Genomic DNA, 55,851 nt, shown 5'->3' with positions numbered 1-55,851 from the left:
GACATGCCGAAGGCCTACAATCGCGCGGCGTGCTTGGACTGGAAGGGATCGAAGACATTACCGGAGCATTGCGGCGGGTAGAACGGTATTGGACGGATCAGATCCGCTATATCTACTGATGCTTGGTCGGCCTCTGTCCCGCATCCGATAGGATCAGGCCTTCAAGTTCGCGGATCAGTTTACGGGTCATTGCTTCTTCGTAATCGTCAAAGCCCAGGGCAACCTCAACAAAGGCGCCGGGGCCAAGGATGACCCATGCTTTGAAATAGGCCAGCAGCTCTCCGACCTGAACATAGCGGGTGCTACCGATGTCAGGGTCGTCGGCACCGATGACCAGTCCATTGATCGTGATACCGTCGTCAGAGAGCGTCTGTTTCGCATTTCTTGGATGCAGGCCGATATTGTGCTTTCCGTCCCCCGACAGATCCAATGTCCGCTTCCAGCAATCGGGTTTCTGGCCCAAAAGTTCGGCACCGAACAGCATGGCGGACCCGACGGCGGTTCCTTGCGGAGCGCCGCTGCGTTTCACATGGTCGAGCAGGGTGGCTATGCGCTCCAGATCGAGGTCCGATTGTACTGCGGTCCAGCCCAATAACAGGCGTTGGTGGCCGGGTTCGCTCCACTCATAAATCGCGATGTGTACCGGGTTTGCTGTGTTTGAAAGAAAGAGTTGCTTAATCTCGGGCCTGCGCAAAGCACCTGCCAAGCCGCCAAGCTGTAACCGGTATTCCGAGCTGTCGACCGATCCCGACACATCCAGGCCCAAAGCCAAAGCATGGCGGCATTCTGATGCCGCAGAGGTGGCCAATATGCTGACTATCGTTGCAAGCGCACGTATCATCGCTGGCCGGGGCCCGACAATGCGCCGATCTGCATACCTTTTAGTTCGCGTTCAAGTTTGCGCCGCATGGCGCGTTCGAAATCCTGGAACCCGTCGGCGATTTCCAGGAACGCGCCGGGGCCGTACAGGACATTGTTTTCAAAAAAGGGAATCAGATACAGCTCGCCTTCGAAGTCGGCGGCATTAATGACCAGGCCATTCACAATCGTATTCTCAAAGGGAAAATGCCGATAGGCGGAATCCGGGCCATATCCATCGTTGTTCGAACCGTCACCTGACAGATCAATGGTTTGAAAAAGACATGTCGGGGCCTGCTGCATCAGCGTCGCCCCAAAGGCCAGCGCATACCCCATCGCCGTGGCCGAGTCGCTGTCTGATCGGACCGATTGCTGTATCGTGGTCGCTGCCACCAGCAAATCGGTCTGCGTGTTGATCATCGTCCAGCCCAGTATGATATGCTGAACGTCCCGGCCGCTCCATTCATAAACAGCCAGCGCGACCGGCATCGGCGAGGAAAAGAAGGCCTCGGTCACCTCGGGGGCAACCAACGCTGCGGCAAGGCCCTGCCTTTGCAGCGCGTCCTCTTCTGCGCTTACCGATGTTGAAATGTCCATTGCCAGCGCAAGCGCAAGGCGACAGGGCTCGGCCCGCAGAGGGCTGGCTAAAAAGGCTAGGCCCAGTGTGATCAACCAGCGGATCACCAGTGCCCGGTGCTTTCCATGCTGGCCCAGGGTTCGGCCGGTTCCAGCGCATCACCGTTTTGTAGCAACTCTACCGAGATATTGTCGGGTGACCTGACAAACGCCATTCGGCCGTCGCGCGGTGGCCGGTTGATCACGACTCCATTGTCCTGCAGGTGCTGGCAGGTTTCATAAATATTGTCGACTCCATAGGCGAGATGGCCGAAATGGCGGCTGTCGTTGGGCAGATCGTCATCCCCATCCCAGTTATAGGTCAACTCGATTGGTCGATCCTCTTGCCCAGCAGGAGCCATGAAGATCAGGGAAAACCGCCCCTGTTCGCTGTCATAGCGGCGCGTTTCCTTAAGGCCCAGCAACTTGTAAAACGCCATGGATTTGTCCAGGTCCTTCACGCGAACCATGGTGTGGAGGTAAGTGAGCCCCATTGCGGGTTCCTTTCTGTTCCGGTGATGCCCTGCACCTTAGCGCGCGTACATCACGTGTCGAGAGGCCGCACGGACACAATTCTGAAAATGCAAATGTGGGCGCACATATCGCGGTTCCTGTCTTTTGATTGGCGATATATAGTGGCAGGCGACTCATTGCTGGAAAGGAAATTTCATGCCGCTGTCCTCTGACCAACTGGCCGAGATCGAAGCGCAACGGGCGCAATCGCATCCAACACGCCGTGTTGTAGCTGCGGGGATGGAGGAACACCTGTACACGGCGCATCAGGTTCTGGACCACGGTTTTGTGCGCGTGATCGACTATATGGGTGATGACGCTGCGATTTGTCAGGCCGCACGCGTGTCCTATGGCAAGGGCACCAAATCAGTGCAAAATGACGAAGGGTTGATCCGCTATCTGATGCGGCACTGGCACTCGACCCCGTTTGAGATGTGCGAGATAAAGTTGCACGTCAAGTTACCGGTTTTTGTCGCGCGACAGTGGATTCGGCACCGGACAGCGAATGTGAATGAATATTCGGCGCGCTATTCGATTTTGGACCGTGAATTCTATATCCCGGCACCCGAGCACGTGTCCGCGCAGTCCGAGATCAACAATCAGGGTCGCGGCGATACGTTGCAGGGCGAAGAAGCCGCGCGCGTCCTTGAGATTTTGAAAGCTGACAGCGCGCGTTGTTATGACAATTACGAGGCGATGATGGGTCAGGACGGGCAGCAAGGGCTTGCGCGTGAACTGGCGCGGATGAACCTTCCGGCGAATATCTACACGCAATGGTACTGGAAGGTTGACCTGCACAACCTGTTCCACTTCCTGCGTCTGCGCGCGGATCCTCATGCCCAATACGAAATTCGTGTTTACGCCGATGCCATGTGCAAGATCGTCGCTGATTGGGTGCCGGCCGCCTATAAGGCGTTTGAAGATTACCGCCTGGGTGCGGTCAATCTTTCCGCGCAGATGGTCGACAGCCTGCGTCGGATGTTGGCCGGAGAGACGGTCACGCAGGAAAACTCGGGCATGACCGGGCGGGAATGGCGTGAGTTCGAGGCGATCATCAAGGAAAGTTGAGTGCGCTTGCGGTCTGTCTATACGGGGCGTCATGAAATGGTTGCGATCGTTTCATGACACTTTCAGTTTTGATCAAAACCGGTTGTCTGACCCTGTTCCTGCCTCGCGTGGCACAGGCCGAGTCCCCCCATCGTCGATGGTGATTTGCGAACCCACGGCTACATGCACCAAAAACTTGCGCTCCAGTTCACCTCTGACCGGGCAAGAGCCGGGATGTGCGATCCTGAACAACTGATGGAAGTGTGGACTAGATAATCCGGCAACTGGACGATAGTGGTCACCTGTGCGACCAGTACGTCCTGAATCGTGCCATGTGGAAAAATTGAACCACGCGCCCCGAAAGCAGCAGGGCGCGAGAATAGGCACATCACTTTCGATGGCCAACGGCCTGAAATTGGCCGTTGTCCTGATTTTCGTACCCGCAGTAACGGGATTTTACAGTGGCTTCAAATCTGAAGCCATTTGTCGGCCGTCACGTCCGTCTTCCAGTTCGTAAGCGACCTTCTGATTGTCAGCGAGTCCGGTAAGACCAGATCTTTCAACGGCCGAGATGTGAACAAATACGTCCTTGCCGCCTTCATCAGGGGCAATAAACCCATAGCCTTTGGTGGTATTGAACCATTTCACGGTGCCAGTTGGCATTTCCCGTGTCTCCTTCTACTTGCACGTTGTCCCACAAAATTGGTGGGGGTAGCGATTGACGTAACCGCAACACATCACCGTCTCGTCCACACGACACGGCCCGAATTACGTGTTTCGTCTTTTTCAACATTGCACGGTGAAGTAAAAAATCAAGAAATACCGGAATACACTGGCGAATTTGCCCATTATCAAGATCGAAACAGGAGCAGCCTGAAAATGCGCGTATATGGATTGAAGACTTGCGATACTTGCCGTAAGGCTTTGAAATTGCTTGAGGGTTCGGATTTTATCGATGTTCGCGCGCAAGGTGTGCCGGATGCGGTACTGGCGCAGGCCCTAAAACGTTTCGGCGAGGCTTTGCTCAATACCAGGTCGACAACGTGGCGCGGGTTGGATGCAGAGCAGCGCAAAAAAGAGCCGCTGGAACTCTTGCAGGAACACCCAACCTTAATGAAGCGACCGCTTGTTGAGAAAGACGGTGCACTTTATCTGGGCTGGACGGCTGAAACGCAGGCAGCCCTTGGCGTTGGCTGAGTGGGTACTTATGTGGTTGGTCGCAAGCTAGAGGGTTCTAAATGCGTAACGCAGCGATGATTTTAGGGGTAGTTGCCGGTCTGATCGGCATGTTGGTCGGGTTTGTTGGCTATGGATATGTCGAGTTGATCGACAGGTTTGGCGAAATCGACGGGATTGCCGAGCAGGTGGACAATGCGCAGTTGATCCGAACCGCGGCGATCCTTGCGCCTTTATTGGCTATTGCGGGCGGGGCGATGGCACATGCCCGCGCTCTGATTGGTGGCGTGTTGCTGCTGATTTCTGCGGCTGGGATGTATTATGCGTTCGGGTTCAATGTGTTCACCATGTTCCCGGTCGCCTTTGCCGCCGTGGCGGGTCTCCTTGGGCTGGCCGCGGGTAAACCGGACGAGCCCAAGGCACATTTCTGAGTTACTTCAGGCGCAGGATGCGATCGATCGAGATCGGGCCTGCGCCGTTTATCGCGATGACCAGAAACAGGAAAGTCCACATCACGCGCTGATCCATCAAAGTAAGTGCGTTGTCGAACAGGCCTCCCAGTTTGACGCCATGACCGGTCACGTCGACAATGGTCTGGACCCAAACAAACCCAATCATCCCAAGGGCTGCCACCCGGGTCAGCAGGCCGATCAGCAACAAGGCTGGCAGGACAAATTCGGCGGCTGTTCCCAGAAAGATTACGACGCGTTGGAAAAAAGTCATCTGGGTTACGTCATAAAGTACGGCCTCTGCCGCTTTGGGGAAAATCTGCCCAAACGCCCCCGCTGACGGAGAGAAAATCGATCCGTCGATTTTCAGGGTGGCTGAGTTCCAGTAGTAGACAAGCAACACGGCAACAAAGACAAGACGCGCCAGGGTTGGTGTCAGCCAGTTGGCCGAGCTGTCGATCCGTCCCAGGACGTTGTTATGAAGAGAGATCAGGGCAGTCATGTTGCCAGCCTTTCAATAGTCACAGAAGTGATAGCGCCGCCCTGTAACAGCAGCGCCAGAGTGGCCCCAAGATCAAAATCCGGGGTGGTTTCGGTAGTGTTTTCAAATGCCTGTCCGATTGTGTTTCCGGCCTGCATAGCGGCGATCCAACCCGCCCCGCCTTGCGGCAGGGCCTGAGGAACAGGATCATATTCGCGGCGCGTGATCAGGGTATCTTCAGCACCAGCTTGGGGTTTCGGTGCGCCGTCTTCGGTATTGAACCGCCATATCGAAAAGATGGGCCAGTCCGAGCGCAAGATCTGCATCGAAGGTGCGAATTCCAATCGGGCCCGGAAAAGATCTTCGGGTGGCACGGCTAATGCGTCGTCCGGCGCTGGCACGCTGTCCTCCGCGTGGTAAGATCGGCGAAGGGCCAGTTCCAGTCGCGCCACATCGGGCAGGTACCCGATATGCGACAGCTGATCCATCCCGGCCAGGAAATCCGGAAACGCTTCGCCATAGAACATCATCAACGGCGAGGTTGGTGGGTGGCTGCGCAGAAAAAGCCCGGCCAACCCGTCCATGTTTTGCGAACCCAGCAACTTGGCGATAACCGGGAAGGCCTGATGCATGGCTTCGGTCAGCGAAACGGCAACATTGTTGCGATAAACACTGAAACGCCGTCCCGCCGGCTGATCCGACGCGTCTACAAGGCCCTCAGGCACCGACATGGCTGGACCCAGCAAAGCCAGATGAAACTCTTCTTGCGACACGCTCATGCTGGAATGCGGTCCAGTGCCGCTTGGGCGCGATCGGCTTCGGCACGCAAGACAGGCCAATCAGGGACGTCGGTATCCCATTCCACCAGAACAGGTTTTGGTCCCGATTGTTCAAGCACATAATTCAGAAGAGCCCAAACCGGATCAACCACTTCTCGCCCGTGGCTATCGATCAACAAGGGAAGCCCGTGGTCGTCTTCATCCTCATCATGCCCGCCAAGGTGGATCTCACCAACCTTGTCCAGCGGATAGGCGTCGATATAGCTCTGCGGTGAGAAGTCGAGATTTGTCGCCGATACGAAAACGTTATTCACATCCAGCAAGAGCCCGCATCCGGTGCGGCCCGAAATTTCGCGCAGGAAGTCGGGTTCGGACCACCTGCTTTCATCAAATGCTAGATAGCTTGACGGGTTTTCAAGTAGCATCTGTCGCCCAACGACATTCTGAACTTGGTCGATATGATCGCAAATCCGTGCAAGGGTTGCGTCGGTATAGGGCAGGGGCAACAGATCATTCAGGAAGTGACTGTCATGTGTCGACCAGGCCAGATGTTCGGAAAAGCTGGCGGGGTTGAGCCAGCCGACGAGGTGTTTCAAACGGGCCAGGTGGTCGGTATCCAGCGGGCCTTCACTGCCGATGGACAGGCCAACGCCGTGGACGGAAATCGGGAAGTGTTCCGACAAGTGCCGCAGCTGTGCCAGCGGGCGGCCACCATCGCCCATGTAATTCTCGGCGTGGATTTCCAGCCATGCGACCGGTTGCGGGTGATCCAGAATCTGCTGGAAATGCTGAGGCTTATAGCCGACGCCTGGTGCCGCAGGCAGCCTGTTCGATCGGATTGTGCTGTCCAGCATCTGGTAACCTCGCGGTCTTGAAAAAAGAGGCGGGCGATACTTGCCCGCCCCTCAGATTTGGCAAAAACTCAGGCTTATGCCGGCAGGTCGCGCTCCAGCGGCTCGAGCGATCCCTTGCGGGCAGCGCCGTCAGCTGACTGAGGCAGGTCGATATCGGCGCAGGTGCCGGCATCTACCAGCGTCCAGGCATTGCCCTGATAATCAACAGTCGAGGTGCCCGCGCACGTGGTGCCAGGACCGGCGGCACAATCGTTCTGACCGGCCAGAGAAACGCCATAGCACTTTTCTTTGGCTTGTGCGGATGCAGTTGTGGCCATGCCTGAAACGGCTGCGGCTACGGCGCTAGCGATGACAAGGGATTTAGCGGTGTTCGACATCTCGGTTATCCTTTTGATGACTGCGTATGTCTGTGTTCGACAATGACAAAGGTAATGGGTTGCAGGTCACAGTTGAATTCACGAGCCTGTGTCTCACGAGCCCGTCAATGACTGTCATGACATCTTGCAAACTAATAGTTTGTTTTAGAAGAGATAAAACGCAAATGTTTCAATCCGGCCCCTCAGAGAGGGCCGGATTTTGTGCAATTTGCCGCTGATTGTTACAGCAGGTCGGGCGGCGTAGCGGCCCGCGACAGTTCAATTGTTACAGCTTCAAGCGGCTGCACTTGTGTCTGTTTCTCACCAAGACGACGGACACTGACTGTGCGGTCCTCAACTTCACGGTGACCGACGGCCAGAATGACCGGAACTTTGCCGACCGAGTGTTCACGAACCTTATAGTTGATCTTTTCGTTGCGGATATCCGCCTCGGCTCGGACACCTGCGGCCTTGAGTGTCTCAACCACTTCCTGCACGTAACCGTCAGCCTCGGAGGTGATCGAAGCGACCACGACCTGACGCGGGGCCAGCCAGAAGGGCAATTTGCCCGCGTGTTCTTCGATCAGGATGCCGATGAACCGTTCGAACGAACCCAGCGTTGCACGATGCAGCATGAAGGGGCGGTGCTTCGATCCGTCCGCGCCAATGAAATTGGCGTCCAGCCGCTCGGGCAGGTTGGGGTCCACCTGAAGGGTGCCGCATTGCCAAGTACGGCCGATCGCGTCGGTCAGGGTGAATTCAAGCTTGGGTCCGTAGAAGGCGCCTTCGCCTTCGAGAAGCTCATAGTCGTATCCTGCGGCCTTGCAGGCGTCACCCAGGGCTTTTTCGACCAGATCCCAGCTTTCATCCGACCCGATGCGTTTTTCCGGGCGCGTCGAGAGCTTGATGGTCCAATCATGGAAACCGAGATCGGCATAGACCTTCGACAGAAACGCGATGAATTTTGCGGTTTCAGATTCGATCTGATCTTCGGCGCAGAAAATATGCCCATCGTCCTGGGTAAAGCCGCGCACCCGCATGATACCATGCAGCGCGCCAGAGGGTTCGTACCGCGCGCAAGACCCGAACTCGGCCATGCGCAGAGGCAGATCGCGATAGGATTTCAGACCCTGATTGAACACCTGCACGTGGCAGGGACAATTCATCGGCTTCAGGGCGTTCACGGCCTTTTCACGGGCATGTTCCTCGTCGACTTCGACGATGAACATGTTTTCCTGATACTTGTCCCAGTGGCCCGAGGCTTCCCACAATTTGCGGTCAACAACCTGCGGTGTGTTGACTTCGACATAGCCGTCACGTTCCTGCATGCGGCGCATATAGTCCTGCAGGGTGGTATAGATCTTCCAGCCATTCGGATGCCAGAAGATCTGGCCCGGAGCCTCTTCCTGCATGTGGAACAGGTTCATTTCGCGGCCCAGCTTGCGGTGGTCACGCTTGGCAGCCTCTTCCAGCATGTGCAGGTGCGCTTTCAGCTTTTCCTTGCCGGTAAAAGCCACGCCATAGATGCGTTGCAGCATCGCACGGTCGCTGTCACCGCGCCAATAGGCGCCGGCGATGGACATCAGCTTGAACGCATCGCCCGGAACCTGGCCGGTATGCTGAAGATGCGGGCCACGGCACAGGTCCTGCCAGTCGCCATGCCAGTACATGCGCAATGGCTCGTCGCCCGGTATGGCGTCGATCAGTTCGACCTTATAGGGCTCGTTGTTTTCGGTGTAGAAATCAATCGCGCGCTGACGGTCCCAGACCTCGGTGGTCACGGTGTCGCGTTTGTTGATGATTTCCTTCATCTTTTTCTCAATCGCGCCGAGGTCTTCGGGCGTAAATGGCTCGGCCCGGTCGAAATCGTAGTACCAGCCGTTTTCGATGACGGGGCCGATGGTGACTTTGGTATCGGGCCAGATCTCCTGCACGGCGCGGGCCATGATATGAGCCAGGTCGTGGCGGATCAGTTCGTTTGCCTGATCTTCATCTTTCATGGTGTGCAGGGCGATTTCGGCATCAGATTCAATGGGCCATTGCAGATCCCAATGCTGGCCATTCACCGTGGCTGAGATGGCCTTTTTGGCCAGTGAGGTCGAGATGTCGGCGGCCACCTGCGCAGGGGTTACACCCACGTCATAGGATCGTGCATTGCCGTCAGGAAAAGTGAGAGAGATTGACTGTGCGTCCAAGGCCATGGCTGGCTCTCCTCGTCGGTTTGGCGCCCACTGAACGCCCGGTTGCGGGTTATGTTGTGTTCGCTTCATTTGTCAGGTGGGGGTGAACCTGTCAAGGGCCGGCGCGAGGGGCCGGCCCCTCGCGCTCCCAGAGGTATTTTTGGCCAGATGAAGGGGGATCTGGGAATTGCACTTGGGGGTGGGGCGTGCATGATATCGGAAAAAGAAAAGAGGGTGTCATGGCAGCGACGAATTTTCTGGAAACGGCGCAGGGACGGCGGCTGGCCTATCACAAAAGCGAGGGCACCGGGCCGACCATCGTGTTTCTGGGCGGGCTCAAATCCGATATGGAAGGCACCAAGGCGGTGCATTTGGAGGCCTGGGCGAAGGGGCGTGGCCATTCATTTCTGCGGTTCGACTATTCAGGTCACGGTGAAAGCGGGGGCAAGTTCGAAGAAGGATGCATTGGTGACTGGCATGAGGATACGCTGGCCGCGATCACGGAATTGACGGATGGGCCGCTGATTGTTGTCGGCTCGTCCATGGGGGGGTGGCAGGCGCTGCTGTTGGCCAAAGCGCTGCCAGATCGGATTCAGGGAATGGTGACCATCGCTGCTGCGCCGGATTTTACCGAGGACGGGTATTGGGCTTCATTCTCGAAAAACCAGAAACAGGCACTGGAAACTGTTGGCCATGTCGAGCTGCCTTCGGACTATATGGAGCCTTACATCGTGACCAAACGGATGATCGAAGATGGTCGCCAACATTTGGTCCTGCGCAAGCCTCTGCATATGCCTTTTCCCGTGCGGTTTTTGCAAGGTACCGAAGACACAGCGGTTTCAATCGGAACAGCAGTGCGCCTGATTGAACATGCGTTCGGGCCCGATATGCGCCTGTCATTGATCAAGCACGCCGATCATCGCTTTTCGGATGGCCCATGCCTTGGGTTGATCGAACAAGCCGTTCTCGATGTGATGGCAGCCCAATAATGCGGATATTGGGTCGCGTTTTTCTGACATTGATCGTTGCGTTTGGCCTGATCTATTGGTTTGGCCCGCGTGAGAAGGTTGATCTGGCCCCAACATTTGACGCGCGCAAATTCGGTGAAGGGGTGCAGGTCTATTTCGAAAGTGTGGAATCTGCATTCGCCGACATCATTCCGGGGGTCGAAAAGCGAGTTATTTGGCAAGAGGGCTATAAAGAGCAGCGAACACCTGTTTCGATTCTATATCTGCACGGGTTTTCTGCATCATCCGAAGAGATCCGACCGGTTCCCGATCTGCTCGCCGAAACGTTGGGCGCCAATCTGGTCTACACGCGGCTGCAGGGTCATGGTCGCGGGGTGGATGCAATGGGTGAGGCGACGGCCTCGGGTTGGATGCAGGATCTTGCCGAAGGGCTGGCTGCTGCACGGGCGGTTGGGGAAAAGGTCGTGGTGATTTCGACATCAACCGGCGGCACGTTGGCAGCTGCGGCCGCACTGAATGAAGAGCTGAGCCAAAACGTTGCGGGGATCGTATTTGTTTCTCCGAATTTCGGCGTTAAAGCGGCCGGCGCATGGATACCCGGATTGCCTTGGGCGCGCATCTGGTTGCCCCTGATTATGGGTGAAACCCGGGGCGTCGCAGGGGTGAACCCGGAAATGAACAAATTCTGGTCGGCGGTCTACCCTTGGCAGGCCGTGGTGCCGATGACAGTGCTGGTGGATGTGGTCTATGCGCTGGATTTTTCAGACGCAAGGGTTCCCGCGTTGTTCTGGTTCTCGAATGAAGATCAGGTCGTGCGTGCCGACCTGACCCACGAGATTGCCAAAGCATGGGGCGCCCCTGCGTCGGTTGTGCTGGTAACAATGGGGCCCGGGGACGATCCTAATTCCCATGTGATCGCCGGGCGGTTGATGTCTCCGGGGCAGACCGACGATGTGGTGGCTGGTATTCTGAGATGGCTGAATACCTTGGGGATCGAGTGAGGAAGAAACAATGCGTAGACCAGGCAGTATGTGGAGCCTTGAAACCCTCGGTCGTGTGCGTCTGTCCCGTCATTTTTTCATGCGCGATTTTCTGTATTCGGAAATAGGCAATTTTCACGAAAAGCAGAATTTTCCTGACGATCCCGACCTTGCCATCGAAACCGGAAAGGCGCTTTGCGAAACCCTGCTGGACCCGCTTGAGGAGACCTTTGGCCGGATTGCCGTACGATCCGGCTATCGCTCGGCATCATTGAACCGTTTCGGTAATGAAAACCGGCTGAATTGCGCGCGAAATGATAACCCGCTGGAATGTCACATCTGGGATCGCGCGGTGGGTGATGATCGGATTGCCGGTGCATCGATCGTGATCCCATGGTTTGCGGATCAATATGAGGCGGGGCGGGATTGGCGGGATTTGGCGTGGTGGATGCACGACCATCTGGAATATTCCGAAATCTGGTTCTTTCCAAAACTCTGTGCTTTCAATCTGGTCTGGAGGCCTGTGCCTCATAAGCGCATCGACAGCTATATCGCGCCGCGGGGCTGCCTTCTGCGCCCAGGAGGCACGCCTGGCGAGGGTGAACTTGAGCGGCAAAGACGATATGCGGACTTCCCCGCTTTTCGCGGTATCCGCTACCCCTGAACTTTAACTTGCCGAACCATACAAAACCTCTCATCCTGAAACTAATGACGACGATTTGAGTGACTTTTCCAAAGGAGGCGTTGTTTGATCGAGCCGTTGGTTCTTTTGCCCGGTTTGATGTGTGATGCGCGGGTATTTGAGCATCAGATGCGCGCCCTGTCACGTGATCGCGCCGTGACGGTCGCTTCGGTTTCGACTGCTGAACGGATTGAAGAGATCGCGCGGGGCCTATTGGTTCAGTTGCCACAACGCTTTGCATTGGCGGGCCTAAGCCTGGGCGCCGTAGTCGCTTTGGAAATTGTCCGATATGCACCCGAGAGGGTGTCGCGCTTGTGTCTGATGGCTTCGGATGCGCATTCGGAATCGCCCCAGACCGCAGCCGCGCGGGAGGAACTGTTGGTCGCCGCCAAGATGGGTCGGTTAGAGGAAGTGATGCGTCGGCTGATTGGATCGGATTCGCTGGCCCCGGGGCCTCGACGTATTCCCATTCTTGCTGATGTCATCTCGATGGCGTTGGATTTGGGCCCGCAGGTGTTCGAGCGTCAGATTCGTGCGCTGCAGCGTCGCCCGGATCAGCAGGGCAACCTGCACCGGATCACGGCCCCGACTTTGGTGCTATGTGGGGCGCATGACACGGTTGTTCCGGTGCGAAGGCATGCGTTCATGGCGGACCTGATCCCAAATGCAGAACTGCACGTCATCAAGGATGCAGGACATTTGCCTACGTTGGAATCGCCTGAAAATGTCACCGAGGCGCTGAAGACCTGGCTCAGCGTGAAGCCTGCGCTGGATTACGCGTAGAGCGCTTTACGCTGTTCTTTGCTGAGAATGACCGGGGTTGAGATCGTCTGGCCCGTATTCTGATCAAAGAACGGGGTGTCCCTCCAGCTGCCAGAAAGCCGGGATTTTAGTACCCGCGTAACAATCCCGGCGACAGCGTAACCCAGTCGCTTGTGTTTGTGTTTTCCATCGGCCTGGGGAATGAACCCTTGGGTCGTAACCGGCCCTAAACAGTCCGGGTCGGAAACTCGTTTCACATCAAAGCCCGCAAACGGAAATTTTGGAGTATTTGATGTCGTCGCCAGCGGCGCATTGCAGCAGCTGGCATACCAGCGCAGCATCCCCTTGGGGCCAAGGCGCATCGCGGCCAGGTGTTCGATGCCGCCGTCGATCCTTATTTCTTCAGGGGCCATTTGGAAAATCTCCACCGGTTCCGGCGCAGGGTCCGGTTGCCCGAAATATATCTGCGCGGCCCGGCAATCACGGCAAAAGCAGACTACATGCGTTCCGTACTGAACGCCTCTGGCTGTAATGCTGCCAAAGAGTTTTCCACAGTTGCAGGCGAAAGCCGTCTGTTTGGCGACTTTCTTTCCCATCGGCGTTAGGCCACTTTGTTGCGGTTGGCCGCTTTGCGCGAGGGTTTGCGGGCGTTGGCGTTCATAAATTCGATCACCAATGGGCGGATATTGTCGCGCCAGCTACGGCCGGCGAAGATGCCATAGTGACCTGCGCCAGGTTCGACATGGCTGGCTTTTTTCGAGTCCGGCAGCCCTGTACACAGCTCGAGCGCAGCAATGCACTGGCCAGGGGCCGAGATGTCGTCATTCGCACCTTCGACTGTTTTGACTGCAACGTTTGTAATTTTGCCGATATCCACCTTGTGCCCCGCAACAACAAACTCGTTGCGCGCGATTTCGCGGTTTTTGAAGACGCGTTCGACGGTCGAAAGGTAGAACTCGGCGGTCATGTCCATGACGGCGAGATATTCATCATAGAATCTGTTATGGGCATCGTGATCCGAAGCCTCGTCCCGCATAACCCTCTGGATCTGCTCGGAAAACGCCTGAGAATGCCGGTCCGAATTCATCGACATGAACGAGGCCAACTGCAGCAGGCCGGGATACACCATGCGCCCGACGCCCTTATACTTGAAGCCGACGCGCTGAATCATGGTTTCTTCCAGCTGCCCCATTGTCACGCGACGGCCAAAATCGGTCACGTCGGTTGGTGTGGCATCCGGGTCAACAGGTCCGCCGATCAATGTCAGCGTACTGGGTTGGGCTTTGGGTTCGACCTCGGCCAGATAGGCTGTGGCGGCCAGAGTCAGCGGCGCCGGTTGGCAGACGGCTACAACGTGGGTGTCCGGTCCCAATTCTTTCATGAAATCGACAAGGTAAAGTGTATAATCCTCTACATCAAACTTACCTTCGGACACGGGGATATCGCGCGCATTATGCCAGTCAGTGATATAAACTTCGCAATTCACCAAGAGGCTTTTTACGGTGGACCGAAGCAAAGTGGCGTAATGTCCAGACATCGGGGCGACCAACAGCACCTTGCGGGGCTGTTCGGCGCGGCCATTGACACGTATATGTATCAAATCACCAAAAGGGCGTTCGATCACCGGGACAATATCGACCAGATGATCCTTGCCGTCTTCGCAAGTGAATGTACGGATTCCCCAGTCGGGTTTTACAACCATGCGCTGGAACGTCCGCTCAGTCACCTCACCCCAGGCGGCCATCATGCTGAACGCAGGGTTGGGCACCATCGAAAACAGCGGATAAGAAGCTATGGCACTTGCCGTAGCACCCATCCACTGATTGGTGTTGCGCATCGTTTCCATCAGATCGTAGGTCATCATGTAGCGCATGAAATGGGCCTCCTGAGTGTCAGCCTGATAATTCGGACCATTCGTCGCTTTGCCCCCCGACGCCCACGACGTTATTCTGCATAGCAGCGAGGTTAGGGTGGAATTGTTAAAATGACAACAAGTGAAGATAACGCGCCAGAGCTGTCCGAGGAACACCTTGAACGGATTAGAGAAAATATGACGAAAGTCGAAGAATTGTCGAAAAGGCTGATCGATGTGATGGCTGGCAAAGAGGCACACACTCCCGCGTTGGACGGTCCGAATCAAGATCTTTTCGCAAGAGCAGCAACTTCGTATTTCGCCGAAGCGTGGCAGAATCCCGCCAAGCTTCTGGAACATCAGGTCGCCTTCTGGGGACAATCCGTTATGAACTTTGCTGAGGCTCAGCAGGCGCTGGCCGCCGGCGGGGTCGAGGACAGCGAACCCGGACCCAAGGATAAACGGTTCTCAAACCCTCTTTGGGACACCAACCCCTATTTCCGGTTTATTCGCCAGCAGTATCAGACAAATGCCGATGCAATCGCGCAGGCGGTTGCTTCGGTCGACGATCTGGACGGCAAGGACAAGCAGAGGCTGCATTTCTTTTCGCAACAGATCATTGACTTGATGTCTCCGACGAATTTCCTGGCCTCCAATCCCGACGCGCTGGAAAAGGCGGTCGAGACGGAAGGGCAATCGCTGATCAAAGGGCTAGAGAATCTAGTTGCGGACCTAGAAGCCAATAATGGTGAAATGGTTGTCAGACTGGCGGATGAATCCGCGTTCAAGCTTGGCGAGAATATCGCGACAACTCCGGGCGACGTGGTCTATCGCAACAGGCTTATGGAGTTGATCCAGTACAAACCCACGACCGAGACCGTACACGAGACCCCGATCGTTCTGTTTCCGCCCTGGATCAACAAATACTATATTCTGGACCTTAAGGCGCAGAACAGCCTCATCAAATGGGTGACCGAGCAAGGCTATACCCTGTTTGTTGTAAGTTGGGTTAATGCGGATGCTTCTCATGCCGAGGTCGGTATGGGCGACTATGTCGAAGAGGGATTTCTGACCGCCATCGAGACCGTCAAGTCGATCTGTAAGGTCAAGCAGGTCAATGCGGTGGGATATTGCATTGCCGGCACCACGTTGAGCTTGACGCTGTCCCTGATGAAGCAGCGTGGCGACAAATCCATCAAATCGGCGACCTTCTTCACAACCTTGACCGATTTCGGTGAACAGGGGGAATTCACGCCGTTCCTACAGAATGACTTTGTCGATGGCATTCAAGAACAAGTGACAAAAGACGGTATCCTAAAAGCATGGGTCATAGGTCGTACCATGTCGTTCCTGCGATCGAATGACCTGATCTACGGCCCTGCCATTCGAAGCTATATGATGGGCGAGACCCCTCCGGCGTTTGATTTGCTCTACTGGAACGGGGATGGCGCAAATCTTCCGGGCAAAATGGCAATCGAGTATTTGCGGGGGCTTTGCCAGAAAAATCAATTTGTGACCGACGGTTTCGATTTGCTTGGGCACAAACTGCATATCCGCGACGTTGATGTTCCTTTGATGGCCATCAGCTGTGAAACCGACCATATCGCCGCCTGGAAAGATTGTTATCGGGGTGTGCAGCAGATGGGGTCACGTTCGAAGACGTTTGTCGTTTCGGAATCCGGTCACATAGCAGGCATCGTGAACCCGCCGAGCAAGAAGAAATACGGCCACTACACCAACCCTGATCTGAATGCGGATGCCGATGCATGGATGAAAGAGTCCGATTTTCATAAAGGGTCCTGGTGGCCGCAGTGGGAAGCTTGGCTGAAGAAGAGATCCGGCAAGCAGATCCCCGCGCGCCAAGTGGGCGATTCGGGATACGCTTCCCTGGCCGAAGCACCAGGAACCTATGTTTTGGTGAAGGCAACAGATTGATTTTTAACAGTTTAGAAAAATATTGCTGCAGCGCAGCAAGAAAAAACTTGCAATGCTGCGATGCAGCAACGATATTGTCCTCAAGCTGATGAAGCCCGGGGTTGGCCCGGATCGGCAAGCAAAGGATTTGGACAATGGCAAAGACTCAAGACTTTACCGCGACCCTGAAAGACATGATGGGTGCATTCCCTGTTGACACCACCGCTCTGGAAGGTGCGTTCAACACCACCGCGACCCTGAACGAAAAGCTGTCGGGCGTTGCTCTGGAAGCGGCTGAGAAATCGGCTGAGATTTCGAACAAATGGACCAAGGAAACCCTGGCCAAACTGTCCGATATGTCGAAAGCGAAATCTGACCCTGCAGATTACGCAAAAGCTGCAACCGACTACGCAAGCGCGTCGGCTGAAGTTGCTGCTGAAAACCTGGCTGCTTTCGCTGAAATCGCGAAAAAAGTTCAGTCGGAAACCGTTGAGCTGCTGATGGCTGCTGGCAAAAACGCTGCAGAAGATGCAACTGCCGTTGTCAAAAAAGCAACCAACGACGTGTCCACTGCTGCGAAAAAAGCAGCTGGCGCCAAGTAAGGTAAGATAGCGAGGCGCACCCACTCCTCCCATTTGGTGCAATCGCGTTGGGCAGGTCGAAAGACCTGCCCTTTCTTTTTGTTCTGCACTCGCATAATCTCTGCTGCAATGCATCATTCCTTGGGGAGGGTAGACGGTGTCAGAAAAAGAAAAACCGTTGCTAATCAAACGATATGCCAGCCGTCGGCTGTATAACACTGAAACCAGTGACTATGTCACGCTCGAAGATATTGCGGCATTCATACGTGACGGTCGCGAAGTTCAGATCATAGACCTGAAGACTGGGGATGATCTGACACGGCAATATCTGCTGCAAATCATTGCCGAGCATGAAAGCCGCGGTGAGAATGTCCTGCCGGTGAACGTGCTGAACGATCTTGTGCGCAGCTATATGTTGCCGGGCGGAGGAGTGATGCCGCAATTCCTGCAAAGCTCGTTCGAAATGCTGCGCGAAAGCCAAAGCAAAATGATGGAAAACATGTCTGCGATGAATCCGATGACCCAGATTCCGGGTTTCGAAGCGCTGCAAGCGCAGCAAAAGGCATTTCTGAAGGCGATGACCAGCGGCATTTCCGGCAGTTGGTCCGGTCCGGAAACGGATAGCGAGGCCAAACCCCAGTCGAGTGAGGATCTGGACGACATCAAGAAGCAGTTGGCGGAGTTGCAGCAAAAGCTGTCTAAACTGAACTGAATTTGTCCACACAATGAAATAGGCCCGCCGCTGGCGGGCCTTTTCGTTTGAATTCAGCTTGTTCAGGTTCCAAATGCGATTTTCGGGGCGGTAATTTCCCCTACTGAAGCCAACAGAATATCAGCGATCACATCCAGTTCCGCGCCTGTCAGGCGTACAGGCAGGCGCACGTCGCAAGCTTTCATCAGCATGTTTCGCGTTTGTGGCAGCTCGGTCTGTTCCGGCAGGAATTGCCAGTTCCAAAAGGCACGGGCGTTGTCTTCACTCAGGCCGAATACCTGAACTTTCACCCCGCGTGCCTCGGATGCTGCGGCAAAGGCGCGGATATCATCATCGCTTAGGTCAACCAGATTGAATTGGATCGAGTCCGGCGCCCGGCGTTCTGGCATCAGCGGGGCAGGCACGTTGATATAGGGTGATGAGTTCAGGCGCTCCGCCACATAGTCGTGGTTTTGCAACCCATCGCTGACACGACGTGCCAATTCAGGCATCTGGGGACGGATTACTGCAGCGCTCAGGTTGCTCATCCGCAGGTTATACAGCGGCAACTGGTTCTGCCAGCGGCCAAAGGCCTCTTCGAGTTCCGATGAGTTGTCGCCACGCGGACCTTTGTGTTTCTTCCAATTATGTTCGTAGGCGCCGGACATGATCACGGCACGCGCCACTAGATCAGCGTCGTCGGTTATCAGAATGCCACCTTCGCCCGCATTGATCATCTTGTAGGACTGAAACGAGAAACAGCCGATCTTGCCAATCGTCCCAATATTGCGGCCATGCCAAGTTGTCCCCAGCGAATGGGCTGCGTCCTCGATCACCGGAATGTCGCGCGCGCTGCACAGGGTCATGATCGCGTCCATATCCGAAGTATGTCCGCGCATATGGCTAATGATCACGGCCTGCACGTTATCCAGTTTGGCGGCAAAGTCATCCATGTCGATGCGATAATTGTCACCCACCTCACACAGTACGGGGATGCAATCCGCATGTATGACCGATGAGGGCACCGCCGCAAAGGTAAAGCCCGGTATCAGCACCCGCGCGTCCCGCGGCAAACCCAGCGCCTTGAGCGATAGGAACAGTGCCGCCGAGCAGGACGATACAGCCAGCGCGTATTTCGTGCCCAGCAGTTCCGCGAATTCCGACTCGAGCAGCGCAACCGGAGCGTCCTGCGGCGCAGTGTAGCGGAACAGGTCGCCTGACTGCATCAGGGCATCAATGGCGTCGCGGGCGGCCGCGGGGATGGGTTCGGCGTCATGGACGTTCGGAGGCAGCGTCATATTTGGCATTCCTGAATTCTATCTTTGGGAAAGATAAAGCTAATGAAGTGTCAATCCAAGCCCTTAATCTTCAGGGTGGCGAAATTTCACTATTCTGTCGTAGTCAGAGAGACACAGGTTGGCTTACCCCGCGTAGCGGGAAATTCTTTTGAACTTGCAACTTTGGGGGAAGTAAGGTGGCAATGGATCTTCTTTGACGTTGTTCTCGTATGATGGGTTGGATCACTGCATTGACTATCATTCGTTTGGCCCTCTGGGGCGCGCTTTCAACTTTCGCTTCAGCGGTTCACGCAGATTATCTTCTGTCGGATGGCACTGAAGTTGCGCCGCTTGAGATGTTTCAGGAATGCGATGTTTGCCCTGAGATGATTGCCTTGCCTATGGGTGAGTTCATGATGGGTGGACCACCGGGAGAATCGAAACGAAACTTTCATTGGGATGAAAAAGGGCTTCGCCCCGCGACAGCGGAAGAGCCGTATATCGCACATCATGAAGGTCCGGTTCACAAGGTCACGATAGATATGCCCGTCGCCATGGGGCGGAATGAAGTCACTCATGACCAGTGGATGGCTTGTGTGATTGATGGCGGTTGTGGTGGGTATACCCCGCGAGACTGCATTTTGCAGCGTGACGGTCCCTGCGTTGAAATCAAGGGAAATCATCCGGTTGTAGACGTATCCTATCAGGATGCCGTGTCCTACACTGGGTGGCTAAACAACAAAATAGGGGCGGATGTTTATCGTCTGCCTACGGAAGCTGAGTGGGAATATGCCGCTCGTGCTGGGACACAAACACCTTTTGCGCAAGGAGAAGAGGTCTCGACGGATCAGGTTAACTTCCACGGCAAACCAACGGAAGAAATGTTGGGAGTGAAGCGACCTGATCTGGCCCGTCGCGGCTATCCTGTGCCCGTTGATGCGTTGGATGCAGCCAATGATTGGGGGCTGCGGCATATGTCGGGGAATGTTGCGGAAATTACGATGTCCTGCTGGACGGAAACGCACAAAGAGTGGAGTAGATCCAGCGTTTACCTGAAAATGGCACTTGCGCCGGGCTGTGAGCGTCGTGTTTCGCGTGGTGGCACATATTGGATCGCGATGGATTTCTCTCGCGTTGCGACCCGAGGCGGTGGCTCAGATGACGTCGGTTCTACGTCTAAGGGGTTCCGCGTTTTGAGGGAGTTGAAATAAACCCTCTGAGTGCCTTGCAATCACAGGCCAAGCCGGTCCCGTAGGGAAAACCATGTCATCGCCAGCACCAGCAACGGGCTGCGCAGGGCGGGGCCTCCGGGGAAGGGCATGGCGGGTACGCGGGACATGGTGTCGAACCCTTCGGCCTGGCCCTGAATGGCCATCGCCATCAGTTGCCCGGCATGTGTAGCTGTGCCAACACCGTGACCCGAATAGCCAGAGGCTGACAGAATATTCGGGGCAACCCGTGTCAGGTAGGGCATTCGCCGCATGGTGATGCCCAGAGTACCGCCCCACGCATAGTCGATCTTCACATCGCGCAGATGCGGGAAAATCTCGGTCATCGGTTTGCGCACCTTGGAGGCGATATCTGTCGGGAAACGGTAGCCATAGCTTTCCCCGCCGCCGAATAGCAGGCGGTTGTCGGCGCTGAGGCGAAAATAGTTCACCACAAACTTGGTGTCGGCGACGGCGACATCCCGGGTCAGGACGCGGGCGGCATCGGTGCCCAAAGGCTCGGTCGCGGCGATGAAATTGTTGATCGGCATGACGCGCGACGCCACTTTGCCGTTCAGGTCACCAAGATATCCGTTGCAGGCCAATATGACGTGGTTGGCCGTCACCTTTCCCTGCGGGGTTTGCACGATGGCCGGATCGACTTCGTCGATCCCGGTGACCTCGGTACCCTCAAAGATGCGCACGCCGGCCTTGGCTGCGGCTTCGGCCAACCCCAGGGCAAAGTTCAGCGGGTGCAGATGCGCCGCCCCCATGTCCAGATAACCACCGCGATAGGTGGGCGACGGGCAGAGACCATGCGCGGCGCCTTCGTCCAGCAGCTCCATATGGTCATACCCATATCGCGCCGACAGATGCGCGGCGTGATCGTGGAGGTCTTGCTGATCCCCGGTGCTGAGGCCCAGAACCGCCACGCCCGGTTTCAGATCACAGTCGATTTTGTGCTTTTCGATCAGCGATTTGACCAGATCCTTGGCATCTTCAGCCAGATCCCACAGCTTGGCGGCATCGTCATCTCCGACCAGGCGTTCAAGGTCTTCCTGATCCATCCGCTGGGCGCTGCCCAGCTGCCCGCCATTGCGGCCTGACGCTCCGAAACCAACGCGATGCGCCTCAAGCAGCACGACGTCGAACCCGGCCTCGGCCAGATGCAGCGCGGCGGACAGTCCGGTATAGCCGCCACCGACCACACAGACATCCGCTTTGGTATCCCCAGCAAGCGCGGGAAAACGGTCGAGCGTGTTGGCCGTCGCGGCATACCAGCTGGCCGGATACTCGGCCTTGCGGTCGTTGGAATAGAGGAGATTCATCGCGGCTTAAACGTTCATGAGCAGGTGCTCACGCTCCCACGGAGAGATGACCTGTAGAAATTCTTCATACTCGGCACGTTTGACAATGCCATAAACGCGGGCAAATTCCGGACCCAGCACCTCGTGCAGGGCGGTGGCCTCGTCGAACAGGTCCAGCGCATTGCCCATGACCTGCGGGATATCACCGTCACCTTCGTAGGCGTCGCCATAAAACTGACGGCGCGGACGTTCCTGCTGTGTCAGGCCGAGATAGCCGCAGGCAAGCGACAAGGCGATGCCCAGATAGGGGTTGCAGTCCATGCCTGCGATACGATTTTCAACGCGCCGCGCCTCGGGGCCGGACAGGGGAACACGGATGCCGGTCGTGCGGTTGTCACGAGCCCATTCCAGATTGATCGGCGCGGCATGGTCTTTCACATAGCGGCGGTACGAGTTCACATAAGGTGCCATGACTGCCAGGCCTGCAGGCAAGTGGTTTTGCAGCCCTGCAATGAAGTTATAGAATGCATCCGTTTCGCCGCCCTGAGGTCCGGAAAAGATATTCTGTCCGGTTTCGATCTCGGTGATCGAGTGGTGGATGTGCATGGCCGATCCAGGCTCATCCGCAATCGGTTTCGCCATGAAGGTCGCAAAGCAGTTGTGTCGCAACGCGGCTTCGCGGATCAGGCGTTTGAAATAGAACACTTCATCTGCCAACTTGACCGGATCACCATGGCGCAGGTTGATTTCAAGCTGTCCGGCGCCGCCTTCCTGGGTGATGCCGTCAATCTCGAATCCCTGATGTTCGGCAAAGTCATAGATGTCGTCGATCACCGGGCCGAATTCATCCACCGCTGTCATCGAATAGGCCTGCCGCGCGGCCGCCGGACGACCCGAACGGCCCATCATCGGTTTGATCCCCTGCGCGGGGTCGACATTGGGGGCGACCAGAAAGAACTCCATCTCTGGCGCGACAATCGGTTTCCAGCCTTTGTCGTGATACATTTTTACGACGCGCTTCAACACGTTGCGTGGGCTGAACGGGATCGGCTCTCCGTCCCGGTCATAGGCGTCGTGGATCACCTGCAGTGTCCAGTCACCCGTCCAAGGAGCAGCGGAAGCAGTCGAAAAGTCAGGCTTAAGGATCATGTCCCGTTCAATGAAGCCGTCCTCTCCGGCGGCTTCGCCCCAGTCCCCGGTGATAGTCTGGTAAAAGATACTATCGGGTAGATGGAAGTAGGACTGGCGTGCAAATTTGGTGGCCGGAACCGCTTTCCCGCGCGCGATGCCGGGCAGGTCAGAGATGATGCACTCGACCTCATCCAATCGGTGACCTTCAAAATAGGTACGGGCTGCCTGTGGCAGTTGTTCTGTCCAATCGGCCATCAGGCCCTCTCTTTCTTCAAAAACTCTGCCATGAACTGTCCGATCTTCGGACTGTCGTCGCGGGTGGGCAGGCGGTCGGCGGCGGCCTGCATCAGATTGTCTGGAACGACACCTTTGCCGCGTGTGTCCATCAGCCCTTCGATGAAGCTGTCGCCATACTCCGGGTGGGCCTGAACGGTCCAGATCGTGTCGCCATAGGCCAGCATGGCATTCTGGCAAAAGGCGTTCGAACCAGTTACTTGTGCACCGGCGGGCAGCTCTACCACCTGGTCCTGATGCCAGGCATTCAAAGTGACGGTCTGTCCGTCCAAATCGTAGTCCGTCCGCCCCACGGCCCAGCCCTGTTTGAACTTTTCAACTTTCCCGCCAAGGGCTTGCGCAATGACTTGATGACCAAAGCATATGCCGATCAGGGGTTTGCCGCTTTGATGGATGTCGCGGATCAGCGCTTCGAGCTTGCGAATCCAGACATGGTCCTCATAGGCGCCATAGCGCGAGCCGGTGATGATCCATCCATCAGCATCGTCAAAACTTTGCGGAAAGTGATCGTCGACAACAGCATAGGTCACAAACTCAAAGCCGTTGCCATCCAGCAGCGCGCGAAACATGCCGTCATATTCACCGAACTGATCGTGCAATTCGTCAGGGGGGTGGCCGGTTACAAGGATACCGATTTTCATGGGTCACCAAATTTGATCAAATTTATTCTAGCTGAGCAGAACGAAGCGGGCAAGGGGGCTCAAACCGCCTCGAGATAACTTAGCCAATGCTCCTCGGGTGGGCGTTCGTCAAAGCGCAGGATCTCTTGTCGCTTTGTCATGGCAAGATTGCTGATCAGCGGGGCGGGAAAGATGCGCGCAACTTGCGGATCGGTTTCAAGGGCGGTGATGGCTGAAGCCCAGTCGCCAGCGAGTTGCGGCAGGCCGTCGATCTCATAGGCGTTGCCCGTGATTGGAGCTGGCGGTTCAGTTCCGTCCTCGATGCCGTTCAGCGCCGCACCGAGTACGGCGCTCAGCATGAGGTAGGGATTGATGTCACCACCAGCAACGCGATGTTCGATCCTGCGGGCAGAGGGCGCGCCGCCGGGAACGCGCAGCGCGGCAGTGCGATTTTCATAAGCCCAGCATGCCTCAGTTGGGGCATGGGCGCCGGGGACAAGCCGGGTGTAGGAGTTCCCGTGCGGTGCAAAAATCAGAGTTGAACCAGGCATTGCGGACAGACATCCGGCTATGGCCGAGCGCAAAAGATCAGTGCCTTCAGGCCCGCCATTGTCAAAGACATTTTGCCCATCCTGGTCGACGACCGAAAAATGGACATGCATCCCATTGCCCGCATCCTGGGCATAGGGTTTGGCCATGAAAGTTGCGGTAAACCCATGTTTGCGCGCAAGGCCACGAGTCAACACCTTGAAAAGCAACGTATCATCTGCGCAGCGCATGGCGTCCTGATGGTTCAGGTTGATTTCAAACTGGCCAATCCCGCTTTCGGAAATGGCGGTTTGAGCCGGGATGCTCATTGCCTCGCATCCGTCATAGAGGTCTGTGAAAAAGGCGTCGAACGCATCCATTTCCGCCATGGACAGGACTGCCTCGTCGACCAACCGTCGCCCCGTCAAAGGATTGATCGGAGGCACCGGCCGTGCACCTGATGAGTCCAATAGCGTGAATTCCAGCTCGGTCGCCGCAACAACAGACCAGCCACGCTCGGCATAGCGTTGCAGCACCGAGGTCAGAGCATGGCGAGGGTCGCCGGCAAAGGGCTTGCCCTGATCGTCATACAGGGACATCAACACCAGCGCTGTTTCGGTTTCAAGCCAGGGAACTGGGACGGGGCCACGCTCGGTTGGCAGTAATATGCCGTCCGCGTCGCCTGATTCAAACACAAGCGGGCTATCCTCGATATCCGCGCCCCACAGATCAACATTCAATGCCGAAAAGGGCATCCGCACCACACCTTTACTCAGCTTGTCAGCATAAGAAGGAGGCACGCGTTTGCCGCGCAGCTGACCGTTAAGGTCGCAGGCCGCTACGCGAAAACTGTGTAGGGCGTTCAGGTCCATCGGCGTCTCCATCACTCTGGTACTCCGAGGTTTAATCGACACAAAGCGCCTTGTCACGAAATTTGATCAAATTATCCCCGCGCCGTTTTTTTCGGCGCGGGGTCGGGACCTTATGCAAAGCTTATGCCGTTCTCGGCCATCGGCAGATCGGCAATCAAGGTCCCCGACATTGCCTTGATTGCGTTCGCGAGCGCGGGGGCCGAGGGCGGCGTGCCGGGTTCGCCCACGCCTGTGGGGGCCTCGGCCGAGGGCAGGATGTGGACGTCGATTGTAGCTATATCGCCGATCCGAAGGGGCTCGTAATCCGGGAAGTTGTATTGATCCACGGAACCGCCGGTCAGTGTGATCTGATCGCGCATCACATGCCCGATGCCATAGCCGATGCCACCTTCCATCTGGGCACGCACCACGTCGGGGTTCACCGCGATACCGCAATCGACAGCACAGGTGACCTTTTCGATCTTGATACCGTCATCCGGATCGCCCGAGATTTCGACCACCTCAGCCACATAAGAACCAAAGGATTTGTGCACCGCAATACCTTGCGCTCGACCGGCAGGGACGTTGCCCCAATCTGCTTTCTCGGCCGCAAGTTTCAGAACTGAGGCCTTGCGCTGTTGGTCTGCATTACCCGCATCCGCCAGATGTGCGAGACGGAACTCAACCGGGTCACGGCCCGCGGCGGTGGCGGCCAAATCCATCATTGTTTCCATCGTATAGGCAGTGTGGGTATGTCCTACCGACCGCCACCATAGGACCGATGTGGCCTTGGGTGTGTCGGTCAGTCCAAGCGCCATCCCCGGAATATCATAGGGGCTGTCTGCGATGCCCTCGATCGAGCTGTGGTCGACGCCGTCATGCACTGCAACCGCTTCGAACGGGGTGCCCTTCATGATCGATTGCCCAGCAACCTGATGCTGCCATCCGACGATATTCCCCTCCGCATTCAACCCGACACGAACTTTGTGGCCGAAGGCCGGGCGGTAATACCCGCTGCGAATGTCGTCTTCCCGCGTCCAGACCAGTTTGACCGGGCGCGAGCGGTCAGTGACAACAAAGGCCAACGCGGCCTCAACCTGATAGTCCGCATCCGGTGTTGCGCGACGCCCGAAAGACCCGCCGGCCAGCATCGTTCTGATGTGGATTTTCTCGGGTGGCAGCTGAAAGATTTGCTGATACGCCATGTGCGGGCCGGTTGGCATCTGAGCGCCATCATGCAGAATGATGTCACCCTCTGCGGTCTGTTCGATTGTGCAGTTCAGTGGCTCCATCGGAGCATGGGCGAGAAGCGGGTAGTAAAAAGTTTTTTCTACGACCGTATCCGCCGCGTCGATCGCCGCCGAAACCGTGGCAACATCTGCCTTGTTCACGTTATAGGCGGGCTCGGCATTCAGCGCGTCCATGATCTCGGCCTTGATCTGATCCGAGTCGCGCGTTTCAGCGCCGGACATTTCCCATTCGACCTCAAGCGCGTCACGCGCCTGAATCGCGGCCCAGGTATCTTCGGCATAGACCGCAACGCCCGCCTGATTGGGCAATGCAGCGGCGCTGATATAGCCTTTGATCTCTTTCGAGGCGCTGTCGTCAAAGCTGATGACAACACCACCGCGCGACTCCGGACGTTTGATCATCGCAACCATCTGGTTGGGCAGGTGGACATCCATGGCGTACATCGCTTGTCCGTTGCCCTTGATGGCCGAATCCGTGCGACGCACGGCCTCGTTTCCGATCAGGCGGAATTCCGAGGGGTCTTTCAGGCGCGGCTCGGTCGGCGCTTCCATCTGCGAAGCGGCTGCCACGAAATCGGCAATCGGTGCAGATTTCTCGCCTGCTTTGACGATGCCTTCCTCAATGGTGATGCCTGATGCATCTACACCCCATCTTTGGGCGGCGGCGTTGATCAGCATCTCACGGGCAGCAGCGCCCGCCTGGCGATATTGCTGCCAGGAGTTCGCCATTGCGGTTGACCCGCCGGTGCCTTGGAAGGGGCCAAACAGCAGATTGTTATAGACTTGGGGGTTAGAGGGCGCGAATTCGTATTCGATCTGGTCCATGGATAAACCGATCTCCTCGGCGATCAGCGTCGGCAGGCCGGTCGCAGGGCCCTGACCCTTTTCGAAATGCTTGACGATGGCGGTCACGGTGCCGTCGGCGTCAATCTTAACAAATGGGTTGAGCTGCGTCGTCTCGGACGAGGCCGCAGCCAGAACGCCATCGGGGCGGGCGCCAACCAGCAAGACGGCTCCGGTTGCAGCAGCGCCTTTCAGAAAACCACGGCGAGAGGTGTTGATGGTCATGGATCAGGCCTCCAGAATTTCGGATGCGCGCTGGATACCGGCGCGGATGCGTTGATAGGTGGCACAGCGACAGGCGTTGCCGGACATGTAGTCGTCGATTTCTTCAACGCTGGGCTTTGGGTTTTCGGACAGCAATCCGACCGCCGACATCACCTGACCGGATTGGCAGTAACCGCATTGAACCACGTCCAATTCGACCCAGGCCTGCTGTACCGCGGCGCCAATATCGTTGTTTCCGACAGCTTCGATCGTGGTGATTTCGGCGTCTTCGACATCCTCAATATACGTCTGGCAAGAACGCACAGGCTCCCCGTCCAGATGCACGGTGCAGGCCCCACAGGACGCGACACCGCAGCCGAACTTGGTTCCTGTCATCTTCAGTTCGTCCCGGATTACCCACAGCAGGGGCGTGCCGGGCTCGGCCTCAACCGTGTGGGTCTGGCCGTTCAGTTTCAATGTCAAAGCCATTGGGGGGATCTCCTGTTGGGCTGGCTACCTGAATCGGTAAACTGGCGGGTTTACCTTAGGCAGGGGGCAGGGCGTTGTAAACCCGAGAGTTTACCTAGCGTTTGACCGGCTCATGTCAAAGGGTCTATAGCTTTGGAGCATGAATGACCTCAGCGCACCGAAAGCATCAAAGCATGCCCAGATCATCGAGGCTGCCGTAGCTGAATTCCAGGAAAAGGGGTTCTCGGCGGCCAGTATGGATCGGATCTCGGCACGGGCCGAGGTCTCCAAGCGCACGTTGTACAAGTATTTCGAAAGTAAGGAAAATCTGTTCCGCTCAATCGTGGTTGAGCTGTCGAACCGCTTCTCTGAGGTGTTGGATATCAGATACGAAAAGGGCCGGGATATCCAAGAGCAACTGACCGATCTGGCCTGGGCCGAGGGACGCATTCTCATGTCACCCGAGGTGATGGCGATGTCGCGTATGGTGATCAGCGAAACCTTGCGCAATCCCGACCTTGCGGTCGCCGCGCAGGACAAATTGGACAAAACTGCCATCTTCTCGGCCATGCTTAAAGATGCGGCAGAGGATGGTCAGCTACGCATCGATAACCCCGACATCGCGGGTCGTGAGTTCATCGGATTGATCAAGAGCAGGGCATTCTGGCCCATGGTTTTTTGCGGGACCGTACTTAGTCAGGACGAAATGTCTGATACCATTCAGCGCAGCGTCGAAATGATGATTTGCCGGTACGGTGTCGACAATCGGTAACGCGGTTGGCAGACACAAGGACGGCCCCTTTCGAATATGCTAAACCCCGGGCTGCCCGATTCGAGGGGCAGGAATTTGCGGTTTCGATCCGTCTGATTGGATACCGGGTGCGACGAGGACTCAGCATTGAATGACAAGGTAAGACAAGCCGCACGCCTGAGCGTCGCCCCTATGATGGATTGGACGGACAGGCATTGTCGTTATCTGCATCGGTTGCTGAGCACCGAGGCGCTGCTGTACACTGAAATGGTAACAGCGCCTGCGTTAGTTCGGGGTGGTGCGCTGCATTTGCTGGACCACAACCCGCAGGAGCATCCCGTGGCCCTGCAACTGGGCGGGTCGAACCCTCAGGAATTGGCACAAGCGGCCCGGTTGGGGGCGGATGCTGGTTATGATGAGATCAATCTGAATTGTGGCTGCCCGTCTGATCGAGTGCAATCTGGCACTTTTGGTGCGGTGCTGATGAAATCCCCTGACCGCGTTGCGGATTGTGTTGCCGCAATGCGCGAAGCCGTGGACGTAGATGTCACGGTCAAATGCCGCATTGGAGTCGACGACCAACAGCCCGAAGACATTTTGCCTGAGTTTCTGAGCCAGATCAGGCAAGCGGGATGCTCTCGGGTCACAATTCACGCGCGCAAAGCCTGGCTGCAAGGGCTCAGCCCCAAGGAAAACCGGGATATACCGCCTTTGGATTATGATCTCGTGCATCGGATGAAGGCGGAATTCCCGGATATGCACATCTCTATAAATGGTGGCATTGCTGATCTGGAACAGGCGCGCGGGCATCTGGATGCAGGGCTGGATGGTGTGATGATCGGGCGGGCTGCGTATCATCAGCCGTCAGATGTTCTGTCCACAGCGGATCCTGTGATTTTTGGGGTCGGTCAGGCCGCCGTCCCGTTTGCTGTTGTCCGGAAAATGGTGCCTTATATCGAATGCCATCTTGCTGGCGGAGGGCGCTTGCACCAGATTACGCGACATATGCTTGGCCTGTTCGCAGGACGGCCGGGTGCGCGGGCTTGGCGACGGACCCTGTCTGAAGGTGCAGTGCATGACGGGGCGGGCCCCGAGGTTATGTTGCAGGCACTGGATCATGTCGCGCCTCTGACCGAGGCCTGAATGGTGGCAATACGGCAAAAGGTCGGTTGGGGGGAATGATGCCCGAAGTAATGTTGCTTGCTCAGATGCTGGTTCTTCTGCTGGTGATCGGAGCGCTGGCAGGCGTTTTGGCGGGTCTGTTGGGTGTCGGCGGAGGCATCGTGCTGGTCCCTGCTTTTTTCTATGCGTTTCAGACCCTTGGGTATGGCGGCCCGCAGTTGATGCAGCTGTGCCTCGCCACCTCACTGGCAACGATTATCGTAACCTCACTACGGTCGGTTCTGGCACATAACAAAAAGGGTGCCGTTGATTGGGATATCCTGAGCAGTTGGGGTCCGGGCATCGCCATCGGTGCGGTGTTGGGCGTGATGGTGGCATCCGCTCTTCGGACCGAGGCATTGCAGGCCCTGTTCGGTGTATTGGGTATGGTGATTGGTGCCTATCTTGGTCTGGGTAAATCCGAATGGCGGCTTGGAGACGCCATGCCCAAGGGCCTGAAACGCGCTCTCCTGTCGCCCTCGGTCGGCTTCCTATCCGTTCTGATGGGTATCGGCGGCGGCAGCTTTGGCGTGCCGTTAATGAGCTTGTTCAACACGCCAATTCACCGGGCTGTCGCCACGGCGGCCGGGTTTGGCGTGATCATCGCTGTGCCCTCGGTCATGGGGTTCCTGTTTCTCGAAATTGCCCCTGAACACCGCCCGCCCTTTACCATCGGCGCCGTCAATCTGATTGCCTTTGGGATTGTGGTCGCCATGACCATGATCACTGCGCCCTGGGGCGTAAAGTTGGCCCATGCGATGGATCCAAAGCCGCTCAAGCGGATATTCGCGGTCTTCCTGACTCTGGTCGCCCTGAATATGTTGCGCAAGGCGTTGGGTTTTTGAGTTCTTTCGAGGAAAAGGGTTGGGTGAAATTTCCCCACGACCGGGCTATTCTGGACTGGGTATCTTATGCGCTGCCTGCAGCACGCGCTGCTGCGACGGATCCGGAATTCGCGCATTGGATGGACTGTGAAGGGACCTGGTTCATTGGGGTCGACGCGCTGAACAACGACACCGAGGGCAGGGTCCAGGGGTCCCCGGTTCTGACCGGGGCCGTCATGGATTTCATAGTGTCGCGTTATGGGTCGTTGCCGTTGCACAAAGCCCAGGTCTCGGTCATTTACCCCGGCTACCCGTTGCCCCGACGCGGAGAGGGCGAGGCTGCTGCCCAGTATCGAGCAAAGCGGGATGCGGCCCATGTGGATGGTTTACGCCCGTCCGGCCCGGACAGGCGCCGCAGGGTCGAGGAACCGCATGCGTGGATTCTGGGCATTCCATTGACCGATGCCAGCGCGAATGCGTCCCCGATGGTTCTTTGGGAAGGTAGCCACAAGATCATGCAGGCTGCATTTGCGGATGCACTTGAAGACAAGCGCCCGGACACTCTGGATCAGGTGGACATAACAGATGTTTATCAGGCTGCCCGTCGTGAGGTCTTTGATACTTGCCGTCGCATCGTACTGCCCGCACGTCCGGGCGAGGCCTATCTGCTGCACCGCCACTGCCTGCACGGGGTAGCGCCATGGGGCAGCGGGGCTGAGGCTGGGTCGGATGGCCGGATGATCGCCTATTTTCGGCCTGAATGCGCTGGCGGTGTGGCCGAATGGATCAAATCCTCCTAACGTTCTGTCATTATACAGATTTGGAGGATTTTTTGATGATTGCTGTCCACAAAAACTCTGACGGAGCATTGATTGAAATCGAGCTTTCCGGCGAAGTGACAGGTACGGACTATTCCACAACATTGATCCCGGCGATTGAGGCCGCACTGGCCGAACACGATACAGTGCGGTTGTTGGCGATCGTGCAGCCAGAGTTCAAAGGGTACGATCTGAATGCGGTTTGGTCGGATACAAAATTGGGCCTCAGCCACTGGCGCGGCTTTGACCGAATTGCAGTGGTGGCGGATCAGGGTTGGGTTCAGACCAGTATCCGGCTTGCGGCTCCGCTTTTCCCTTGCCCTGTGCAGGTATTCGATCACGCGAATATTGAAGAAGCGCGCCGATGGTTGCGCGAATCTCTGGGCTCTATTCACGTTATGGATCTGGGCGGCCCCTGCGTGCAGGTCAGCCTGATGGGAAAACTCGACCCTGACGAATTCAAAAAGGCCGAAACCGATCTGGACTACATTTTGCAGGAGAAACAGGGGTTTCGCCTGCTGATTGATCTGTCCAAGTTTGACGGATGGCAAGGCCTTACGGCGCTTGCCTCGCATTTTCGGCTGGCCCGGGGGCATATTGGTAATCTGGATCGGGCAGCGGTTGTTGGCGACAAAGCCTGGCAACATCTGGCCCAACGGGTGGCCAGCCACATCCTTGGCACACGCACTCAGTTCTTTCCCGCCGAGGAAATTCAGAACGCCAAAACATGGCTTGCGTCTGGGTAGAAACGCAGCGGCTTGAGCCTGCTGTGACATTTACGTCAGGGCACAGAAATATCAGCGAGGATTTTTCTTGATCGATTGGTCAAAAAAGACGTACACAGATCGAACTCCTCTGCCGAACCACTGCAGAGGATCGATTGTTGAAACGCGCCGCTGTGGGTTGCCACTCACTCACCAGCTGTCAACGAACTTGACCCCCTCGTAGTTCAGACCAGCCCGCAGCGGTGCAGATTCAGCAATCACATCCTTTTGTGGAAATCTCAGGCCTTGTTGAGCCGCCCCGCCCGGCCGCCGCGCCGTTTGGCAAGCAGCGGTTTGCGAGACGGTAGGTCTGCCATGATATCGGCGCGCTCAGAGCTGTCCATTTTCGACCAGCGAGAGATTTCGTCGATCGTGCGGTAGCAACCGGTACAAATACGCTCGGTCGGGTGCACAACGCAGATCTGGATGCACGGGCTTTCGACCTCGTTCCTTTTCCAAACCATGTTCGACATCAGCGTTTTCCGATCCTTAAAGAAAGCGCATTCTGTCCAGCGCGCCTTGCAGAATATAGCCTGCCGCGACGTGGTCGATAACCTGTCTGCGACGCTTTCGTGTCGTATCCGCCTCAAGCAGTGCCTTTTCTGCCGCAACCGTGCTGAGCCGTTCGTCCCAGAACCCGATCGGAACTTCGGTCAAACGGGACAGGTTTCGGGCAAAGGCACGGGTGGACTGGCAGCGTGGCCCTTCGCTACCATCCATGTTTTTCGGCAGACCCAGTAGGATGCCCCCGATCTCACGGTCGGCTATGATTTCCAGCAGACGGGCAGAATCCAGAGTGAATTTCTTGCGCCTTACGGTCTCCAGCGGGCTAGCAACACCGCGCATCCGGTCCGAGACTGCAACCCCGATAGTCTTTTCTCCCAGATCAAGACCGATCAACGCGCTCATAGGCGCAAGCGAGCCTGCAAATTCCTCAAAAATGTCATGGATCATCGGGTCACCCCAGCCTGAGCTGCTGCCGCACCAAGGATATCCAGTGCGTTGTCATTGTCCGAGAATACGGATTGGGCTTCGGCGTAGATCGCGGTGGCCCGGTCGATGTCGCCAACCACCCCAAGGGCACCGATCAGCCGGGCCCATTCTTCGGGGGAGCCGCCTTCGGTTGCAAGCCTATCTGACAGTTGCTCGACCATGCCAAGGATCATCTCTTGGCGCTCTTGTGCGGTCAGAGATGCAGCGGCCTCGATGTCATCCTCACCGGGGCCTGGGTTCCCTGCTGGTATAGGGGCGGCATTGAACACACCCGCACGAAAGGCCAGATCGTCCATCTGTGCGCGAATGGCCGTTGCCCAAGGGGCATTTGTCGGCGCGCTTCCAAGTGCATCCACCCAGATCCTGTAACCGATATCAGGTCGTCCGACCTGTACCATCATCTGTCCCAGGTAATACAAGGCCGGACCGTGGCGTGGATCACGCTGCAATGACTGTTTCAATGCGTCTTCAGCTTCGGGCGAGATATATCCGTTGGTAGCAAGGATCATCATCTCGGCAAGATGCGAATAGGCATCTGCGGGTGCCGTGTTCCCAGACAGTTCGATCACACGTTGCTGCGCTTTGTAGGCGGCATGGAAGTTACCTGCGTTCGCCTCGTGCTGGGCAAGAAGGATATGTCCTTGTAGGTCATCAGGACGACCGGAAACGGTTTCGCGAAGTTGCCCGAGAAGAGAGGCATAGCTTTCGTCAAGCTGTGGCAGTGGTGCGGGTGGCGTGGCGGCTTCTGCCTCGGCCTGACTGGGGCGCTCTGTGCGCAGAGCATCGGCCATTTCTAGCCGCAATGACAGGGGCTGATCGGGGAGCCCGGCTGCACCAAGCTTCAGATAAATCCAGGATCCTCCGCCTACCAGGATGGCCGCGACAAATATGGATGCCGTAACCGAGATCCATTTGGAAGGCCCTTGCGGTTCAGACAAAGATTGCATCTGCGCATCAGCCGCAAGAATGCGGCGTGAAATTTCCGTGCGAACTCGCTCGGCATCTGCGTCAGCGATGACACCACGGGCCAGGTCTCGATCTACGCTGGCCAACTGTTCACGATAGACCTGCAAGTCATACGCAGTGGATGGTTCGCGCGTATCTCGCCTACGCAGTATCGAAATCCCAAGAAAAACCGCTATCAGGACGGCGGTGGCTATGATGAGGGCCCAGAAGGTCATGATAACTCCAAGATGGCTGTCCTGACTTAGACCTGTGGCGGGGCGGAAAAAAGGGACAAATGGCCGCGAGGGGGCTTCATGTCGCAATAATAAGGGCGATGTCGCAATAGTGCGATATTATGGCGTTGCACGGCAGGGGCCAAAGGCGGTTACGCGGCATACCTGCGCCAATCACCGAACCGGATGGATTCGCTTATGAAACACTATTCAGCCTTTGCTGTGGCGCGCGAAGCGCTGCGCTATCATACCGGATGGGAACGCGCCTGGCGTTCGCCCGAGCCCAAGAAACGCTATGACGCCATCATTGTGGGGGCGGGTGGCCATGGTCTGGCAACCGCCTATTACCTGGGTAAGAACTATGGCATCCAGAATGTCGCTGTGATCGAAAAAGGCTGGTTGGGCGGTGGTAATACCGGTCGGAACACAACCATCATCCGCTCGAACTATCTGCAGGATCCGTCTGCCGCGATCTATGAAAAGGCGCGTAGCCTTTATGAGGATCTGAGCCAGGACCTGAATTATAACGTCATGTTCAGCCCGCGCGGCGTGATGATGCTGGCGCAGACCCAGCATGAAATCCGCGGCTATCAGCGCACGGCTCATGCGAATGCGCTGCAGGGTGTAAAGACTGAATGGATCACACCTGAACGGGTCAAGGAACTGGTGCCAATCATCAATCTCGAAGGCCCGCGCTATCCGGTTCTGGGTGCGCTGTGGCAGGAACGCGGTGGCACCGCCCGTCACGATGCGGTGGCTTGGGGCTATGCGCGCGCTTGTTCCGCTATGGGCATGGATATCATCCAGCAATGCGAAGTGACCGGGGTTCGGTCACAGGATGGTCGTGTTGTCGGTGTTGACACCACCAAAGGTGCGATCGACTGTGACAAGCTGGGCATCGTGGTTGCGGGCCATTCCGGTCAACTGGCCGAAATGGCGGGCTTCCGTCTGCCGCTTGAGGCGATTGCTCTTCAGGCGCTGGTGTCTGAGCCGATCAAACCCTGCATGGACGTGGTCGTGATGGCCAACACGGTGCATGGCTACATGTCGCAATCCGACAAGGGAGAGATGGTGATCGGTGGCGGCACCGACGGGTTCAACAACTACACCCAACGCGGCAGCTTCCACCATATCGAAGAAACTGTGCGCGCGTTGGTCGAGACCTTCCCGATGATCTCACGTCTGAAAATGCTGCGGCAATGGGGCGGGATCGTGGATATGACCGGCGACCGCTCGCCCATCCTGTCAAAAACACCCCTGGGGAACTGTTTCATCAACGGTGGCTGGGGCACCGGTGGCTTCAAGGCCATTCCGGGGTCCGGCTGGGGCATGGCACAGCTGATGGCCACGGGTCATTCACCGCTGACCGAGGCGTTCTCGTTGGATCGTTTCAAAGAAGGCCGCTTCATCGACGAAAGCGTCGCGGCCGGGGTGGCGCACTGATGGAGATTTTTCGGCGAAAAATCTCGCGCACCCGTTGCTTAGATTTCGCATGCAGCATGGTCTCGCCTGCTGCCGAGAGGATGAACATATGCTGATCCTGAATTGCCCCTATTGCGGTGTCGATGCCGAAGAAACCGAACTGGCCGCCGGTGGCGAGGCGCATCTGAAGCGTTTCGGTCCGGGCTCATCAGATGGTGATTTCCACGATTACCTGTTCATGCGTGAAAACCCTAAAGGCGTTCATTTCGAACGCTGGCGCCATGCGAATGGATGCGGCAAGTGGTTCCACGCGGCGCGCTGCACGCAAACGCTCGAAGTTTTCGGCACCTACTCTGCCCAGGTGTTTGAGCCGCCCAAAGAAATTCGCGAGGCGATTACCGCCAAGCGCCCTGGCTGGACGTGGAGAGAATACAAATGATCCGCGCCACCACCCGTAATTCCGCCTGCGAAAGGTCCGCATCATGAGCACCCGTCTCGCAAATCAAGGCCGGCTGATTGACCGGTCGAAACAGGTCACATTCTCCTTCAACGGCACTTCGATGCAGGGCTACGAAGGCGACACGCTTGCCTCGGCCTTGCTGGCTAATGATCAGATGATGATGGGCCGGTCGTTCAAGTATCACCGCCCACGTGGTGTTGTCGCCAGTGGTGCGGAAGAACCCAACGCTCTGGTCGGTCTGGGGCAGGGCAATCGGTTCGAGCCGAACCAGCGCGCCACCACGACCGAGCTGTTCAACGGTCTGACCTCGATCTCTCAGAACCACTGGCCGAACCTGGAATTTGATATCGGTGCGATCAATACGCACCTGTCGCGGTTCTTGCCGGCTGGCTTCTATTACAAGATGTTCATTCATCCCAAGCCGTTCTGGAAACATGTCTACGAGCCGTTCATCCGCCAATCTGCCGGTCTGGGCAAAGCCCCCGACAAGGACAGCCGTGATGCGGATACCTATGAGCATTTCTACAACTTCGTCGATGTGTTGGTGATCGGTGGCGGCGTGGCCGGTTTGCAGGCTGCCAAAGTGGCCGCTCAGTCCGGTGCAAAGGTCATGTTGATTGAGCAGACCGCGCATTGGGGTGGCCGTGCCCCAGTTGATGGCGGCACAATCAATGATGAGCCTGTGGATAAGTTTGTGGAACAAATTGTTTCCGAATTTGAAACAATGGGCAACGTCATCTTGCGCAACCGCTGCATGGGTGCAGGGGTCTATGACCATGGCTATGTGCTGGGCTATGAACGCCTGACAGACCACAAGCCTGGTGCACAGGGCCCGCGCCATCGTCTCTGGCGTATTCGGGCGAAACAGGTCGTGACTGCTACCGGTGCGATTGAGCGTCCGTTGTCTTTTGCGGGTAATGATGTGCCGGGTGTCATGCTGGCCTCGGCCATGCGGGATTATGTCGTGAACTGGGGTGTGACACCCGGTGAAAAGGTGATTGTGGCCACCAATAATGACGACGCCTACCGGACTGCGATCACCTTGAAACAGGCCGGTGTCGATATCTTGCGTGTGGTTGACGCAAGGGCTACCTCCGGCCCTCTGGCTGAAGAGGCGCGCCAACTGGGTATCCGCGTCGATGTGGGCAAGGCCATTGCCAAAGTCAAAGGCGGCAAACGCGTCAAGAAAGTTGCCATCTGCAATCAGGACGGCATCGGTGGCGCCCGTGAAGAGGTGGAATGCGATGCGGTTGCGATGTCGGGCGGTTGGTCTCCGGTCGTGCATATGTGGTCGCACTGCGGCGGCAAGCTGATCTGGGACGATGCCAATGCGCATTTCCGGCCGGATCCTGCGCGACCCCCGCTTGGGGCCGATGGCGAAGGGTTCGTCGTAGCCGCCGGGGCATCGAATGGCCCGATGGCGCTGGGCGATGTGCTGGCCGATGCCGATGCAGCCGGTAAGGCCGCAGCCAAAGCGGCTGGATTCAAAACCAAACGCACCAAAGCGCCTGTCGGGGAAACTACGTCAGAGGCACCTATGGCTGCGGTCTGGTTGATGCCTGCGAACGCGGATATTCAACTGCGGATGAAGTCCTGGCTGGACTTCCAAAACGACGTCAAAGTTTCGGACGTGCAACTTGCTGCGCGTGAGGGGTATGAGAGCGTTGAACATACCAAGCGTTACACCACTCTGGGCATGGCAACCGATCAGGGTAAACTGAGTAACATCAACGGATTGGCGATCCTAGCTGATGCGTTGGACTCCGAAATCCCGAAGGTTGGAACAACAACGTTCCGCCCGCCTTACACCCCAATTTCAATGGCATCTATCGGCGGTGAGGCACGTGGTGAGGTGTTCCAGCCAATCCGTCAAACCCCGATGCACAACTGGCACGACAAGAACGGCGCCGATTGGGAGCCGGTCGGCCACTGGCGCCGGACTTATGCCTATGTTCGTCCGGGTGAATCCGTGCATGACGCCGTGAACCGTGAGGTGAAAAATACCCGCGAGAACCTCGGCCTGCTGGATGCCTCGACCTTGGGCAAGCTGATCGTCAAAGGGCCGGACGCAGGCAAGTTCCTGGACATGATGTACACCAACATGATGTCTACTCTGAAGGTCGGCAAATGCCGCTATGGCCTGATGTGTTCCGAGAATGGCTTTCTGATCGACGACGGTGTTGTTGCCAGGATCGACGAAGACACATGGTTGTGCCACACCACCACCGGCGGGGCCGAACGTATCCACGGTCACATGGAAGAATGGCTGCAAACCGAATGGTGGGACTGGAAAGTCTATGTTGCCAACGTGACCGAGCAATATGCGCAGGTCGCCGTTGTTGGCCCCAACGCCCGCAAGGTGCTTGAAAAGCTCGGCGGCATGGATGTGTCGAAAGAGGCGCTGCCCTTCATGGAGTGGCGCGATGGCAAGATCGGCGACTTTGATTGCCGGGCTTATCGCATCTCGTTCTCGGGTGAGCTGTCGTACGAGATCGCCGTCCCTGCATCACAAGGGCAGGCCTTCTGGAATGCGCTGATGGATGCAGGCAAGGAATTCGGCGTGATGCCCTATGGCACTGAATGTCTGCACATACTGCGGGCCGAGAAGGGCTTTATCATGATCGGCGACGAAACCGATGGAACCGTGATCCCGCAGGATCTGGGGCTGCATTGGGCGCTTTCGAAAAAGAAAGAGGATTACCTCGGCAAACGTGCCCATTTGCGCAGCCATATGGCCGATCCCGAGCGTTGGAAACTGGTGGGTCTTGAGACTGTGGATGGTTCTGTCATCCCGGATGGGGCTTACGCAGTGGGAGAGGGCGTCAACGCCAACGGTCAGCGCAACATGATCGGTCGTGTGACCTCAACCTATTATTCGGCCAATCTGGGCAAAGGCATCGCCATGGGCTTGATCAAGCATGGTCCTGACCGCATGGGCGAGATTGTCGAGTTCCCGGGCACCGATGGCAAATCCTACAAAGCAAAGATCGTGGATCCGATCTTCTTCGACAAGGACGGGGAGAAGCAGAATGTCTGAACCCATCAGCGCACTGAACCACGCCAGCTATGAGGGCATCGCCAAGGTTGAAGAATGCGGCCTGCAGGGCATGATCACCCTGCGCGGCGACCTGTCCGACAAGGTTCTGGTGAAGGCCGTCAAAGACGCCACCGGCCAGAAAGTACCCGGCCAGCGCGAGGCATTTGTCGACGGAGACAGCGGTGTTTGCTGGATGTCCACCGACGAATTGCTTGTGCTTGTCCCATATGCCGAGGTCGAGGCCAAACTGGCCGCGATGACCAACGCGCTAAGCGGTGTGCATGCCCTGGCGGTCAACGTCTCGGATGCCCGCGCGGTGTTCAGCATCTCGGGCTCGAACGCTCGCGAAGTTCTGGGCAAACTGGCCCCGGTAGATCTGTCGGCTGACGCCTTCCAACCCGGCCAAATCCGCCGCTCGCGCTTGGCGCAGGTTGCCGGTGCGTTCTGGCTGGATGACGCCGAAACTCTCCGCGTCGTCTGCTTCCGGTCAACCGCAGACTACGTGTTCAAACTGTTGAAGGTCGCAGCGCAGCCGGGCAGTGAGGTCGGGGTATATTAGGTTCCGAAGCTAGGAAAAAAAGCCCCGGATTTTCCGGGGCTTTTGCGGTTTAACCGAAGCTTAACCATCGATCACTTTGCATTTGCCTTGCCCTGAAGGCTTGTTGACAAAGTTGGCATTCACCCAGTTGCCTCTCAGTTTCACGGTGTTGTCAGAAGGGTCAATGCGGGCCGTGTAATTTACCCGGACTTTTTGGCCGCCAAACTCTGTCAACTCAACGCGCCAATCCAGCTTGTAACGCTTCTTTCTATCAATTTTCAGCTTAGCGGACTGCATTTCGTTGTGCCCGCTGGCTGTTTGCGCACTAACGTCGTCCTTATCAATAACAAAGATATAGCGGGGCGCGACCCACCCGGTTCCGTCGCGGTCGCGAACGGCACAATCGTAAGTAATTGTTTCCGCCGCCGCTGCCTGTGCAAAAACGGTAAAAATGGATGCTAAGAAAAGATATTTCATGGTTCCTCGTTTAATCGGTCTATCCAGAAGGGAAGACACCAAACAACGCGAGAGTTTCAAGCGCATATGCAACTAATGCACGAAAAAAATTCTGCACATTCTATTCACGCAACACAACGGCGCGATACCGCTTCAACTCTTGAGGTTGCAGCAATTCTTCGACCTTTAGTGGGTGCCCGTTTTCGTCTTGAATTTCAGTGTAGAAGGCAAGGCTTTCTAAGAGTTGAGATGTCCGTATAAGCCGGTCTTCCTCGGCCAGAAGGGGCGAGTGGAGCGAAATATACAGGGCCGGGCGATGCTTTTTCAGAAAGGGCAAAAGGCTCGGCAGAACCGCAAATTCCGCCCCTTCGATATCCATCTTGACCAAGGAGACACGGGACAGGTCATTTACGGCCTCGAACTGATCCCACTCGATGGTCAATGCATCTGTCCCATGCACCCCGTCATGCAACAGTGAACTGGTGGAATCCCCGGGTTCACCGCGAACGGATGCCATACGGGCCACGCCGAATTGATCCGACAATGCGACGCCAAATGCCGAAACATTGCGAATGTCGTTCAGGTCCAGATTCCACGCCAGATGCCGAAACGCGGTGGGGTCTGGTTCGAAACACCAGACGTGGCGGGCTTTGCGGGCACCGTACAGCACCGTTGGGCCGATCCATGCCCCGATGTCCAGATAGTCGCTGTCCGGCGTTAGATATCTATCCAGCACGGCAAAAGTCTCGGGCTCCCACGCGCCGGCCGAGGCCTTGCGCCAGAACTTCGAGTGGTAGGGATCCAGCCGGAAAGGCTCGCCATTCAGGCTGCCCGCATAGTATCCGCGGGCGCGGTAAAACATCTTGCGCGCCTGAGTTAGCATCGCGGACCTCCGGGTTTTATGATCTCTGCCCTTGACCTGCGGCACTTGCCAAAGCATTTAACCTTGGGAACCGCAACTTACATTTTAAACAGGGGGCCGAGATGGCTTTTGAACTTCCTGATCTTCCTTATGCACACGACGCGCTGGCAGCCAAGGGCATGTCCGCCGAAACATTGGAATTTCACCACGACCTGCACCACAAGGCCTATGTCGACAACGGCAACAAGCTGATCGCTGGTACCGAGTGGGACGGCAAGTCGCTGGAAGAGATCATCACCGGCACCTACGACGCAAATGCCGTCGCGCAAAACGGCATCTTCAACAACATCAGTCAGCTTTGGAACCACAACCAGTTCTGGGAGATGATGGGCCCCGGCGACAACGCCATGCCTGGCGAGCTGGAAAAGGCGCTGGTCGAATGCTTTGGCTCGGTTGACGAGTTCAAGTCGCAGTTCAGCGCGGCTGGTGCCGGTCAGTTCGGTTCGGGCTGGGCGTGGCTGGTCAAGAATGCGGACGGTTCGCTGGCCGTGACCAAGACCGAAAACGGCGTGAACCCGCTGTGCTTTGGCCAGACTGCTCTGTTGGGCTGCGACGTGTGGGAGCATTCATATTACATAGACTTCCGCAACAAGCGTCCGGTGTACCTGTCGAACTTCCTCGACAATCTGGTGAACTGGGAAAACGTCGCTTCGCGGCTGTGATCCAGTGACCCGTAGAGGGTTCATAAAGGGCCTGCTGGCAGTGATGCTGGCAGGCCTTTTTGCTGCCACGTATGGTTTCTTCATCGAACCCGCGCTGCGCCTGCGTGTTCGTAAGTGGCGGATCCGGCGCGCGGACTGGACCGCACCGCCGCTGCGGATCGCGGTGCTGGCTGATCTGCATGTTGGTGAGCCCTATGTGGGGTTGAAAAGAGTCCAGCAGATCGTTCGGCGCACAAACGCTCTGTCACCTGACCTTATCCTGCTGTTGGGGGACTATGCCGCCGGGCACAGGATAAATTTACAACCGGTTAAAATTGCCGATCTGGCGCCGGTGTTGTCCGGGTTGCAGGCAAAGCATGGTGTCTATGCGGTTCTGGGAAATCACGATTGGTGGGATGACCGGTCAGCCCAAAAGCGCAGGGGCGGGCCGAATCTGTACGGCGATGCGCTGAGACGGAATGGTATCCGGGTGCTTTCAAACGAGGCCTTCAAACTGGATGGTGCCGGGATTTGGCTTGCAGGCCTCGAAGATCAGTTGGCGATTTATACGGGCAATGGTCGATACCAAGGGCTGGATGACCTGCCTGCGACGCTTGGGCAGATCACGGATGATGCCCCGGTGGTGATGATGGCGCATGAACCGGATATCTTCCCCAAAGTTCCCGATCGCGTGGCCCTGACCCTGTCAGGTCATACTCATGGAGGGCAGGTACGGCTGTTTGGCTGGTCGCCGGTGGTGCCCTCGAAATTCGGCAATCGCTATGCCTATGGTCACGTGCGCGAAGGCAATCGTGATCTGGTCGTGTCCGGGGGTATCGGATGTTCGATCCTGCCCGTGCGTTTTGGTGTAACGCCCGAAATTACGGTAATCGAACTGTTCTCCTAACCGGTGAAAACCCGCCTATAGCCGCAGTTTCGCGGTCCGGCCGGATTGTAAGACGGCGCGCAGTGCTTACTTTAAGTGTGGCGGAGGAGAGAGCCGCAAATCACTTGAAAAAATTCCAGGCGGCGCAGCGAAAAACAAAGTTGCGCAAATGGTTAGCCGTGCCTGAAAGATGAGGGATGGTCTCAGAAAACCAAATCAGGAGATCACAATGGTCGCATTAACGCAGGGAACATGGATTGTCATCGCCGACGGGGAAAAGGCGCTGTTCATGGAGAATATCACGGATGCCGAAGACCCCAATCTGGTGGTTGTCTCGGTCGAAGAAAGCGATGTCCCAAACGCTAGGCCCTCTGATCGGGCGGGGCGGCGCTCTGACAATGGGCCCAATCAGAAATCTGCCGTTGAAGAACCCAAGTGGAAATCGCAGGCCAAGTCTCTGTTCGTGCAGGATGTGGCAAATCTGTTGAATCGCAAAGGTTTGAAGGGCGCATATAAACGCCTGGTTTTGGTCGCCAGCCCCCATGTTCTGGGCCTTCTGCGTCGCCGCCTGCACAGCGAAGTCTTAAGGAAAGTGGTTGCAGAGGTTGATAAGACCCTGACCAACCACCCGCTGAACAAAGTGGAACAGGTTCTGATCAGCCGTCTAAAACCAGCCAGTTGAGTATCCGGCGATCTGCGGACGGACCATACTGCCCGACTAGCCCTTATGCGGGACCAGCATCGCCCTCAGTGTCGACATAGCCGTTTCCGGGCTGTCGACCCACGTTATGAAATCGGCCAGAGATGTGTCCGCAAATCCCTGGCCGATGACCTGCTGCACAAGATCATGAAGGGCATCCCAATATCCATCAACATTCATGACCAGAATGGGTTTGTCGTGCAGACCCAACTGTCGCCATGTCAGGGCTTCGAACAATTCGTCCAGTGAACCCGGACCACCCGGCAGGACGACCACGGCATCGGCGTTCATGATCATGACCTTTTTCCGCTCGTGCATCGTTTCGGTAATCACGAAACGGGTCAGGTCGGTCTTGCCGACCTCGCGCTTTAACAGGTGAACGGGAATTACGCCGAATGTGTCGCCTCCGGCGGATTGCGCTGCGCGCGCAACTTCGCCCATCAGGCCCACATCGCCAGCACCATAGACCAGTCGCCAGTCCTCCTGCGCCAGAAGCTGGCCAAAGGACCGGGCGGCGTCGGAATAGCTGGTTTGGGCGCCATTGCGTGACCCGCAATACACACAGACGGATTTCTGAGACATCGGGAGGGTTCTCCGGGGTTGTATCTGGGGTTTTGACCCGTGATAGCGGTATTGATAGATTGGCTCAACCGTCAGGCAGATTGCGTTGCAGATAAGGCATTTGCGCTGCGGAGTGAAAGGAAGAGTATGGATTCCAATTCGGGTAGCGAAGGCTCCGGATCTTTCACCTGGGGGGTGATCGCCGGTTTGCTGGTTCTGTTAGGCGCAGGCGGCGCGTATTTTTCCGGCGCGTTTGATCGCACACCTCTGGACCCAGCGCCGCAAACAGATGTGGCCGAGGATGCGTCAGAGAACACCTCTGTAGCTTCCGACACAGGGGATGCCCCGCAGACCGACGATACGGATACGGAAACGATAGAAGCCGAGGCGTCGACAGAAGGGGCGGACGAAACTGCTGAACCGGTAGCGGATGTTGCCGAAGTTGCACCTCCGGCCCTTGACCAGATCTTCGTCGAGCCTGATGGGAATGCGGTTCTGTCTGGTAACGCAGAGCCCGGCGTTGAGGTGCGAGTGTTGCTGGATGGCGAAACACTGCACAGCTTTACCGTCGATGACAGTGGCCAGTTTGCAGAATTCGTGTCCATTCCGTTTTCCACCGCCGCACGCGGTCTGACGCTGGAATCCGATGGGGTCGATCAACCTGTACGCTCTGACGACTATCTGATTGCTGCATTGCCCGAACCTGAACCAGAGGTCGCATCAGTCGATACTGCAGAAACCACCCCAGCCGACGAATCCGCAAGCGGCGATGAAACCGAGGCGGGGCAGGTCGCTCAAACCGGCGACGTATCTTCTGAAGAAACGGCAGATTCCACGCAAGGACAACAGGTTGCGATCCTGCGATCGGGGGAAGACGGGGTCGAGCTTGTCCAACCTGCGACGCCTCAGAGCACCGAACCTGATCAGGTTGCGTTGGATACGATCGGGTATTCAGACACGGGTGAGGTCGAGCTGACCGGCCGCGTGGCTGATGGTTCCGCGGTACGCGTGTACCTGGACAACCAACTGGTCGCCGATATGCAGCCCACGGATGATGGAAAATGGCGCAGCGAGATCGAAGGCATTGATCCCGGTGTGTATACGCTGCGTGTGGATGAGGTTGCCTCGGACGGCACGGTTAAAAGCCGTCTGGAAACCCCGTTCAAGCGTGAGCCTCTAGAAGTTCTGAGCGTGGCCGAAGTGGACGATGGGCCTGCACCCTCTCAGGAAACACCGGCCATCCGTTCGGTTACAGTACAAAAGGGTGATACGCTTTGGGCTATCTCTCGGGAACGATTTGGCGATGGTGTCTTGTATGTCAAGCTGTTCGAGGCCAATCGAGGCGCGATCCGCGACCCGGATCTGATCTATCCGGGGCAGGTATTCACCATTCCGGAATAATCCTGTACCTCTGACCTTCCGGGGTCAGGGGCACTCTCTGACCGCAGTTCCGGTACGTGAAGAGACGAGTAGCCCCGATGAATTCCGACAATATCCCAAAATTGGACGCGCGCAGCTCTGGCTGGCGTACAATCCGGAAAGTTGCGCCTTATCTCTGGCCCGAGGATGAGCCCTGGGTTAAGCGCCGCGTTCTGATTGCTATGGGCATGTTGGTTCTGGCCAAGTTGATCGCGGTCTACACCCCGATTTTGTACAAAGGCGCGGTTGATAGCCTGGCGGGCGAGGGCGTTCCCCCCGTTGCGTTGGGTGCTGTTGGGTTGACGGTGGCATATGGTGTCGCGCGCATGATGACTGTTGGTTTGCAGCAGTTGCGGGATGCGGCCTTTGCTCCTGTCGGGCAGCGGGCATTGCGCGCACTGGCATTGGAAACTTTCCAGCATATCCACCAGTTGTCGATGCGCTATCACGTGACGCGGCGCACGGGCGGTCTGAGCCGTATTATCGAGCGCGGCGTAAAAGGGGTCGAGTTCCTCTTGCGTTTCCTGCTGTTTTCCATCGGGCCTTTGATCCTTGAACTGCTGCTTGTTGCGATCATTCTGATGTGGCTGTTTGATGTCTGGTATCTGGTGGTCGTCGCGGCAACGATCGCGCTGTATATCTGGTTCACATTTGCGGTGACCGAGTGGCGCGTGAAACTGCGCCGCGAGATGAATGATCAGGATACCGAGGCGAACCAGCGCGCCATCGACAGCCTGCTGAATTTTGAAACCGTCAAGTATTTCAATGCCGAAACGCGTGAAGCTGAACGGTATGATGTGTCAATGAAAGCCTATGCGGGGGCGGCTCTCAAGACTGCGTATTCTCTGGCGTTTCTAAATTTCGGGCAGTCCTTTCTGATCACCTGCGGATTGATCGGTGTGATGGTCTTGGCAGCCATTGGGGTGCAGGCCGGGACGCTGACCGTGGGCGATTTCGTTATGGTCAACGCCTATATGATCCAGATTACCGTACCGCTGAATTTTTTGGGTACGGTGTATCGGGAAATCCGCCAATCTCTGGTCGATATGGGCCAGATGTTTGACCTGTTGGAACAACCCGCCGAAGTGGTCGACAAGACCGATGCACCGGATCTGGATGTAACAGGGGGTGAGGTTACCTTGCATGATGTACAATTCGGATATGATGCTGAGCGGGAAATTCTCAAAGGTGTTTCCCTAACCATTCCTGCGGGCCAAACCGTAGCGATTGTGGGTGCGACGGGGTCGGGTAAATCCACCATCGGTCGGTTGCTGTTCCGGTTCTACGATGTCACCGGGGGTGCGCTGAAAATTGATGGGCAGGATGTGCGCGACGTCACGCAGACCAGCCTGCACGCGGCAATCGGAGTGGTGCCGCAGGATACCGTGCTGTTTAACGATACCATTCGCTATAACATTGCCTATGGACGCGACGGGGCCACGCAGGAAGATGTCGAAGCCGCCGCCCGGGCTGCCCAGATCCACGATTTCATAGTCACGTTGCCCGAAGGCTATGACACCACAGTCGGTGAGCGCGGGCTAAAGCTGTCGGGTGGGGAAAAGCAGCGGGTCGGTATTGCCAGAACGCTGCTGAAAAACCCGCCAATCCTTTTGCTGGACGAGGCGACATCGGCGCTGGACACAGATACCGAACAAGACATCAAGGATGCTTTGGCCCATGCGGGCGAGGGGCGTACGGTTCTGACGATTGCCCATCGCCTGAGCACAATCGCCGAGGCAGACAGTATTGTAGTGCTAGAGCGTGGCAAAATCCTGGAGCAAGGCACGCATGATGAATTGCTGAAACGTGAGGGGCGTTATGCTCAGCTTTGGAATCGCCAGCAATCGGATATGCAGGCGGCCTGATAGGCGGCCCAAACTATGTTACACTACAGATCACGCATCTGAGGTATTGTTATGCATAAATATTTCCGCAAGTTCATTGTGCCAGCCATAGCGGCAATTGCCACACTTACACCGGTCTATGCGCTTGGAGACCCCATCATCGGAATTTGGAAGACCGAGCCGGACCGGAAGAACCTCGTCTCTGACATCAAAATTACAGCCTGCGGTGACAAGTTCTGTGGTCAGATTTTATCTGCATATGACGCCAGCGGAAAAGCAGTACAGACGCCGAATATCGGAAAGAAACTGTTCTGGGATGTCGGCAGCCAAGGCGGTGGCAAATATGGCGGGGGTGAATTCTGGGTACCGTTAGTGGATGTTGATGCAGTTCCGCAGATGACGCTGAAGGGTGACACTCTGATGGTCAAAGGGTGTGAACATCACATTTGTGCGCATCAAACCTGGACGCGCGAGTAAAACAGGGCTGGATTGCCCAACCCTGTTGCTCTTTATTCGGCTGCTTTCAGCGGTGAACCGGTCGGTTCTTTCCCAGAACTGTCAGCGCTCGGATCGTCGGTACGCAGCTCATCATCCCAGACCATTTCGGTTGCCTGAGCATTCATCGCGGCTTTACCGATGGCCATATCCAGCGCCACCTGGCTGGATTTTCCCGCTGTAGCACGAGCCAAAATCTTACCCAACCAGATGGCATAGGTTGTCACCCAGACCCGCATAGCCAAAAGCGAAGGCGTCACGATCAGCGTCAGTACCGTCGCGATACCAAGGCCAAAGACAACTGCGGTTGCCAGCTGTTTCCACCACAGCGCTGTGGGGCTGTTGATCGAATACCCGCCGTTGATAAAGTCCAGCGACAGCCCGAACATCATCGGGGTAAGGCCAGCCATCGTGGTGAGTGTGGTCAACAGAACCGGACGAATGCGTGCCTCGGCGGTGCGTATGATCGCCTCGATCCTTGGCATGTACTGGCTATATTCCTGATAGGTGTCGATCAGAACAATGTTGTTGTTCACCACGATCCCTGCCAGAGCCACAATACCCGTTCCTGTCATGATGATCGAGAAGGGCTGTTGCATCACCATCATACCGATCAGAACACCTGTTGTGGACAGTACCACGGCCAGCAGAACTAGGATCGAATTGTAGAACGAGTTGAACTGCGCGAGCAGAATAACGAACATCAGCCCCAACGCGCCCATAAAGGCATTCACAAGAAACGCCCCGGATTCGGCCTGATCCTCCTGATCACCTGTCCATGTCCAGCTGACGGAACTGCCAAAAGGATCGGTTTCCAGCCATTCAGTCAACACAACAATCCGTTCGTTCGGGTTAATCAGACTGGTGCGCGCGTCACCGGATTCGATCAGCGTGCGCAAATCATCGGTGCTTTCTGCCTCGGTCAGCATGATCAGTTCGAACTGAGTCCCATCGGGAAATGCCAATGCGGTAGCGGTTGGGATTTCATCCTCTGCGAGTTCACGCACCACTGCCAATCTTTGATCGGCGCCATCCGGTCCTGTGACCACAACATTGCTCAGGCCGGGCTCAACATCCGCCTTCACGTCAAAATAACGTTCCTGATCGACACGGTTGATTTCGGCCAGTTTGGCGACTGGTTTGCGCGAGACAAAGTTGGACAGTGGCACCAAACCATCGACCGTGCGGACCTTGAGCGTGTCAAGCGTTGACAAGACACGATCCTGATCAGGCAGGCGAACACGGATTTCGATTTCATCATCCACGTTGTCCGGGCGCATTTCGCCCAGCAAAAGGCCACGCGTAACAAGCTGTACCATCGCACCGACGGTGGCTACGTCTGCGCCAAATCGGCCTGCTTTGGCGACATCAACGTCAATCTGCCAGTCGATGCCGGGCAAGGGCAGCGTGTCCTCGATCTTGATAAGGCCCGGGGTGGCGTCGAATACCTCACGCGCGGCCAGGGTGGCTGATGTCAGCTCTTGCCAGCCATCGGCCTTGATCCGCAGATGGACAGGTTTGGAAGAGCCTGGCCCTTGCTCAAGCGGCAAGGTCTCAACGATGATCCCCGGTAGCTGCGCAAGCTCCCTGTTCAACTCTTCCAGAACATAGTCGCCGTCATAGTCTGGCGCCACTGTGTGCCGGTCCAACAATCCTCCGAAAATCGGTTCCGAGACGTTCGGTCTGTCTTCCCAAGGGATGATTTCGAACTGAACCTGACCAACGGTATCCGCCGGGGATTGGCCACCAGGTCCACCGGTGTCCAAACCACCTTCACCAGCGAATGCAAAGACGTTGATAACAGCCGGGTGCGCACTGATAATCTCTTCTGCGGCGAGTACCATCTGGTCCTTTTCGGCCAAAGAGATATTGCCGCGCGCACGGACATAGGCCGTGGCCTGCTCTGGTTCGCTTTCAACGAAGAATTCAACACCGCGGTTGTTTTTCCCAAATGCGGTCATGACTGAAGCTACAGCAAGGCCAATCACCACAATTGATACAATCGGCATGATCGGGTTGCCCACAAGGAATTTCACCACATGCCCAAAGCGTGTGTGTTCGCGGCTGGTCTGCACATGCTCAACCGGGGCGCGTTCGATTTTTGCCGCGCTCAGGGTGACCGACCCGGCAAACGCACCTAGCATGAACAGGATCATTCCAAGAACCGAACTACCTGAATCGACCAGGTAGTCCGGGTTCAATGTCTGCATCGCCCCCAGGAAGATCAGGTATAACGACGGGGGAACCATCGCTGCCCGAACCCACCAGGCTGTTCGCGCCCTCAGCCAGTTCGACGACCGGTCAAACACGCGGCTGAGGCGGCCGGAAACGCCGCCCATCACGGGCAGGTAGATCAATGCAACGATCAACGACGCCGACAAAACGAATATCAGCGTAACTGGCAGCATCCCCATGAATTCGCCCGGAACGCCGGGCCAAAAGAGCATAGGCAAGAAGGCGCATAATGTCGTAGCTGTCGAGGATACGATCGGCCAGAACATCCGTTGTGCGGCTTCGACATAGGCATGCATGGGACCCACGCCCTCGTTGATCCGCTTGTCGGCATATTCAACCACCACGATGGCCCCGTCGACCAGCATTCCGACGGCAAGAATCAAACCGAACATGACGATGTTCGAAATGCTGACCCCCATCACTGCAAGGAATGCAAAGCACAGCAGGAATGAGGTTGGAATCGCAAAACCCACCAGCAGGGCGGCACGGGTCCCAAGCGAGGCCAGAATGACAATCATAACCAGCGCAATAGCGGTAAGAACCGAACCCTCAAGCTGGCTGACCATCGACCCTACGATCCGGCTCTGGTCGTTCGAGGTGCCCAGTTTGATCGCCGCCTGCATCTCGGCTGGCCATTTGGATTGGGCCGCTGCGATAGAGGCTTTGACCTCGTCGACCGTGTCGATCAGATTATAGCCTTTGCGTTTGACGACCTGCAGTGCCACGGTGGCCTCGCCGTTGAAGCGGGCGGTGCCTTCGCGATCTTCGAAAGTATAGTTGATTTGCGCCAGCTCGCCCATGGTCACGACGCGGTCGCCATTGACCTTGACGGGTAGGTCATACACGTCCTGGGCGGTCTTGAAAGACGAAGGGATCTTGACCGAGAAGGTGCCTTGATCGGTTTCTACCTCACCAGCGGCGATCAGCTGGTTGTTGTTCTGAACAACATTGATCAGCTCGGCGGCGGTAACGTTATACGCTTCCAGCCGCAGCGGGTCGATGATCACCTCTAGCAATTCGTCTCGATTGCCGGCTATCCCTGCCTCAAGCACGGAATCCAATGCTTCCAGATCATCCTGCAAATCTTTGGCGACACGGGCCATTGTTCTTTCAGGAACAGCCCCGGTCAGATTGACAATCACAATCGGGAATTCAGAAAAGTTGATCTCGGTCAGGGTATATTGCTCAGCCCCTTCAGGAAAATCGGCCTGGGCGCTGTTCATGGCGTCGCGGACATCGGCCATGATCGCCGTCTTGTCCCATCCAAAATCGAATTCCAGCGCGACACCGGCATAGCCTTCGGCAGCCGTCGACGTCATTTCTTTGAGACCGTCCAGATCAGCCAGCTCGGTTTCCATCGGCTTGACCAGCAGGTTTTCCGAGTCTTCAGCGGAAATGCCGGGGAACTGAACCGAGACGAAAAGCGCAGGGATTTCGATATCCGGCTCACCTTCTTTCGGCAGGCCAACATAGGCGTATCCACCTACGATCAAGGAAATCGCGATAAATGCCAGAACCATTCGGGCTCGGCCAGCGGCCCAGCTTACTATTCCGGTCATTGCACTGCATCCCGATAAGTTGGCTCAACCATCACGCCGCGAGTCACGAATTCTTGCCCGACAATGATGATGTCCGCCGTTTCCGGCAACCCGTCAACCCAGACACCTTCGGAGGTGTCGCGCAACAAAGTGACCGGCAGGAAATCCACAATGTTCCCATTTCCAACGGTCCGTACACCAACTTTGCCATCGTTATTCAGCGTCAGTGCGGACTGAGGCAGCAGATGTGCCTTGGTCCCTTCAGCCGAGATTCGGATGTCCGCAGTCTGACCGTCCCGAATTGTCAGGTCGGGGTTAGGAACGGTAATCTCGACCTCAAAGGTCCGGGTGGTCTCATCGGCCGACCGGCTAAGGAAGGTGACCCGCCCAGAGACCTGAAGCCCCGAGATCAGCTGGGCCGAAGCCTCGGACCCTACGATGATCCGGTTCACATCTGCCTCGGGAACAAACCCGACCAACTTGATTGGGTCCAACTGGATCACAGTCGCACACAGCGACCCTGGTTGCATAAGGCTTCCAAGCTCAGCTGTGTCACTTTCTAACAGACCCTTGAATGGAGCTTCGATCGTCTGGCGTTCGATTTCACGTTCGGCGGCCTCGACTTCGGCTGATGCCGCTTCGATACCGGCGCGTGTTGCTTCCAGCCCGGCTTCGGCGCTTTTGATACCAGCCTGGGCTGTACTCATTTCCGCCTCGCTGGAAATCCTGCGGGTTTCCGACCCAAAACCGGTCTCTGATAGCTTTCGTGCGGCTTTCAAGTTGATTTCGGCTTCGGCTACGCGCGCATGTGCCTCCAGCAGACGCGCTTCGGCTTCGGGCACCCGGCTTTTGGCTTCAAGCTTGGCGGCTGTTGCTTCGGCCAGGCTTGCCGGACGGGTGCCTGGATCCAGCTCACATAACAAATCACCGGCTTCGACAAAACTGCCCTTGCGCTTGGGTTCTGATACGACAGTTGACGTCGTTTCGGCCAGAACTTCGACCTCGCGGTTTGCTCTGGTTTGTCCACGCAGAGTCACTGCACTGTCTACTTCGCGGGCGACAGAGCGCTGTGCAACTACACGGATTACGTGCCGATCCTCTGCGGGAATTTCAGAAGATTCTGCCTCGGACGTAGTGCCCGGGTTTGAATCATCGCGGCCGGCGAATGCTAATAATGCATCCCTTTCGAATACCAAATAGAACAAGGCAACAATCACCAAAAAGGCGTTTACGAATGAAATCAAACGCATACAGGGTCTCTCCCAGAATTCTTTGCCGACTGTCCCTCGGCGCGCATGCTTAGAAATGGGGGCGGGGCCTCATCTTTTCCACACTAAACTGAATAGTTCGGTTCACTTTTTTCTGCAAGGGTATCCGCAGGTGGGGGAATTGTATGAAATCGGACCCTTGGCTTGGCAATGGCAGCGGGGTATGACATTGCCCATTATCACAGAACACAAGCCCGGGGAGCAGGGATGAGCGACGTCGACAGTTTCATTGATGAGGTGACCGAAGAGGTGCGCCGCGACCGTCTGTTCTTGCTTTTGCGCCGTTGGGGTTGGGTTGGCGTAGTGGCGGTTGTTCTGATCGTTGGTGGTGCCGCGTTCAACGAACTGCGCAAGGCGCGCGCAACCAGTCAGGCACAGGATCTGGGAGATGCGATTCTGGCCGCTATGGCACAGAATGAGTCCGCCGATCGTGCCGATGATCTTGCCTTGGTACCTGCACCAACACCCGGTGGAGATGCGATTGTAAAGATGCTGCTTTCTGCCTCGCAGACCGAAATCGAGTCCGGGCAGGGCGCTGTTGAGAGTCTGAACGCCATTGCGGTTCAGGGTGATCTGCCTGAAATTTACCGGGCCATCGCGACCTTCAAGGCTTTGCTGCTGCAAAGCGAGACAATGCCGGTAGCAGACCGGCGTCAGCAATTCGAAGCGCTGGCCGTGCCGGGAGCCCCATTGCGGTTGCTGGCAGAGGAGCAACTGGCACTGATCGAAGTGTCCGAAGGTCAAGTCGATGCCGCCATTTCCCGTTTGCAGGCAATGCGGCAGGACGCTGAAATCGGCGTAGATCTGCAGCAACGCGCAACACAGTTGATTGTTGCGCTGGGTGGTGAACCGGAACCGCTGGTCGCACGGCAAAGCTGAACCGGTAGAAAATAAATGACAGGCAAGTTCGGAGTATCATGGTGATTAGTCTCTTCCCCCGTATTGGGTTGCCGGTCGCGGTTGTTTCCCTGACATTGCTGGCGGCTTGTCAGGAGCCCGAGGTCATCCTGCCCGGAGCTCGTGAGGACATCCGACCAACATCCGACAATGAAACGGTTGAGACCCAGGGAGCCAAGCCAATCAGCCTTCCTGCCCAGACGGCCAATGCCAACTGGTCACAAAGCCCGGGAACCGCTGCGTATCGGACGACAAATGCCTCTTTGCGTAATACTCCACAGAAACTGTGGTCAACGTCGATCGGTGATGGAGATTCGCGCAAGCAGCGCATCACGGCCGAGCCGGTCGTTGCAGGTGGTTTGGTCTACACGCTGGATTCCGGAGCGACCGTTTCAGCGGTCTCACCGCAGGGGCAGGTTGCCTGGAGTACAGATCTAATCCCTGGCACCGACGGAGATTCAGATGCAACCGGCGGTGGATTGGCCTATGCTAATGGCGTTCTTTATGTGTCTTCTGGTTTTGGTCGCCTGACCGCTCTGGATGGCAAAACCGGTGCCATTCGTTGGCAAAAGCGCCTGAATGCTACGGGCAGCGGCTCACCTCTGATCAATGATGGCCTGCTGTATCTTGTCGCCGGAGATGAAATCGGATGGACGATTGATACAAAAGATGGGCGCATCCTCTGGCAGGTTCAGGGCACCCCAAGTGTTGGCAATGTGTTGGGCGCGCCTGCGCCGGTGATTGCCTCGGATTTCTCGGTGTTTGCATTTGGCTCGGGCGATATAGCTGCAACGTTCCGCAGAGGTGGTATTCGCCGCTGGAACGCGTCGGTTGCTGGTGGGCGTCGCGGGCGTGCCGCAGCGCAGATCGTTGACGTAACAGGTGGTCCGATGGTGGTCGGCGATACCATCTATATCGGCAACCATTCGGGCCGCACCGTGGCATTCGATTCCACTTCGGGTGAGCGGAGATGGACCGCGGATGAAGGCGCAGTTGATACGGTTTGGCCGGCTGGAAACAGCATCTTCCTGATTAGTGATCGCAGTCAGTTGGTGCGTCTGGATGCCTCGGATGGCTCGATTGTGTGGGCGCAGGACTTGCCTGGATTCGTCAAGGACAAGCCCGGTCGGCGTGGCGCAATCTATGCGCATTACGGGCCGATCATGGCTGGTGGGCGTATCGTTGTTGCATCGAACGATGGTTATCTAAGGTTCTATAACCCGCTCGACGGCACGCTGGTTCACCGCGTCGAGGTTCCCGGCGGTGCCACTACGGCGCCAGTTGTTGCCGGGCAAACCTTGTACGTCGTTTCGACCAAAGGTGAACTGCACGCTTTCCGTTGACGACAAGATGCGCTAAAGGGCGCGTCTGAGTCTTGAAAGTTGAGTATCATGTCCCTGACCCTCGCTATCGTGGGGCGCCCCAATGTGGGCAAATCCACTTTGTTCAACCGCCTCGTCGGCAAACGACTGGCATTGGTCGACGACCAGCCAGGTGTTACGCGCGATTTGCGCGAAGGCGAAGCGCGTCTGGGCGATCTGCGCTTTACCGTTATTGATACGGCGGGTCTTGAGGATGCGACAGACGACAGCCTTGAAGGCCGGATGCGACGCCTGACCGAGCGCGCCGTGGACATGGCTGATGTGTGCCTGTTCATGATCGACGCGCGTGTGGGGTTGACGCCCACAGATGAGATGTTTGCCGAGATTCTGCGCAAACGATCGAAACACGTGATCCTTGCGGCCAACAAAGCCGAAGGTTCGGCGGCTGATGCCGGTGTGCTCGAAGCTTATAATCTGGGTCTGGGCGAGCCGGTCCGCCTGTCGGGTGAACATGGCGAGGGGATGACCGATCTTTACGCACATCTGATGCCTCTGGCGGATGCTGCTGCGGAAAAAGCGATCGAAGAAGCGCCCGTAACTGATATCGAGCTTGATGAAGACGGCGAAGCCGTAACCCCGTTGATCACCGACGCCAAGCCGTTGCAAGTTGCCGTTGTTGGTCGCCCGAATGCCGGAAAATCCACCCTGATCAACAAGATCGTTGGCGAAGATCGCTTGTTGACCGGACCCGAGGCCGGGATCACACGCGATGCAATTAGCCTGCGGATCGACTGGGCCGACCCCGAGGGTGAAAGCACGCCGATGCGGATCTTCGATACGGCGGGGATGCGCAAAAAAGCCAAGGTACAGGAAAAACTTGAGAAGCTTTCTGTATCGGATGGTTTGCGTGCAGTAAAATTTGCCGAGGTTGTGGTGGTGTTGCTGGATGCGGCGATTCCGTTTGAACAGCAGGATCTGCGCATCGCGGATCTGGCCGAACGC

Annotated in this window: 56 protein-coding genes (2 of these 56 running past the window's edge); 30 read left to right on the top strand and 26 right to left on the bottom strand. The window is 56.7% G+C overall.

The annotated features are described in order from the left end of the window. Nucleotides 1-119: the final stretch of a MarR family winged helix-turn-helix transcriptional regulator gene (locus tag AC2FFB_RS04720; protein WP_496688549.1), read on the top strand. The gene continues 379 nt to the left of window position 1, outside the view; only the last 119 of its 498 coding nucleotides appear in the window; the start codon falls outside the window, past its left edge; it ends in the stop codon at nucleotides 117-119. Here the strand turns inward: AC2FFB_RS04720 and AC2FFB_RS04715 are convergent. The 3 genes from AC2FFB_RS04715 to AC2FFB_RS04705 are packed head-to-tail and all read right to left on the bottom strand — an operon-like array spanning nucleotide 113 to nucleotide 1,967. Next, the gene (locus AC2FFB_RS04715) at nucleotides 113-841 is read right to left on the bottom strand and encodes a DUF1194 domain-containing protein (protein WP_496688547.1); all 729 of its coding nucleotides are present in this window, start codon (nucleotides 839-841) and stop codon (nucleotides 113-115) included. The two genes, AC2FFB_RS04720 and AC2FFB_RS04715, sit on opposite strands and share 7 nt — an antisense overlap. Next, on the bottom strand, nucleotides 838-1,542 hold the full coding sequence (locus AC2FFB_RS04710) for a DUF1194 domain-containing protein (RefSeq protein WP_271947892.1): 705 nt from the start codon (nucleotides 1,540-1,542) through the stop codon (nucleotides 838-840). The genes AC2FFB_RS04715 and AC2FFB_RS04710 overlap by 4 nt, the downstream gene beginning before the upstream one ends. Beyond that, the gene (locus AC2FFB_RS04705; RefSeq protein WP_142632976.1) at nucleotides 1,539-1,967 is read right to left on the bottom strand and encodes a VOC family protein; all 429 of its coding nucleotides are present in this window, start codon (nucleotides 1,965-1,967) and stop codon (nucleotides 1,539-1,541) included. Before AC2FFB_RS04705 ends, AC2FFB_RS04710 begins: the two co-directional genes overlap by 4 nt. 175 nt (nucleotides 1,968-2,142) lie before the next feature. On the opposite strand from AC2FFB_RS04705, the gene thyX reads away from it, so the two are divergent. Continuing rightward, nucleotides 2,143-3,054, top strand: a complete 912-nt coding sequence (gene thyX, locus AC2FFB_RS04700) for an FAD-dependent thymidylate synthase (protein WP_281971864.1) — start codon at nucleotides 2,143-2,145, stop codon at nucleotides 3,052-3,054. Between the two features lie 435 nt (nucleotides 3,055-3,489). Here the strand turns inward: thyX and AC2FFB_RS04695 are convergent, their stop codons facing one another. After that, nucleotides 3,490-3,696, bottom strand: a complete 207-nt coding sequence (locus tag AC2FFB_RS04695; protein WP_142632979.1) for a cold-shock protein — start codon at nucleotides 3,694-3,696, stop codon at nucleotides 3,490-3,492. Between the two features lie 216 nt (nucleotides 3,697-3,912). On the opposite strand from AC2FFB_RS04695, the gene AC2FFB_RS04690 reads away from it, so the two are divergent. Beyond that, nucleotides 3,913-4,230, top strand: coding sequence for an ArsC/Spx/MgsR family protein (locus AC2FFB_RS04690; RefSeq protein ID WP_281972388.1), 318 nt, complete (start codon nucleotides 3,913-3,915; stop codon nucleotides 4,228-4,230). Between the two features lie 41 nt (nucleotides 4,231-4,271). Beyond that, nucleotides 4,272-4,640, top strand: coding sequence for a hypothetical protein (locus AC2FFB_RS04685; RefSeq protein WP_142632981.1), 369 nt, complete (start codon nucleotides 4,272-4,274; stop codon nucleotides 4,638-4,640). A 1-nt stretch (nucleotide 4,641) separates the two neighbouring features. Here the strand turns inward: AC2FFB_RS04685 and AC2FFB_RS04680 are convergent, their stop codons facing one another. From AC2FFB_RS04680 to thrS, 5 genes are all read right to left on the bottom strand, one after another. Then, nucleotides 4,642-5,160 (bottom strand): DoxX family membrane protein, encoded by a 519-nt coding sequence (locus tag AC2FFB_RS04680; protein WP_281971865.1) that lies wholly within the window; start codon nucleotides 5,158-5,160, stop codon nucleotides 4,642-4,644. Next, on the bottom strand, nucleotides 5,157-5,918 hold the full coding sequence (locus AC2FFB_RS04675; protein WP_496874555.1) for an HvfC/BufC family peptide modification chaperone: 762 nt from the start codon (nucleotides 5,916-5,918) through the stop codon (nucleotides 5,157-5,159). Before AC2FFB_RS04675 ends, AC2FFB_RS04680 begins: the two co-directional genes overlap by 4 nt. Next, nucleotides 5,915-6,772 (bottom strand): MNIO family bufferin maturase, encoded by an 858-nt coding sequence (bufB, locus tag AC2FFB_RS04670; protein ID WP_496874554.1) that lies wholly within the window; start codon nucleotides 6,770-6,772, stop codon nucleotides 5,915-5,917. The genes AC2FFB_RS04675 and bufB overlap by 4 nt, the downstream gene beginning before the upstream one ends. A gap of 74 nt (nucleotides 6,773-6,846) precedes the next feature. Next, a complete protein-coding gene (locus AC2FFB_RS04665) occupies nucleotides 6,847-7,149 on the bottom strand; it encodes a BufA1 family periplasmic bufferin-type metallophore (protein ID WP_142632987.1) in 303 nt (100 codons plus the stop codon). Nucleotides 7,150-7,370: 221 nt separating this feature from the next. Next, complete coding sequence (thrS, locus tag AC2FFB_RS04660) at nucleotides 7,371-9,329, bottom strand: threonine--tRNA ligase (RefSeq protein ID WP_496874553.1); 1,959 nt, start codon at nucleotides 9,327-9,329, stop codon at nucleotides 7,371-7,373. A 218-nt stretch (nucleotides 9,330-9,547) separates the two neighbouring features. Between thrS and AC2FFB_RS04655 the strand changes: the two genes are divergently transcribed. The 4 genes from AC2FFB_RS04655 (at nucleotide 9,548) to AC2FFB_RS04640 (ending at nucleotide 12,721) form a co-directional block, all read left to right on the top strand. Beyond that, nucleotides 9,548-10,297: an alpha/beta fold hydrolase gene (locus AC2FFB_RS04655; RefSeq protein ID WP_282027330.1), complete on the top strand. Its 750-nt coding sequence runs from the start codon at nucleotides 9,548-9,550 to the stop codon at nucleotides 10,295-10,297. Next, on the top strand, nucleotides 10,297-11,277 hold the full coding sequence (locus AC2FFB_RS04650; RefSeq protein ID WP_496874552.1) for an alpha/beta hydrolase: 981 nt from the start codon (nucleotides 10,297-10,299) through the stop codon (nucleotides 11,275-11,277). Before AC2FFB_RS04655 ends, AC2FFB_RS04650 begins: the two co-directional genes overlap by 1 nt. Before the next feature lie 28 nt (nucleotides 11,278-11,305). Beyond that, complete coding sequence (locus tag AC2FFB_RS04645; protein ID WP_281994992.1) at nucleotides 11,306-11,920, top strand: hypothetical protein; 615 nt, start codon at nucleotides 11,306-11,308, stop codon at nucleotides 11,918-11,920. Nucleotides 11,921-12,004: 84 nt separating this feature from the next. Next, nucleotides 12,005-12,721 carry an alpha/beta fold hydrolase gene (locus AC2FFB_RS04640; protein WP_496688537.1) on the top strand — a complete coding sequence of 239 codons (717 nt, stop codon included), beginning with the start codon at nucleotides 12,005-12,007 and terminating at the stop codon, nucleotides 12,719-12,721. Here AC2FFB_RS04640 and AC2FFB_RS04635 read toward each other — a convergent pair. Both AC2FFB_RS04635 and phaZ read right to left on the bottom strand, forming a co-directional pair. Next, nucleotides 12,712-13,296, bottom strand: a complete 585-nt coding sequence (locus AC2FFB_RS04635) for a DUF6151 family protein (protein ID WP_496688535.1) — start codon at nucleotides 13,294-13,296, stop codon at nucleotides 12,712-12,714. The two genes, AC2FFB_RS04640 and AC2FFB_RS04635, sit on opposite strands and share 10 nt — an antisense overlap. Nucleotides 13,297-13,301: 5 nt before the next feature. Next, on the bottom strand, nucleotides 13,302-14,573 hold the full coding sequence (gene phaZ, locus AC2FFB_RS04630) for a polyhydroxyalkanoate depolymerase (RefSeq protein ID WP_496688533.1): 1,272 nt from the start codon (nucleotides 14,571-14,573) through the stop codon (nucleotides 13,302-13,304). 111 nt (nucleotides 14,574-14,684) lie between these two features. Between phaZ and AC2FFB_RS04625 the strand changes: the two genes are divergently transcribed. The 3 genes from AC2FFB_RS04625 to phaR all read left to right on the top strand — a co-directional run bounded on the left by AC2FFB_RS04625 (nucleotide 14,685) and on the right by phaR (nucleotide 17,759). After that, a complete protein-coding gene (locus tag AC2FFB_RS04625; protein ID WP_496688531.1) occupies nucleotides 14,685-16,487 on the top strand; it encodes a PHA/PHB synthase family protein in 1,803 nt (600 codons plus the stop codon). A 134-nt stretch (nucleotides 16,488-16,621) separates the two neighbouring features. Beyond that, nucleotides 16,622-17,068 carry a phasin family protein gene (locus tag AC2FFB_RS04620; protein ID WP_142633002.1) on the top strand — a complete coding sequence of 149 codons (447 nt, stop codon included), beginning with the start codon at nucleotides 16,622-16,624 and terminating at the stop codon, nucleotides 17,066-17,068. Between the two features lie 136 nt (nucleotides 17,069-17,204). After that, entirely contained in the window at nucleotides 17,205-17,759 is a 555-nt protein-coding gene (gene phaR / locus AC2FFB_RS04615) for a polyhydroxyalkanoate synthesis repressor PhaR (protein ID WP_496874551.1), read from the top strand. Nucleotides 17,760-17,821: 62 nt separating this feature from the next. On the opposite strand, the gene AC2FFB_RS04610 is transcribed toward phaR, so the two are convergent. Next, entirely contained in the window at nucleotides 17,822-19,036 is a 1,215-nt protein-coding gene (locus tag AC2FFB_RS04610; RefSeq protein WP_496874550.1) for a DegT/DnrJ/EryC1/StrS family aminotransferase, read from the bottom strand. A gap of 212 nt (nucleotides 19,037-19,248) precedes the next feature. Between AC2FFB_RS04610 and AC2FFB_RS04605 the strand changes: the two genes are divergently transcribed. Beyond that, nucleotides 19,249-20,226 (top strand): formylglycine-generating enzyme family protein, encoded by a 978-nt coding sequence (locus AC2FFB_RS04605; protein ID WP_496874549.1) that lies wholly within the window; start codon nucleotides 19,249-19,251, stop codon nucleotides 20,224-20,226. Nucleotides 20,227-20,246: 20 nt separating this feature from the next. Here the strand turns inward: AC2FFB_RS04605 and AC2FFB_RS04600 are convergent, their stop codons facing one another. The 6 genes from AC2FFB_RS04600 to AC2FFB_RS04575 form a co-directional block, all read right to left on the bottom strand. Beyond that, nucleotides 20,247-21,551: an NAD(P)/FAD-dependent oxidoreductase gene (locus AC2FFB_RS04600; protein WP_496874548.1), complete on the bottom strand. Its 1,305-nt coding sequence runs from the start codon at nucleotides 21,549-21,551 to the stop codon at nucleotides 20,247-20,249. 6 nt (nucleotides 21,552-21,557) lie between these two features. Continuing rightward, complete coding sequence (locus AC2FFB_RS04595) at nucleotides 21,558-22,916, bottom strand: glutamine synthetase family protein (protein ID WP_496688525.1); 1,359 nt, start codon at nucleotides 22,914-22,916, stop codon at nucleotides 21,558-21,560. After that, nucleotides 22,916-23,596, bottom strand: coding sequence for a type 1 glutamine amidotransferase (locus AC2FFB_RS04590; RefSeq protein ID WP_496874547.1), 681 nt, complete (start codon nucleotides 23,594-23,596; stop codon nucleotides 22,916-22,918). The genes AC2FFB_RS04595 and AC2FFB_RS04590 overlap by 1 nt, the downstream gene beginning before the upstream one ends. A gap of 59 nt (nucleotides 23,597-23,655) precedes the next feature. Then, nucleotides 23,656-24,975 carry a glutamine synthetase family protein gene (locus AC2FFB_RS04585; protein WP_496713718.1) on the bottom strand — a complete coding sequence of 440 codons (1,320 nt, stop codon included), beginning with the start codon at nucleotides 24,973-24,975 and terminating at the stop codon, nucleotides 23,656-23,658. Nucleotides 24,976-25,085: 110 nt separating this feature from the next. Next, complete coding sequence (locus AC2FFB_RS04580; RefSeq protein ID WP_496874546.1) at nucleotides 25,086-27,272, bottom strand: molybdopterin cofactor-binding domain-containing protein; 2,187 nt, start codon at nucleotides 27,270-27,272, stop codon at nucleotides 25,086-25,088. Nucleotides 27,273-27,275: 3 nt separating this feature from the next. Further along, entirely contained in the window at nucleotides 27,276-27,740 is a 465-nt protein-coding gene (locus AC2FFB_RS04575; protein ID WP_496688520.1) for a (2Fe-2S)-binding protein, read from the bottom strand. A gap of 139 nt (nucleotides 27,741-27,879) precedes the next feature. On the opposite strand from AC2FFB_RS04575, the gene AC2FFB_RS04570 reads away from it, so the two are divergent. From AC2FFB_RS04570 to AC2FFB_RS04550, 5 genes are all read left to right on the top strand, one after another. Continuing rightward, nucleotides 27,880-28,491, top strand: coding sequence for a TetR/AcrR family transcriptional regulator (locus AC2FFB_RS04570; RefSeq protein ID WP_496822950.1), 612 nt, complete (start codon nucleotides 27,880-27,882; stop codon nucleotides 28,489-28,491). Between the two features lie 126 nt (nucleotides 28,492-28,617). After that, nucleotides 28,618-29,613, top strand: a complete 996-nt coding sequence (gene dusA / locus AC2FFB_RS04565; RefSeq protein ID WP_496874545.1) for a tRNA dihydrouridine(20/20a) synthase DusA — start codon at nucleotides 28,618-28,620, stop codon at nucleotides 29,611-29,613. A gap of 38 nt (nucleotides 29,614-29,651) precedes the next feature. Continuing rightward, complete coding sequence (locus AC2FFB_RS04560; protein ID WP_142633025.1) at nucleotides 29,652-30,476, top strand: sulfite exporter TauE/SafE family protein; 825 nt, start codon at nucleotides 29,652-29,654, stop codon at nucleotides 30,474-30,476. Nucleotides 30,477-30,499: 23 nt separating this feature from the next. After that, a complete protein-coding gene (locus tag AC2FFB_RS04555) occupies nucleotides 30,500-31,255 on the top strand; it encodes a phytanoyl-CoA dioxygenase family protein (protein WP_246097119.1) in 756 nt (251 codons plus the stop codon). Nucleotides 31,256-31,290: 35 nt separating this feature from the next. Then, a complete protein-coding gene (locus AC2FFB_RS04550; RefSeq protein ID WP_496874544.1) occupies nucleotides 31,291-32,019 on the top strand; it encodes a SpoIIAA family protein in 729 nt (242 codons plus the stop codon). Nucleotides 32,020-32,276: 257 nt separating this feature from the next. On the opposite strand, the gene AC2FFB_RS04545 is transcribed toward AC2FFB_RS04550, so the two are convergent. The 3 genes from AC2FFB_RS04545 to ccmI are packed head-to-tail and all read right to left on the bottom strand — an operon-like array spanning nucleotide 32,277 to nucleotide 34,211. Next, the gene (locus tag AC2FFB_RS04545) at nucleotides 32,277-32,510 is read right to left on the bottom strand and encodes a DUF1289 domain-containing protein (RefSeq protein WP_142633031.1); all 234 of its coding nucleotides are present in this window, start codon (nucleotides 32,508-32,510) and stop codon (nucleotides 32,277-32,279) included. A 16-nt stretch (nucleotides 32,511-32,526) separates the two neighbouring features. After that, the gene (ruvX, locus tag AC2FFB_RS04540) at nucleotides 32,527-32,991 is read right to left on the bottom strand and encodes a Holliday junction resolvase RuvX (protein ID WP_496874543.1); all 465 of its coding nucleotides are present in this window, start codon (nucleotides 32,989-32,991) and stop codon (nucleotides 32,527-32,529) included. Beyond that, nucleotides 32,988-34,211, bottom strand: coding sequence for a c-type cytochrome biogenesis protein CcmI (ccmI, locus tag AC2FFB_RS04535; protein WP_496822947.1), 1,224 nt, complete (start codon nucleotides 34,209-34,211; stop codon nucleotides 32,988-32,990). The genes ruvX and ccmI overlap by 4 nt, the downstream gene beginning before the upstream one ends. Before the next feature lie 195 nt (nucleotides 34,212-34,406). On the opposite strand from ccmI, the gene AC2FFB_RS04530 reads away from it, so the two are divergent. The 4 genes from AC2FFB_RS04530 (at nucleotide 34,407) to AC2FFB_RS04515 (ending at nucleotide 39,686) form a co-directional block, all read left to right on the top strand. After that, the gene (locus tag AC2FFB_RS04530; protein ID WP_271947765.1) at nucleotides 34,407-35,651 is read left to right on the top strand and encodes a sarcosine oxidase subunit beta family protein; all 1,245 of its coding nucleotides are present in this window, start codon (nucleotides 34,407-34,409) and stop codon (nucleotides 35,649-35,651) included. Between the two features lie 88 nt (nucleotides 35,652-35,739). Then, nucleotides 35,740-36,069: a sarcosine oxidase subunit delta gene (locus AC2FFB_RS04525; RefSeq protein WP_142633040.1), complete on the top strand. Its 330-nt coding sequence runs from the start codon at nucleotides 35,740-35,742 to the stop codon at nucleotides 36,067-36,069. Between the two features lie 43 nt (nucleotides 36,070-36,112). Then, on the top strand, nucleotides 36,113-39,127 hold the full coding sequence (locus AC2FFB_RS04520; protein WP_496874542.1) for a sarcosine oxidase subunit alpha family protein: 3,015 nt from the start codon (nucleotides 36,113-36,115) through the stop codon (nucleotides 39,125-39,127). After that, nucleotides 39,120-39,686 carry a sarcosine oxidase subunit gamma gene (locus tag AC2FFB_RS04515; RefSeq protein ID WP_281971888.1) on the top strand — a complete coding sequence of 189 codons (567 nt, stop codon included), beginning with the start codon at nucleotides 39,120-39,122 and terminating at the stop codon, nucleotides 39,684-39,686. The genes AC2FFB_RS04520 and AC2FFB_RS04515 overlap by 8 nt, the downstream gene beginning before the upstream one ends. A gap of 60 nt (nucleotides 39,687-39,746) precedes the next feature. Here the strand turns inward: AC2FFB_RS04515 and AC2FFB_RS04510 are convergent, their stop codons facing one another. Beyond that, nucleotides 39,747-40,142 carry a hypothetical protein gene (locus AC2FFB_RS04510; RefSeq protein WP_496750398.1) on the bottom strand — a complete coding sequence of 132 codons (396 nt, stop codon included), beginning with the start codon at nucleotides 40,140-40,142 and terminating at the stop codon, nucleotides 39,747-39,749. Nucleotides 40,143-40,242: 100 nt separating this feature from the next. Further along, nucleotides 40,243-41,004 (bottom strand): FkbM family methyltransferase, encoded by a 762-nt coding sequence (locus AC2FFB_RS04505; protein ID WP_281971889.1) that lies wholly within the window; start codon nucleotides 41,002-41,004, stop codon nucleotides 40,243-40,245. A 101-nt stretch (nucleotides 41,005-41,105) separates the two neighbouring features. On the opposite strand from AC2FFB_RS04505, the gene AC2FFB_RS04500 reads away from it, so the two are divergent. From AC2FFB_RS04500 to AC2FFB_RS04490, 3 genes are all read left to right on the top strand, one after another. Beyond that, complete coding sequence (locus AC2FFB_RS04500; protein ID WP_496874541.1) at nucleotides 41,106-41,705, top strand: superoxide dismutase; 600 nt, start codon at nucleotides 41,106-41,108, stop codon at nucleotides 41,703-41,705. Nucleotides 41,706-41,709: 4 nt separating this feature from the next. Beyond that, nucleotides 41,710-42,591, top strand: a complete 882-nt coding sequence (locus tag AC2FFB_RS04495; protein WP_246097120.1) for a metallophosphoesterase — start codon at nucleotides 41,710-41,712, stop codon at nucleotides 42,589-42,591. A 208-nt stretch (nucleotides 42,592-42,799) separates the two neighbouring features. After that, a complete protein-coding gene (locus AC2FFB_RS04490; protein ID WP_142633052.1) occupies nucleotides 42,800-43,252 on the top strand; it encodes a host attachment family protein in 453 nt (150 codons plus the stop codon). Between the two features lie 36 nt (nucleotides 43,253-43,288). Here AC2FFB_RS04490 and AC2FFB_RS04485 read toward each other — a convergent pair whose 3' ends face one another. Further along, entirely contained in the window at nucleotides 43,289-43,852 is a 564-nt protein-coding gene (locus AC2FFB_RS04485; RefSeq protein WP_281994432.1) for an LOG family protein, read from the bottom strand. A 126-nt stretch (nucleotides 43,853-43,978) separates the two neighbouring features. On the opposite strand from AC2FFB_RS04485, the gene AC2FFB_RS04480 reads away from it, so the two are divergent. The 3 genes from AC2FFB_RS04480 to AC2FFB_RS04470 all read left to right on the top strand — a co-directional run bounded on the left by AC2FFB_RS04480 (nucleotide 43,979) and on the right by AC2FFB_RS04470 (nucleotide 47,571). Next, nucleotides 43,979-45,232, top strand: a complete 1,254-nt coding sequence (locus AC2FFB_RS04480; RefSeq protein WP_496693377.1) for a LysM peptidoglycan-binding domain-containing protein — start codon at nucleotides 43,979-43,981, stop codon at nucleotides 45,230-45,232. 77 nt (nucleotides 45,233-45,309) lie between these two features. Next, nucleotides 45,310-47,115, top strand: coding sequence for an ABCB family ABC transporter ATP-binding protein/permease (locus AC2FFB_RS04475; RefSeq protein WP_142633058.1), 1,806 nt, complete (start codon nucleotides 45,310-45,312; stop codon nucleotides 47,113-47,115). A 51-nt stretch (nucleotides 47,116-47,166) separates the two neighbouring features. Next, nucleotides 47,167-47,571, top strand: a complete 405-nt coding sequence (locus AC2FFB_RS04470; protein ID WP_142633060.1) for a DUF2147 domain-containing protein — start codon at nucleotides 47,167-47,169, stop codon at nucleotides 47,569-47,571. A 32-nt stretch (nucleotides 47,572-47,603) separates the two neighbouring features. On the opposite strand, the gene AC2FFB_RS04465 is transcribed toward AC2FFB_RS04470, so the two are convergent. Together AC2FFB_RS04465 and AC2FFB_RS04460 are read right to left on the bottom strand one after the other, a co-directional pair. Beyond that, nucleotides 47,604-51,383 (bottom strand): efflux RND transporter permease subunit, encoded by a 3,780-nt coding sequence (locus AC2FFB_RS04465; protein ID WP_496688501.1) that lies wholly within the window; start codon nucleotides 51,381-51,383, stop codon nucleotides 47,604-47,606. Beyond that, entirely contained in the window at nucleotides 51,380-52,612 is a 1,233-nt protein-coding gene (locus AC2FFB_RS04460; protein WP_496708580.1) for an efflux RND transporter periplasmic adaptor subunit, read from the bottom strand. The genes AC2FFB_RS04465 and AC2FFB_RS04460 overlap by 4 nt, the downstream gene beginning before the upstream one ends. A 225-nt stretch (nucleotides 52,613-52,837) precedes the next feature. On the opposite strand from AC2FFB_RS04460, the gene AC2FFB_RS04455 reads away from it, so the two are divergent. The 3 genes in view from AC2FFB_RS04455 to der are tightly spaced (at most 48 nt apart) and all read left to right on the top strand, a layout consistent with a single transcriptional unit that may run on beyond the window. Continuing rightward, nucleotides 52,838-53,509, top strand: a complete 672-nt coding sequence (locus AC2FFB_RS04455) for a hypothetical protein (RefSeq protein WP_142633066.1) — start codon at nucleotides 52,838-52,840, stop codon at nucleotides 53,507-53,509. Nucleotides 53,510-53,547: 38 nt separating this feature from the next. Beyond that, nucleotides 53,548-54,870: a PQQ-like beta-propeller repeat protein gene (locus AC2FFB_RS04450; protein ID WP_142633068.1), complete on the top strand. Its 1,323-nt coding sequence runs from the start codon at nucleotides 53,548-53,550 to the stop codon at nucleotides 54,868-54,870. A gap of 48 nt (nucleotides 54,871-54,918) precedes the next feature. Beyond that, nucleotides 54,919-55,851: the 5' portion of a ribosome biogenesis GTPase Der gene (der, locus tag AC2FFB_RS04445; protein ID WP_142633070.1), read on the top strand. The gene runs 531 nt beyond the window's last position; the window shows 933 of its 1,464 coding nt (coding positions 1-933); the start codon lies at nucleotides 54,919-54,921; its stop codon lies off the right edge, out of view.

Source organism: Ruegeria sp. YTSA219 (assembly GCF_059609985.1).
Note: the sequence above shows the minus strand (reverse complement) of the source record. Positions and strands in the feature narration are given on the sequence as shown.

Coding starts and splice junctions, on each gene's coding strand:
- AC2FFB_RS04715 (WP_496688547.1), bottom strand. CDS start 841: ATGATACGTGCGCTTGCAACGATAGTCAGCATATTGGCCACCTCTGCG.
- AC2FFB_RS04705 (WP_142632976.1), bottom strand. CDS start 1,967: ATGGGGCTCACTTACCTCCACACCATGGTTCGCGTGAAGGACCTGGAC.
- thyX (WP_281971864.1), top strand. CDS start 2,143: ATGCCGCTGTCCTCTGACCAACTGGCCGAGATCGAAGCGCAACGGGCG.
- AC2FFB_RS04695 (WP_142632979.1), bottom strand. CDS start 3,696: ATGCCAACTGGCACCGTGAAATGGTTCAATACCACCAAAGGCTATGGG.
- AC2FFB_RS04690 (WP_281972388.1), top strand. CDS start 3,913: ATGCGCGTATATGGATTGAAGACTTGCGATACTTGCCGTAAGGCTTTG.
- AC2FFB_RS04685 (WP_142632981.1), top strand. CDS start 4,272: ATGCGTAACGCAGCGATGATTTTAGGGGTAGTTGCCGGTCTGATCGGC.
- AC2FFB_RS04680 (WP_281971865.1), bottom strand. CDS start 5,160: ATGACTGCCCTGATCTCTCTTCATAACAACGTCCTGGGACGGATCGAC.
- AC2FFB_RS04675 (WP_496874555.1), bottom strand. CDS start 5,918: ATGAGCGTGTCGCAAGAAGAGTTTCATCTGGCTTTGCTGGGTCCAGCC.
- bufB (WP_496874554.1), bottom strand. CDS start 6,772: ATGCTGGACAGCACAATCCGATCGAACAGGCTGCCTGCGGCACCAGGC.
- AC2FFB_RS04665 (WP_142632987.1), bottom strand. CDS start 7,149: ATGTCGAACACCGCTAAATCCCTTGTCATCGCTAGCGCCGTAGCCGCA.
- thrS (WP_496874553.1), bottom strand. CDS start 9,329: ATGGCCTTGGACGCACAGTCAATCTCTCTCACTTTTCCTGACGGCAAT.
- AC2FFB_RS04655 (WP_282027330.1), top strand. CDS start 9,548: ATGGCAGCGACGAATTTTCTGGAAACGGCGCAGGGACGGCGGCTGGCC.
- AC2FFB_RS04650 (WP_496874552.1), top strand. CDS start 10,297: ATGCGGATATTGGGTCGCGTTTTTCTGACATTGATCGTTGCGTTTGGC.
- AC2FFB_RS04645 (WP_281994992.1), top strand. CDS start 11,306: ATGTGGAGCCTTGAAACCCTCGGTCGTGTGCGTCTGTCCCGTCATTTT.
- AC2FFB_RS04635 (WP_496688535.1), bottom strand. CDS start 13,296: ATGGGAAAGAAAGTCGCCAAACAGACGGCTTTCGCCTGCAACTGTGGA.
- phaZ (WP_496688533.1), bottom strand. CDS start 14,573: ATGCGCTACATGATGACCTACGATCTGATGGAAACGATGCGCAACACC.
- AC2FFB_RS04625 (WP_496688531.1), top strand. CDS start 14,685: ATGACAACAAGTGAAGATAACGCGCCAGAGCTGTCCGAGGAACACCTT.
- AC2FFB_RS04620 (WP_142633002.1), top strand. CDS start 16,622: ATGGCAAAGACTCAAGACTTTACCGCGACCCTGAAAGACATGATGGGT.
- AC2FFB_RS04610 (WP_496874550.1), bottom strand. CDS start 19,036: ATGACGCTGCCTCCGAACGTCCATGACGCCGAACCCATCCCCGCGGCC.
- AC2FFB_RS04605 (WP_496874549.1), top strand. CDS start 19,249: ATGGGTTGGATCACTGCATTGACTATCATTCGTTTGGCCCTCTGGGGC.
- AC2FFB_RS04600 (WP_496874548.1), bottom strand. CDS start 21,551: ATGAATCTCCTCTATTCCAACGACCGCAAGGCCGAGTATCCGGCCAGC.
- AC2FFB_RS04595 (WP_496688525.1), bottom strand. CDS start 22,916: ATGGCCGATTGGACAGAACAACTGCCACAGGCAGCCCGTACCTATTTT.
- AC2FFB_RS04590 (WP_496874547.1), bottom strand. CDS start 23,596: ATGAAAATCGGTATCCTTGTAACCGGCCACCCCCCTGACGAATTGCAC.
- AC2FFB_RS04585 (WP_496713718.1), bottom strand. CDS start 24,975: ATGGACCTGAACGCCCTACACAGTTTTCGCGTAGCGGCCTGCGACCTT.
- AC2FFB_RS04580 (WP_496874546.1), bottom strand. CDS start 27,272: ATGACCATCAACACCTCTCGCCGTGGTTTTCTGAAAGGCGCTGCTGCA.
- AC2FFB_RS04575 (WP_496688520.1), bottom strand. CDS start 27,740: ATGGCTTTGACATTGAAACTGAACGGCCAGACCCACACGGTTGAGGCC.
- AC2FFB_RS04570 (WP_496822950.1), top strand. CDS start 27,880: ATGAATGACCTCAGCGCACCGAAAGCATCAAAGCATGCCCAGATCATC.
- AC2FFB_RS04560 (WP_142633025.1), top strand. CDS start 29,652: ATGCCCGAAGTAATGTTGCTTGCTCAGATGCTGGTTCTTCTGCTGGTG.
- AC2FFB_RS04550 (WP_496874544.1), top strand. CDS start 31,291: ATGATTGCTGTCCACAAAAACTCTGACGGAGCATTGATTGAAATCGAG.
- AC2FFB_RS04545 (WP_142633031.1), bottom strand. CDS start 32,510: ATGTCGAACATGGTTTGGAAAAGGAACGAGGTCGAAAGCCCGTGCATC.
- ruvX (WP_496874543.1), bottom strand. CDS start 32,991: ATGATCCATGACATTTTTGAGGAATTTGCAGGCTCGCTTGCGCCTATG.
- ccmI (WP_496822947.1), bottom strand. CDS start 34,211: ATGACCTTCTGGGCCCTCATCATAGCCACCGCCGTCCTGATAGCGGTT.
- AC2FFB_RS04530 (WP_271947765.1), top strand. CDS start 34,407: ATGAAACACTATTCAGCCTTTGCTGTGGCGCGCGAAGCGCTGCGCTAT.
- AC2FFB_RS04525 (WP_142633040.1), top strand. CDS start 35,740: ATGCTGATCCTGAATTGCCCCTATTGCGGTGTCGATGCCGAAGAAACC.
- AC2FFB_RS04520 (WP_496874542.1), top strand. CDS start 36,113: ATGAGCACCCGTCTCGCAAATCAAGGCCGGCTGATTGACCGGTCGAAA.
- AC2FFB_RS04515 (WP_281971888.1), top strand. CDS start 39,120: ATGTCTGAACCCATCAGCGCACTGAACCACGCCAGCTATGAGGGCATC.
- AC2FFB_RS04510 (WP_496750398.1), bottom strand. CDS start 40,142: ATGAAATATCTTTTCTTAGCATCCATTTTTACCGTTTTTGCACAGGCA.
- AC2FFB_RS04505 (WP_281971889.1), bottom strand. CDS start 41,004: ATGCTAACTCAGGCGCGCAAGATGTTTTACCGCGCCCGCGGATACTAT.
- AC2FFB_RS04500 (WP_496874541.1), top strand. CDS start 41,106: ATGGCTTTTGAACTTCCTGATCTTCCTTATGCACACGACGCGCTGGCA.
- AC2FFB_RS04490 (WP_142633052.1), top strand. CDS start 42,800: ATGGTCGCATTAACGCAGGGAACATGGATTGTCATCGCCGACGGGGAA.
- AC2FFB_RS04485 (WP_281994432.1), bottom strand. CDS start 43,852: ATGTCTCAGAAATCCGTCTGTGTGTATTGCGGGTCACGCAATGGCGCC.
- AC2FFB_RS04480 (WP_496693377.1), top strand. CDS start 43,979: ATGGATTCCAATTCGGGTAGCGAAGGCTCCGGATCTTTCACCTGGGGG.
- AC2FFB_RS04475 (WP_142633058.1), top strand. CDS start 45,310: ATGAATTCCGACAATATCCCAAAATTGGACGCGCGCAGCTCTGGCTGG.
- AC2FFB_RS04470 (WP_142633060.1), top strand. CDS start 47,167: ATGCATAAATATTTCCGCAAGTTCATTGTGCCAGCCATAGCGGCAATT.
- AC2FFB_RS04465 (WP_496688501.1), bottom strand. CDS start 51,383: ATGACCGGAATAGTAAGCTGGGCCGCTGGCCGAGCCCGAATGGTTCTG.
- AC2FFB_RS04460 (WP_496708580.1), bottom strand. CDS start 52,612: ATGCGTTTGATTTCATTCGTAAACGCCTTTTTGGTGATTGTTGCCTTG.
- AC2FFB_RS04455 (WP_142633066.1), top strand. CDS start 52,838: ATGAGCGACGTCGACAGTTTCATTGATGAGGTGACCGAAGAGGTGCGC.
- AC2FFB_RS04450 (WP_142633068.1), top strand. CDS start 53,548: ATGGTGATTAGTCTCTTCCCCCGTATTGGGTTGCCGGTCGCGGTTGTT.